The organism is Neptuniibacter sp., assembly GCF_024231755.1.
In the GTDB taxonomy this organism is placed as follows: domain Bacteria; phylum Pseudomonadota; class Gammaproteobacteria; order Pseudomonadales; family Balneatricaceae; genus Neptuniibacter.
Genome location: NZ_JAAEQH010000107.1, coordinates 1 through 42,330, shown reverse-complemented (window position 1 = coordinate 42,330; position 42,330 = coordinate 1). Strand labels below are relative to the sequence as shown.

Below are 42,330 nucleotides of genomic sequence, written 5' to 3'. Positions count from 1 at the left end.
TACACTTATTGCGCTTGCTGTGTAGCCTGCTTGGTCTGCTGTAATATTTAAGGTCACTGTATCGCTTACACCAGATGTCCCACTGTTTGGATTAACTGATAATGCAGTAATTATCGGCGCACTTGTATCAATTACAAGTGTGTTTGCATCTACAGTGGTAAACGCCGTATTACTGTTGGCTGCATCGCTTAATACTACGCTGGCAGTAATTGCACCGGAACTCACAGCTGGGTCACCACCGCCAATCACATAATCTACTGAATATGCTCCAGCGCCTAAATCCTGGAAGTTCGATGCGGTTACATCTACGCTGTTTACACTTATTGCACTTGCGGCATACCCGGCTGCATCAGCGGTAATATTTAAAGTTACTGTATCGCTTACTCCTGAGGTGCCGCTATTCGGATTTACAGATAATGCGCTTACTACCGGAGTATTAGCATCAATTACTAGTGTGTTTGCATCGATTGTTGTAAACGCGGTGTTCGTATTTCTACCATCACTTAATACCACACTTGCGGTTATTGCGCCGGAACTTACATCTGCATCGCCTTCACTTATTACGTAATCTACTGAATAACTTCCAGCGCCTAAATCCTGGAAGTTCGACGCGGTTACATCTACACTGTTTACACTTATTGCACTCGCTGTGTAGCCTACTTGGTCTGCTGTAATATTTAAAGTTACTGTATCGCTTACGCCGGAGGTTCCGCTATTTGGTGTTACGGATAATGCGCTGACAGCCGGTGCAACATTATCCACGGTAAAATTAGCTGATGACTGCGGAGTTCCAGCATTCTCTCCATCAAACGGAGTGATCCTAATCTGCGCTGTGGTTGTCTCTGCAGTAGACTCATCGGTTTGTGAATTCCAAATAAAGGTAACTGTGTTTGCTCCTCCATCTGTAGTAATAAATTCTATAGATGTCGATGTATTGTGATTACCTACTTGATAGCTAAGATCATTTTCTACGGTCACATCATCATAAGTAGCAGATGTATCCACTCCGGCTTCACTTAAGGTCGCTGTTTCCCAACCGCTTCCTATATTATATTCAACTTGGCCTTGTATTGTATTTTCATCTCCCACATCATCGAATGTCGCTTGTACAGTTACCCTGCCGGTACCATCTGTAGCTTGATTGCCAGTTATAGAAGCTACAGTGGGAGCCGTATTGTTATAATCGGCCTGGATTTGGATTAGGGTTCTTCCATAATTATAGATTGCAATTTCATCCAATGTGCCTTCAAACCATCTGCCTACAGGTGTGCTCGGAGAATGTATACCTATATGCATATCTGAACCACTATTGTATACTGAAGTAGCACCCACGCCTTGAGCTTCTTCCAATCCATTAATATATATCTTTTGTCTATTTGCCGCTTCAGGATCAAATACACAAGCTATATGATACCATTGGCCGCTTGTTAAGGCATCGCCAACATCAGTTACTATTGTTACATTCTGTGCATCTTGTCCACTAGTAGTAACTTCAAACTGCAATCTTCCATCAGTATATAGACCTACAATCCATTCTCTATAATCAGCCCCGCTTGCAAAATCCCACTTGGACATGATAATACGATAAGTGTTAGCAGGGACTGTTGGGTTAATCCAAAACTCAATACTAAAAGCAGTGTAATCAAAAGAAGCATCATCTGCAATTCCAACATAATCACTTCCTCCATCAAAACTCAAGGCTGATGTCTCAAACTTACTTCCTTGTCTTCCTGTCCAAGCCGGATCATTTCCATCAGGACCACCAGGCAAACCTAAGGTTCCATGATTCAAATAGGCTGTTTCATCATTTGCAACATCTCCTGTATTATCATCAAGTTTCCAATAGCCAATCGGAGTATTCTGTGTATCTACATTTATTTCCGCAACTGTCTCTTCGTTACCTGCTATATCTACAGCCCAAATCTTGAGATAATAGGTTGTATTCCCGACCAATGGAGTAATGATTGTCTGTGTGGTAGTTCTTGTTGCTAAGTTAGCATCATTAGTATCATCCCATTCATCTTCTGTTGCGACATCTCTAGTAATCGTCGCTGCATCGTCATACCATATCTCATAGTGATCAAAGTTTGTTTCTGTTACCGCTGTCCACTGCAGAGTAATTGAATTTGCAGTCTGCGCAGTAGAAGACAGTGTAGTTAATCCTGCCGGAGCTACTGTATCTTGTATTGCTGTCGGAGTGGTGTCCGCACCGCTTATATTGCCTGCTGCATCTGTTGCAGTTACGTTCGGAGTTATCGTTCCATCGGTTAATGCGGATGGAGTTGCAGCTGTGCCATCAAGCGTAAGACTATAGGTTCCACCCGTGGCAGTTGTGCTGTCACTTATTGTATTCGTTCCATCAGTCAAACTTATATTAATCATTGCATCTACTTCGGCTGTCCCTTCTACTACTATCGCTGCTTTCTCTGAATCGTTAATATAATTATCTGTTGAGATCGCAGTAATTACAGGTGTTGCCGGGGCAATATAATCAACATTAATTATCGAGTTGTCTACAACGCTGTCTGAGAAGTTCCCTGCGGCATCAGTTATTCTTACACTTAAAGTAGCTGTACTGCCAAAGGCTGTTTGCACTTGGGCATTACTGCTCAGTCCGGCATCAAAGTCTACAGTAGTATCTGCTGCACCGATAGTGCCATCAGTTATTGGACTAGTAAATGGGTTGCCATCTTTTAGTAATTCTGCAGTGCCACCGGTGGCCTGACCGGCTATTACCATAGCACTGACTGTAAAGTTAGTATTGGTTAAGTTCAAGGCATTGGCTACTGCATTGCCACCTACAGCGCTAAAGTTTACTGCTCCTGGACTATGTAACGTGCTCATCGAATCAGCATCTAGAACTGTATCCCAGAATGATATTGCCTTTATTGTCCCGTTGAGATTCTGGAATTCATACCTATCACATCCTACCCAAAAATATGTTCCCCAAGCATTGTCTGTAAAATCATCTACTGTCTCATTAGTTCCATCAGCTACGCCATCATAATATCCTACAACATAAGGCAATGAATGTTGAATAGCGTAACCTAAGGTCATTTCAGTCCCGACTGTCCAAGGACTTTCAACTAAATCTGTTACACCACTACTATTAGAATCATCTACATTAGAATATATTTGAACATCATTTGCCCACCCATAACCAAATAATCTTCGTTTTGTATCAGTGTCAGTTATTCTTTTATTAGTGTTTACATTACTATCAAACTCAGGAGCCACTTTCGCTACACAACTCTCCGTTGCAGCATTTCTGTTGCCGCTGGTCTCATACTTCAAAGTCTCTACGCTTCTAGTTAAAGACGTTGCCGTAGTAGGAATGAACGTCGTCGCCAAAGGTTGTTTCTCCAGCTGTATAAGTGCAGCTTCGAAGTCTACAGTATCGCCATCGCTAATACTAACTGCTCTAACTTCTAACTTTACTCTATCAACATTAGCCTCATCTAAAACATATGTAAATACGTATTTTCTCCAAGTACTATCTGGAGTAAAATTAATGCCGGATTCTGTAATCCAACCACCGCCAACATTTAACTGCCAAATCCTCATTCCCAGCGTAACACCACTATTACCATTAAGACTTCTTACCCAAACACTAGCCGTAGCAATATCATTTTGAGTGAAAGTACCAACCTCTGTATTTTGTGTGCAAAGTTGCAATCTATCGTTACCAGTACCACCATCGCCTGCAACACCAGTATATTGAACCCTCTGTGACTTGGCATTCACTATATTACACAGATCAGAAGTTATATCAGAGTTAGTCCAAACAGGAGTTCCAACTATCGTCCCAGATATCTGAGAACCCCAATTATCTAATTTACCAGCTGTAGTTGCCGCACCATAGCTATTCAACATCAAATTCGTACTTGCTTCCTCTATTATTAACCCAGCTTTACCATCCGCCCACTTATTCCAACCTGTTGTATCATAATAACCATAATTAAATCTGCCTACATCAGAAGTCTCAGTCTTCTGCATTATACCTACTGTGTTAAAGTAAGTAGCCGGGTTACTCGCACCACGGGAGGCGGAGTATGTAGCAGTGGTAGAGCCCTCTGCGTAATCGGCATCTAAATCACTATCAGCATAATTAGCATAGAACGTGGGCTTCGTCGGCGCTGTATTATCCGAAGTAATTGTATCGTTCTGTTGTATCGCATTATTACCTGCCGGATCCTGAGCATCTACATCTACCGTAATTGTTCCGTCACTCGGAGTACAGGTTACACTGCTTAATGTCCAGGTTGCCGTACCACCAGTATACGTTGCTGGATTAACTGCCGCGCCGCCGCCGAATTCAGTTAAATCAGCAGTAATATATCCGGTATCTCCATCACCTAAATTACCATCTGCGATATCTGCTGTGATCTGGACATCATCAGTATCCTTTACATATGTAGTGCTTGATATAGTCGTATCTGTAATTAATACATTGCTAATTACCGGAACAATTGTATCTATTTCAAATGTATCGGCTGTACAAGCACCTTCGGGATTAGAAGCTAAATCTTCTGCTCCGGATGAACTTACAGTAACCGTAGCTATTTCCTCGTTGTTATCTGTGATATCAAACGTCTCGGTCCAAACCGTATCACCTACTGTCCAACCTCCGTTACTACGCGTAACTGCAGTCCCGGCTGAGAAATTAATCACAGGATCAATACTGTCATTCATCGGCTCAGTATATGTTACTGTTACGATCTGAACCAAATTTCCTTCATATATCGGGTCAGTATCTACAGTTACTGTTCCAGTCGGCGCACTCTGATCACAGATAAAGAAATTAGCTCCGCCACTCGCGCTCCATGCGCCTTCTGTATTTACACTATCCCAAAATTTTATACGCCAGTAATATGTGGTTGTGTCGCTTAATGCAGAACCATCATAAATAATATCTCCGGAACGAGTACCCTCTTGCAGATGAAGTATTGAAGCGCGATATTTAGTAAAGAATAAATCAGAACCACCGATATTTGTCTCTCCATCTAAATCCCCTGAGGTATAACCGGTTATACAAATGTTGTCAACTGTATCCGCAGTTACAGCAAGTGCATTGTCACTACTACCGGTCCCTAAAAATTCCGTCCAAAGCTTCGTGCCTGAAGAATTATATTTTGTCAGGAATATATCTCTGCCGCCGCTATTTGTATTTCCATCCAGATCTCCATTCGTATAACCAGTAATGTAAAGATTACTATTTGCATCACAAGTTATACCACGTGCAGTATCATCAACTCCTGTACCTAAAAGTTTTGTCCATTGCTTTGCTCCTGATGCTGAATCATATTTTATTAGGAAAATATCTTCGCCACCAGCGTTAGTCTCACCGTCTAAATCTCCTGCTGTATGTCCGGCAATATATACATATCCATCCGGAGCATAAATTACAGAGCGACCGTATTCATCAACCCCTGTCCCTAAAAGTTCTGTCCATTGGATTGTTCCCGCGGAATTATATTTGGTTAGGAATATATCCCTACCACCGCTATTTGTTTCTCCGTCTAAATCTCCATATGTATATCCAGTAATATAAATATTATTGCTTGGGTCAGATGTTATTGCCCGGCCGGTATCATCAACTCCAGTACCGAGTAGTTCTGTCCATTGGATTGTTCCCGCTGCATTATATTTGGTTAGAAAGATATCATCGCCTCCGGCGTTTGTCTCTCCATCTAAGTCGCCTTCTGTAAGTCCTGTCACATAAATATCGTCATTGGTATCACGAGTAACCGCACATCCATGTTCAGCATCGCTAGCCCCTGAGCCTAAAAGGTTAGTCCATTGTATTGTCCCTGCTGCATTATATTTGGTTAGGAATATATCATAACCACCACTATTAGTCTCTCCGTCTAAATCTCCAGTTGTATCCCCAGTTACATATATATCACCTGCGGTATCCGTAACTACGCCATATCCGAATTCACTATCGCCTGTACCTAATAATTCTGTCCACTGCTTTACCCCTGATGAATTATATTTAGTCAGGAATATATCATAACCACCACTGTTGGTCTCTCCATCCAAGTCTCCCTGAGTATCCCCGGTTATATATACATTATCCGTTGTATCTGCAGCTATCGCAAAAGCTCTTTCACTATCTCCGGACCCCAGAAGCTTTGTCATTCTTACATAAACTCCACCACTATCCCACTCTGCACTACCAAAACCTGAATCATTATCTACCTGGATCTGATACTGGGTGGCAAAATCATTCGCATCCGCGTCATTAAATATTGCCGAGAAAACTGGAAGAGTTGTACTACCGTCAACCGATAAATATGGATTATTCTGGCCTGACTGCGCGGTTGTTATATTGGAATACAAAGTTGTCGGAGCCGTTGGTGTATTGCTCGTTGTAAAGGTACCGTAACCGGATGTATCTACTGTATGTCCACAGAAAACTGATTCATTACCTGCGGCATCTCTTACTTTCACTCTCCAGTAATATGGAGTATTTGCACTCAAACTAACTGACGGAATCCAGGTATTACCAGCCTGCCAGCCAGATTGCTGCAAGCCACCACTGCCATTATCAAAAGCTGTTACTGTATCTATTTCAAGTGAATACGGAGTTGCGTGTAAATCGCTTGTTCCGTCTACCGCAACTAATGCGGTTAAAGTCGGAGTTAGTGAAATAGTATCTGCTGAATCAGCCGGGATTAAACATCCCACATTTGTCGGCGGACTCTGATCGCAAATAAAGAAATTTGCTCCTGCACCCGCACTCCATGCGCCTTCTGTCAATGATTGGTCAAAGAATTTAATTCTCCAGTAATACTGCGTTCCGTCCTGTAATGTATTGCCGGCATAGGTAATGTCTGAACAGCGGGTACCTTGATTTACCCCGGAAATATCATTGCCTACGGCGTCAAATACTGAGATAAAAATATCCTGATCTCCATAGCCGGTTGAATCTTCAGCCATATCATCTGTATCTTCATCCCCGGATAGATCCGCGTCACCTTCCACATCTCCGACCACAATAATATTACTGTCCGAATCTACAATAATACTGTTTCCGCTTCCGCTGTTTGCCGAGCCTAATCTCCTGGACCAGCGATATGTTCCGGAAGAATTAAATACAGATATAAATATATCATTATCGCCATAGAATGTTGCATCTTCGCCTGCATCATTAGTATCTCCGTCACCGCTTAAATCCGCATCACCTTCCACCGAGCCGGTAATTATAATATTATCGTCGACATCAATAGCAATTCCGGCTGCGCCATCGTCATTCATACCACCTAATCTCTCTGACCACTGATATGTCCCAGAGGAGTTAAATACGGATATAAATATATCACTGCCATCATAACCGGTCGAATCTTCTCCCTCGTCATTCGTATCTCCATCTCCACTCAAGTCCCCATCAAGCTTAACATAACCGGTAACAATCACATTATTATTGGAATCAACCTCAACTGCGTCCCCCCGATTGCTATCTGTGCCTCCGAATCTCTTTGCCCACTGAAAGACTCCGGAGGAATCAAACACAGAAACAAATACCTGCCAAGCAAAAATAGTGGAAAATTCATCAGGATCACCGGTATCTCCATCACCGTTCAAATCCGCGGTCCACATCACTGCCCCGGTAACAATCACATTATTATTAGAATCTGTCGTAACATCATTAGCAAAATCCATAGCTATGCCGCCGATACGCTTGGCCCATTGATGGACACCGGCAGAATTAAATACGGATATAAACCCATCAAGACTCCCATAAGTTCCTCCTGTAGATTCTCCGTCATCTCCCGTATCTCCATCTCCATTCAGATCCCCTGCTTCATTCACAACTCCGCAGACAATAATATTATTATTTTCATCCACAGCCACCGCAGAAGCGCTCATCATATCTACCGCTGTCAAGCGTTTTGACCACTGATAGACTCCGGCAGAATTAAATACCGATATCCCCATATCAGAAGAGCTGGCGCCTGAACTTTCACCAGTATCGTTTGTGTCACCGTCCCCACTTAAATCTGCATTGCCGGTAATCCCGACAACAACACTAATGTTATTATTGCTGTCCACGGCTATACTTCTGCCGTAATCAGAACCTGTCCCACCCAAGCGTTTGGACCATTGATATGCACCAACAGAATTAAACACAGATATAAATATATCCCCACTTCCATAACCAGTTGCATCTTCACCCTCGTCATTCGTATCTCCGTCACCACTTAAATCCGCATTACCGGTAACTGATCCGATCACCACAATATTATTATTCGGAGCAAGATAAATATCGCTTCCGCTATCAGTATCGGTTCCGCCCAGTCTCTCGGCTCTGATAAACATACCGATATCACTAGCGTCCCAAATGGGTGAGGAGAAATCAATCGCATTATCCACCTGGATCCGGTATCCTTCAGCTGTATCCGAACCATCCGGGTCGTTATAAATCGCTGAAAAATGTGGATCAACCACTGTTAGATATGGATTGGTATCGCCTGATTGGGCGTCGGTATTATGGGAATATAAATTATCCGGAGCTGTTGGAGCACTGGTGGTAGTAAACGTCCCATACCCGGAACTATCAATTGTATGTCCGCAAAACGCAGATTCATTATTAATTACATCACGCACTTTTACTCTCCAATAATGATCCGTGCCTGAGGATAAGGTAATTGCCGGCCTCCATACACTACCAGCCTGCCAGCCGGACTGCTGTAAGTTACCGCTGTCAAAACTGGTAACAGTATCTATTTCAAAAGAATATTCCGAAACGCCGCTGCTGGTATCCTGCGCTGTAAGTGCCGTTAAAGTCGGTCTCACCGAAATACCCGTAGCACTGTTTGCCGGAGTACTGCAAGCCACATTAGTCGGAGCTGTATTATCTGAGGTAATATTATCGCTCTGCTGCGTTGCCGGATTAGCCGACGGGTCATCGGCATCCACAGTTACGGTAACCGTGCCGTTAGCCGGAGTACAGGTAACATTAGTAATCGTCCAATATGCGGTATCATTGGTATAGGTATCCGGATTGACAGCCGCGCCCTTGCCCAACGTGGTCAGGTTTGCTTCAATATAACTTGTGTCACCGTCACCTAAATAAAGGTCATAAACATCTGCCGTCAATGTAACAGTATCCGTATCCTTAACATAGGCTTCGTTATCCATGGTTGAATCAATTAAAAGCACATTGCTGATTACCGGAGGCGCCGCAGCCAAATCAGTAGTAAAGAAATTAGCGCCCGAGCCTGCGCTCCATGTGCCTTCTAAGCCGCCCTGATCCCAGAATTTGATCCGCCAGTAATAAGTAGTTGTATCAGACAGATAATCTCCTGTATAAATAATATCTTCACAGCGGTTGCCCTGAGAAACATCCTGCATATCCTGGCTGGCCAGATCAAATACAGAAATAAATATATCTGTATCACCATAACCCGCATTGCTCTCATTTGCATCACTTGTATCGCCGTCTCCATTGAAGTCAGCCGTGCCATAGACATCGCCGGCAATAACAATATTATCATTACTATCCATAGCAACAGACCGGCCATAATCACTGCTTGAACCGCCAAGGCGTTCTGCCCAGAAATGTTCGCCGGAAGGAGTAAATGCAGAAGCAAAGATATCCCAGCCTCCGTAAATACCTCCGCCGGTTTCCGCGCCGCCGTCGGTATTATCCCCGTCTCCGTTTAAATCACAGTTGCCGCTAATTTCACCGACAACAATAATATTATCATTAGGGTCTACAACAATACCGTATCCTTCATCAGAACTTCCTCCGCCCAATCTTTTAGACCATTTCCATGTCCCGACCACATTAAACACAGATACAAACACATCGTCACTGCCGTATCCAGACGCACTTTCCGCACCGCCATCCGTATTATCTCCGTCGCCGTTTAAATCAGAATTGCCTCTAGTTCTTCCGGTAACAATTACATTATTATTGCTATCAGTATCCACCCCAAATCCATAATCATATTCAACCCCTCCTAAACGCCTGGACCATTGATACGTACCTGTGGAATTAAACACAAGAATAAATATATCATCACTGTCATACCCTGCATCACTCTCCCCATTATCTAGGGTATCTCCGTCTCCATTTATATCTGACTCACCACTCACATTTCCCGCAATAATAATATTACCGTTATCGGACACAGCAACAGCCCTGCCGGAAGCACCGATTACTTTAGCCCATTGATGTACTCCGGAAGAATTAAACACCGTTATACAACCATCGCCGCCGGCAGTTTCAAAAACATCGTCATTGTCTCCGTCACCGTTTAAATCCGGATCACCGCCAATACTTCCGGCAATTACAACATTATCACTACTATCCGTAGTAACCGCATATCCCCAATCATATCCGGAAGATCCCAACCGCTTAGTCCATTGAGGCACTCCGGTAGAATTAAATACAGACACGTATATATCACTTTGGCCATAACAGCCAGTTCCATCTTCTCCTGAATCCAAAGTATCTCCGTCACAATTTAAATCAGCCACTCCAGTCACAAACCCGACCGCAATTACATTATCACTTGAATCCACCGCAACTCCATGAGCTCTGTCAAGATCTGTTCCGCCAATCCGCTTTGACCATTGATACGCTCCGGATAAATTAAACACGGAAACGGATGCGTCTTCTGAGCCATAACCTGCAGCGCTCTCTCCGGTATCATTGGTGTCTCCGTCTCCGCTTAAATCCGCATTATCATGAACGCTTCCGGTAAGACAGATAATATTGTTTGCGGCAACGCTACGCCCGTAATCTCCGTCACCATGTGTACCGCCTAATCTTTCTGCCCACTGGAATTGATTAACGTCGCTCACATCCCAAATCGGCGACGAGAAATTCTGATCATTATCTAGCTGGATACGGTAAGCATCTGCCGTATCACCACTATTAGGGTCATTATAAACACTTGAGAAATGAGGCCGCGGATCTTCAATATCCGTTGGGTTATTGTCTCCTGCCTGCGCGTTATCATCATTTGTATATAAAGTGGTCGGCGCTGTTGGCGCAAAATCTATGGTAGTGGTAAAGAAATTAGTACCGCTTCCAGCTGACCAGGCACCTTCAGCTTCTCCCTGGTCATAGAATTTTATCCGCCAGTAATAAGTCATCGCATCAGCTAAAGCATCACCGGCATAAACAATATCTGTACAGCGACTTCCCTGGTTAACGTTGGGCATATCAGTTAAAGGCGATTTAAATACAATCAAGAAAACATCATCTTCTCCATATATACCGCCGCTGCTTTCTGCGCCGCCGTCACTTGCATCCCCATCACCGTTTACATCACAAGCCCCATCAAAATATCCGGTAAATACAATATTATCATTAGAATCAACATTGACCCCTAGACCTTCATCACCAATTGTACCGCCTAAACGTTTTGCCCACTGATAAACTCCGGAAGAATTGTATATTGAAATAAATATATCAGAACTTCCATAACCTGTACCGCTTTCAGCACCACCGTCTGTTGCATCGCCGTCTCCGTTTAAATCAGCATCGCCATTAACATATCCGGTAATAACAATATTATCATTAGAATCCATAACTATGCCTACACCACAGTCGCTGTTTACACCGCCGTATCTTTTTGACCACTGATAAACTCCGGAAGAATTGAAAGCAGTCAGGAAAATATCTCTGTCCGCATAACCTGTAGCATCTTCAGCCCCGCCATCTGTGGAGTTTTCATTTCCATTCAAGTCTGCGTTACCATTAATATATCCGGTAACTATAACATTATTACTTGCGTCCGCAGTAACATCAGCTCCTACATCAGAATCTACGCCGCCTAAACGTTTTGCCCACTGATGTGTTCCGGAAGAATTAAACACTGAAACAAATACATCATTATCTCCATAGCTGGCAGAACTTTCAGGATAAGATCCTCCGATACTTCCATCGCCGTCTAAGTCCGCATTACCATTAACATATCCGGTAACTATAACGTTATTATTGTTATCTGCAAAAATTCCGCTTCCATTATCTCCAGCTGTACCACCTAAACGTTTTGTCCACTGATGTGTTCCGGATGAATTAAAACAAGACACAAAAGAGTCCTTGTCACCGTAACCGGTTGCGCTTTCGCCGGCATCACCCGTATCCTGATCACCATTCAAATCCGCATTTCCATTTACATACCCGGTAACAATTATATTATTATTGGTATCGGTTATAACTGTATTACATCTATCATCTCCTGTCCCACCTAAACGAGTAGCCCATTGGAATACTCCCGCAGAGTTAAATACAGAGATGAACCCATCATAGTTATCATAACCGGTATTATCTTCCGGATATGTCCCGTCAATAACCTGATCACCATCTAAGTCCCCATCACGCAAAACTCTTCCGGTAACAATAACATTATTATTTGTATCAGTTATAACACCGTGTCCTTTATCTGTACTTGTACCGCCCAATCTCTTGCCCCACTGATAAGTCCCGGCGGAATTAAACACAGAGACAAATATGTCGCTGCTGCCATAACCGGTATTATCTTCCGGATATGAACCACTAACACTTCCGTCACCATCAAAATCTCCCTGGTCCCAAATATTTCCGGTCACAATAATATTATCATTTGTATCTATCGCTATTTCATACCCACAATCATACCAATCTCTGCCTAATCTCTTTGCCCAGAAGAACTGCGCAATATCACTTCCATCCCAAATCGTGCTAGAGAAATCCTGGTCATTATCTACCTGGATACGATAACCTGTGGCAATATCTGAGCCATCCGAATCATTATAGATCGCAGAGAAATGCGGATTGGCAGAAGATAAATCTGGGTTAGTGTTTCCAGACTGAGCATTTGTATCATGTGAATATAAAGTATCCGGTGCTGTTGGCGTCTGCGTAGTTGTGAATGTGCCGTACCCAGGAGTATCTGCGGTATGACCGCAGAAAGATGCTTCATTACCTGCAGCATCTCTTGCTTTTACTCTCCAATAATATGTGGTGTTTTCAGACAAGGCAAGCGGATACCAAATATTTGATGCCTGCCAGGCGGACTGTTGTAAATTACCGCTATCAAAAGTCGTAGCAGTATCTATTTCTATTGAATATGGGGTAGCATGTAATCCACTGCCTCCATCTGCGGCAACTAAGGCGGTTAAAGCAGGACTTAACGCTATGTTAGATCCTGAATTTGCCGGAGTATCACATCCCACATTCGTCGGCGCAGTTTGATCACAGATAAAATAATTTGCTCCTGCACCCGCACTCCAAGCCCCTTCGGCTCCGCCCTCATCCCAGAATTTAATTCTCCAATAATAAGTAGTGCTGTCGCTCAACGCACTGCCTGCATATTGAATATCCTCACAACGAGCTCCCTGCGGAGCGTATATCAAACTAAATACCGAAATAAAAGCATCTGCTTCTGCATAAACACCGCCAGTACTTTCTTCTGGATCTGATGTATCTGCATCTCCATTTAAATCAGCAGCGCTTTCTACAAATCCGGTAACAATGATATTATTCTTACTATTTACAGCTACTCCATAAGCTTCTTCATCATCATCCCGGCCTAAACGTTCCGCCCAAATATGAGTACCGGATGAATTAAATACAGAGACAAATATATCCGAGGTTGAAGCTCCATAAATACCGCCAGCTGTTTCATTCGCATCTGTAGTATCGCCGTCACTATTTAAATCAGCTGTACCAGTAACATATCCGGTAATAATAATATTGTCATTACCGTCAACAACAATATCATGCCCAAAATCCGCATTTGCTCCCCCTAAACGTTCTGACCATTGATGGACACCCGCGGAATTAAATAACAAAACAACAATATCCCTGCTGTCATAAATTCCGCCGGTAATCTCTTCGGCATCTAATGTATCCATATCCCCATTTAAGTCAGCTGTCTCATGCATTGTTGTGAGAAGCGCGATATTATCACTTCCATCAACCGCAACTCCGTATCCTATATCAGTACCACTGCCACCTAATCTCTCCGACCATTGATGTACTCCCGAAGAATTAAACTTAGAAAGAAATACATCTCTACTTGAATAAACTCCGCCGGTACTTTCTTCTGGGTCATCTGTATCCGCGTCTCCGTTCAAATCTGCAGTATTATCAATTTGACCGGTAATGATAATATCATTATTCGTGTCTGTATCAATGCTATACACACCAAAATCCAGACCTCCCCCGCCAAATCTCTCTGACCATTGATGTGTTCCGGAGGAATTAAATACAGCAATATAGTTATCATAGCTGCCATAAACTCCGCCGCCTGTTTCTTCTGCATCACCCGTATCTCCATCTCCGTTTAAGTCTGCAGTGCCTTCAACATATCCTCCCACAATAATATTATTATTAGTATCTGCAGCAACAGAAATACCCTGGTCATTGCCTGCTCCACCAATTCTTTCTGACCACTGGTGTACTCCTGATGAATTAAATACAGAAACAAAGCCATCAAGACTGCCATAAACTCCGCCGCCTGTCTCTTCTGCATCACCCGTATCTCCATCTCCATTTAAATCAGCAGCGCTTTCTACAAATCCGGCAATAATAATATTGTTATTAGTATCGGTAGTAACCGTCTTTGCAAAATCTCCCCCTGAACCACCTAATCGCTTTGACCATTGATGAACTCCCGCTGAGTTAAACACAGAAACAAATGCGTCTTGTTCTCCATAAACACCGCCTGCAGCTTCACCTGAATCTGTAACATCGCCATCGCTATTTAAATCCGCAGCAGCTTGCACACGTCCAACAACAATCATATTATCGTTATTATCTGTAGCAATGGCATAGCCAACGTCTTCTTCCCAAACTTCATTAGCTGATCCCCCAATCCTCATGGCCATGAGGAAACTAGCTGCATCAGTATTATCCCATTCAGTGCTGCCAAAATTCTGATCATTATCTACCTGAATCTGATAACGCGCGACAAAGTCACCGGCATCTGAATCATTATAAATTGCTGATAAATGTGGATTGGCAGCTGAGAGATATGGATTAGCATCGCCAGCCTGCGCATCAGTATCATTGCTATAAAGATCTGTCGGTGCAGTTGGCGCAGCTGTTGTTGTAAATCTACCATACTTCGGAGAAGCCGTATGCCCGGCCCAGAACGATTCATTACCGAGAACATCTCTTACTTTTACTCTCCAGAAATACTCGATACCTTGGGTTAAGGTTGTCGGCTGCCATGTATTACCTGCTTGCCAACCCGATGATTCTAATGCCGGACTAAATGCAGGATCATTATCTATTTCAAAAGAATAAGCAGTTGCGTGTAATCCACTGGCAATATCCTGCGCAGTTAATGCAGTTAAAGTCGGGGTTAAAGAAACTCCTGTCTGTAAATTTATTGGGTTTAAACATAATCCATCAATCGGAGCTGTAGTATCTTTAATAATACCAATTTCAGAAGTAGTTCCCACATTACCCGCGAAATCAGTATCCTTCATATATAAGGTAAAAGCACCAAGATCTTCTTTAAAGCTCAAGGTATCAATATATAATGTTGCCCCGGTAGGCAAGCTTGAGCCCATATAGAATGTGATACGACAGTCACTAGCAGTTATATTAGCCACATAATGTATTGTATAAGTTTCCCAATCTGTAGTAAAAGTCGGAGTTATGGAAGTAGATGCAGAGAAATAATCATTCCAGGAAGCCGATCCTTTCATAAATCTAATATTGTCAACCGTAAAACCTGTTGTTGCTTTTGCTCTAAAGGTAAACTTGTAAGTTTTACCGTCTTCCACACTCCAGTTTGTCGTATATAACTGAATATCATTTGATGAATTACCCGCTGTTGTGCAATATACTTTTGCTCCTGCCGGCAAAGAATCATATTCTCCCAGAACCGTAGTACGAGTTAATGTAGCTACTGCTCCATCTTCGTCATGCAAAGACCAATTCGAAGTATCTGTATCAAAACTCGGATTCGGTAATAATTCACTGCCTAAGCCTTCACCTAAAGAACCAAAATTAGTAACAGCGCTTAAAGTCGTCACTCCCGTAGTAGCGACCACATAATTAGTATCATCAATTGATGCTTCGAAGGTCATGCTGTCCGCAGAACCGGTAAAGCTAATTGTATCCGAACCAGTAACATAATCACCCAATACTGGGGCACTAACAGAAACTGTCGGAGCTAAAGTATCAAGCGTAAATGAATCTTCAACACAAGTTCCTTCCGGATTCCCAGCCACATCTTCTGCTCCGGATGAAGTAACATCTACACTTACACCGTTTTCATTTTCATCCGTTACTGTAAAACTTTCTGTCCAAGTGTCCACATCAGACCAGGTCCCATCGCTATTACTGGTCACATTACTACTGCATGAGAAATTAATCGTTGGATCTATTCCGGTATTCATCGGCTCACTATAATCCACCGTAACCCCCTGAACCAAATCTCCTTCATATATCGGATCAGTATCTACAGTTACTGTACCAATCGGAGGAGTAGCATCACCCCACATATAATAACCACCAGACTGTGTATCATATGTGTTATTGCCAAACTCAGAAGTCTGATAATTCACCAGCACAATTGAATCACTAAGCCTTGTTCTGTCTAATCCTGTTTCCACATAAATGTTATAATCAACTAAGCTTTCCGCATCCACAATTACAGTATTACTTATATCCCAGGTGATCCAGCTGGATGTTCCGGATTTAGATATTCTGGAATTAGCAGAAGCATGAGACTTCCTGGCATATACACGGTCAACAATAGTAAACGTATCCGTAGCCGCAAATCCGGTTGTTGAATCAATCAGAATTGTAATCGTATCTGTAGTATCATCCACAGAATCAACAATTAAATAGTGTGCACCGCTATTAGTTCCAGAAGTCATGTACACATACATACCTTCATATTGATCATCAGCGGTAATTACATCTGTTTCGGTTAAATTAAAGGTAATCATAGAACCGTTATCAGCAATACCACCACTTATTGTCCCAGTATCTTCATCAACCGCATAAATAGTAACTGTATCCCCGGCATCAAGATTAGCATTATCATCAGCCGCCCGGATATAGCTAAACTTAATATCCGCACTTGCCTGATCATCATTAACCACATAACCTAAACGCCTACCCATATTCACTGTACCGGGCTCTGTAGTTCCATCTTCAGCGCATCCTTGGCCTAAAGGAGTAGTGCTTGTAGTGGTGTTGTCAATGTAGAACTTGGTAATCTTAACAGGGTCCATGTTAGTAGGGGCTGCACCTAAGGCAGGAGCCACAAACAATCTATTCGTAGTATTGGAAGTAATGACTGCCCGGTAATCTGTGCCACTAGTAGTAGTCGTAACCATTGCTCCGACCCACTCATTCTCAGTCCAACTATTTCCTGGAGCGATAATCGTAGTAGTGGTATTGTTGACATCTGCTAAGGTTGAAACTTCAACAAATAAGTTGGGGTCTTGGCCTGAAATTGAATTAGCACCGATACTGCCTGAACCTTCGTAAGCCGTACCATTACCTTGGTAGAAGTTAAAGTCATAACTCTCATTCGATGAGTCATCATCTAAGCCATCATCAACATTATAGAGTAATAGATTATTCCTTACCTTATTATTACCGGTAGTGGCAGCCCAAAGCCTGATTCCATCTTGGGTATTGCCTAGCATAACATTATTAGAAATAATATTTTCATCACAAAGATCTTCAAGACGCACACCATCAAGGGTATTTCCCAAGAAGACGTTTCCTCTGATGGTATTGTAATCATTGTTATTGTACATATAAAGACCGAGGCCAAGATTGTAGTTTCCAAATGAGCTATTGTTGAGAATGGTGTTATTATTACAACCATTTAAGAGCTGAATTCCATAATCATAGTTGGAATAGCTCATATTGCCAATAATAGAATTGTTGTCACTTCCTACCAAACGAATACCGTGAGCATTGGAGTAGAAAGTACTATTTTCAACGATATTATTAGCACTAGTTGAGGTAAGATAAATACCGCGGCTACTATTATTATAGGAGGTAACAGCGCTTATCTTGTTATATTCTGATCCATTATCAACACGAATACCTTGACTGGTGGCATTCTGGAACATAAAGCCTTCGATAGTATTATAATCTGCATTATTTAAGTAAAGTCCGTAGCTTCTTAGGTCTTCTGCATCCACAACCACTGTACCAACAGTAATCCATCTCATAGTATAAGCTGCTGTACCGACTTTGCTGAGCTCAAGGTTAGCACCAGCAGTACCTTCTTTTGTATAGATTCTATCAACAATCGTAAATCCATCTCCAGAATAGAAATCGCTATCACCGCTAAGAGGTAAAATATAAATTGTATCAGGCGTACCTACGGTATCTACAATCAAGTAATAACGTCCTTTGTTTAAGCCTGAGGTCATATAGAGATAATAGCCGATATAGTCATTGCCATTAGCGACAATATCATCAGCAACATTAAAGTATTCATAAAACCCATCTGTGTCTATACCCGAACTAATCGTGCTGGATGCCTCATCCACGGCATAGGTAATAATCGTAACGCTATTTGTCAATGGCTGCCCTACTTGAGTGTGGGCTTGCTGTAGGTAATTGCAGCTTGTAGTGGTGGCTCCAATAAATACAAATCCTAATCGAGCACCGATATTCCCACTGCCGGTTGAGCCTTTAAAGATATCAACGCCCGCGCCTATAGCTGGTGAATCGGCATTAAGGTACATAAAGTCGGCATCACCCGGTGTAGTGGAAACATAATCCGGATCTCCGCTAACGGAATTGGTGCCAATTGAACCATTTGCAGTATTACCGAAGAAAAGATTATAGTCTATTACGGTTGATCCACCAGAATCATCAATACCGGTGGTAGTACTATTGGAAATAATATTGTTCTTAAGTATATTATTATTATTGCCACCTGAGGTGATATAAACGCCTCTATTGTTGCTATCTAAGGTATTATTGTAAACATAATTATTATCTGAGCCATTGGCTATTTCAATGCCATTAGAAGTATTATTGTAGGAGATATTCGCCCTTAGCGTATTATTATCACTGCTATTTATCATAATTGCTTCATCACCGTTTGAATATATCGCGTTGCCAATGATCTTGTGGCCGCCGCCGCCATATGAGGCAATACCATCTAAGTCATTGGAATAAACGCTATTGTAGGCAAGGAGTGCATCAACACAAACATCCAAACGAATACCATCATAGATATCGTGGATTAAGGAATGCATAATAACCAAGCCTTCATTTGTGTCATTACTTACACTCTCAGCATGAATACCATACTGAGGATCATTATTAGTACCCATATAGCTAATCTCGGCATTAATAATTTTTGTTTCTGATCCATTTTTTAGGTTGATATAGCCATCTTGTGAGCCATCTTGGGTAAGGGCGGTGATTAGACAATTCTGATTTTCTTTTGAAGTACCTTCAACATCAAGAAAACCGGTACTGTAGACAATAACGCCAAATTGAGCATCGCTGGCGCACTCAAGTTGTATTGCTGAGGTATAGCTTGAACCAGCACGCATAGTTAAGGTGCCATATACAAGGATATTGCCGTTGGCGATAAGCGTGCGATCAGCTGCGGTGTCAAAATCCAAGGTTCCACCATCTTGAATTTCAATACTAGCACATGTTGTGGTAGCATCATCCTGATCAAAGGTTACAACATGAGGGCTATTAATTGTCACATTCTGTATCCCTATAGGTACAAATCCGTCGCTCCATACAGTAGGATCACTCCAGTCACCGGTCTTGGTAGAACTTATTGTTTTATAACATTCCACAACCGTATTATCTAACCCATCATCAGCACTAGTCCCTCCGGCATTCCCTCCCAAAGATTGTAAAGTCCCGCTAAAGGTCTTAGCTGTATTATAGAAGAAATAAATACGTCCGGCTCCACCGCCACCGCCGCCATTTGCAGCTGAACCATCACCATCACCACCATCGGCGTGAATAATACCGCCGGTTCCGGCTAATGTCCCGACAATACCTTTAATACTACCGCCTGAACCACCACCGGCATAACTGCTGCCTGCCGCATCACTCCCGTCACTGGACAAGAAACCTTCTACAGTTAACGTATCAGTTACTTCTAAAGAAATTGCACCGCCACCACTACCACCGTCCGTGTCTCCTCCACCGGAACCTACGGATATTGGATTAGTAGCTGAACCATATGTTGTACCACCAGTACCACTATCAGATGAATCTCCACCAGCTCCACCATAACCACCACCAGCACCATAACTTGTACCGATTCCACCTGCTCCCGGACCGTAATCATAACCATATCCTCTAGCATACGCTGTAATCCTTGCTCCACTGCCTGCAGAACCATGGACATTAATATTATCTGCGGTAATTTTTACTCCCGGGCCAGGAGTATAATCTATTCCGCTATTGGAATTATAAAGACGATCAATTTCAGTTTGTGTAAGTACATAATCATAAATTAAAATATTATCCATTGTAAAATCAGCATTCTGATCTCTGCAGATAAGTATCGGTTCGGCATCGTTCTCCAGCCCAAGACCCGTGCTATATGTGTCTGAGCTTAAAGCTGCACCATCTTTGCTCCATCGTATTGTTCCGTTATCCACAATATAAACATACATATGCCAAGTATCATCACATGTATTAGTAATAAAACCATACGTCTGATTTGACCCATCTGAAGTATCCAGTCTCATATAAATATTTCTGGATGAACCAGAGGTATTATTAAACTGGATATTCCAGCCGCGGGGAGTAGCATTTAATTTTCGAATAACACTTGCGTAATCTGTGGACTGCACAGGTGCTTTCATCCAGAAAACTATCGAGAATAAATCTTTTGCCGGAATCTCTGCCGGAAAATCTATTCTGTCATTAGCAGTATCCTCAAACTGTAATGCCCCGCCAACTTTTCCGGTGGCGACCATTGTATTTGTGTTATTTGTTGAAGTTCCATTATAAGTAGCAAGCTCCTCTGCCACCGTTGTTCCGGCTAAGTTATCATCCATTGCCCAATGTACAACCGGACCTTTTGCCTCACAAATAATCCGGGCTGTATCATCGGAATCACTGCTAGTACCAATATCAATATCTCCTACAGATGTTAAATTGTATCCACCCGGTATTTTTACCTTTGCGTCATTATTAATTGTAATTGAATCAAATGTTAATGTCGCCGGAGTTCCGGTGAAATTATCTACCATAATTGGGATATTTAAATTGCCAACATCATTATCATCTATAGTTAAATCACCGTAAGTTTGCGTATCTGTATCCTGCAAAACAATAGTTCCGGCACTGGCATCGTTACCTCCTGTACCCCCGTACACATTAATTGTTCCACTTAATGTATTAGTTGAATAAGCAATTTTTATTCTTCCTCCGCCACCGCCAGACTGATGGGAAGAAGCGCCGCCGTTTGCACCAGCGGCACTGATAACTCCTGAGCCTGCACCAGTCAATGTGGAACAAGTAATATTAATTGAACCGCCTGCTCCCGCACCTAAAGCAGCCGAACCGTTCGCAGAAATAGTCCCGTCAACTGTTAAAGTGTTCGTAACATCAAGAATAATTGCACCGCCACCACCAGCATACTTACCACCACTGCCTAAGCTTATCGGATCAGATATAGATCCATAAGTATCGGTTATATCATTATTGCCGCCTAATCCTCCGTGATGCCCCCCGGAGTCCCAATTATCATCATCTGCTCCCGGACCTCTTTCTTCGGCAAAACCAAGCCCATTAGCAGAAAGAATACCGCCACTGTCAACTGTAATACTCCCCGCGGAAATTGTAGCTGAGGTTCCTTCATTATTATTAAGCAGAGGATTACCATCTACCTCTAATGTTCCGCCGCTATTAATCGTGATCGAAGTAAACGAGTAAGGATAAGGCGTAGAGTCTGTGCCTAAACTTATATAGGAAGGATTATTGCTTTCACCAACCTCCAGATCAAAACCTGTTGGAAAAGAAACCGTTCCGGAATAGCCTCTGCGTCCAACCCCAATCCCACCTCCTCTGGTTGATATTACACCCTCAAAATTAATAGTATTAACATTGAATAGAGAAATTCTGCCGCCACCACCACCGCCCTGATTCGCAGCTCCGCTTCCTCCTTGCCCAATTGCGCGGATGGTTCCAGAACCAGCTAAAGTAGTACAACTAAGATTTATTGAACCGCCGGAACCTCCACCACCATTGCTACCGCCCGCGCTATCAGCTGATAAATATCCGTTTACTGTTATATTAGTAGCATTAAGTTCGATTGCGCCGCCACCAGCCCTATAACGACCACCGCTGCCTAAGCTTGTCGGATCATCTACAGAACCGTACGTAGCCGCACCACTATCATATGCTCCGATACCACCATAGCTTCCGCCTCCGTCCCAAGTACTGCTTCCTCCCGGGCCTTGCGTCGCCGCAAATCCCTGCCCAGTAGCATCTATACTTGTACCGGAAGCAATGGTGATATTTGCCGCGTTAATCGTATATCCGGTTCCGTCGTTTACTCCATCCGGGATAGAGTCAGTTGCGGTATCACCAGTCAAAGCAATATCTCCACCGTTAACTGTAAGATCTCCAGTAAGTGTCAAACTCATACCCGAAGCTACGGCATTTGTCTGGAATGTTAAAGTACCGGTATAACTGGTATCTAATAATAAGGAAGCTAAGTTATTATTTACCGTATCCGCCGTACAATCAGCAACTGAACTTCCGTTAAATATTATGTTTTCTCCTGATGTAGGTACTACCTCGGTACACCAATTACCCGCGGTTGACCAATCCCCGGCAGAAGATGCGACCCATACATTACCGCTCGGAATTGACCAATTAACACAATTATCTATCGTACCGTTATAATTCAGAACAGCTGTGCCAGTTCCCAAGATGTCATGTGCATCAACATAACAAACGCTCTGCGAACCATTTAAGGTAAGAGTGGCTTGTCCGGCGCTTGTAGTTTGCAAGGTAATACCATTAGAGAAAGTTCCTGCTGCAATAAAATCACCATTGACAGTAGTAGTTGCGCCTGAAGCTAACCTTACTGTTTTGGGAGCATTTATGACAAAATTATTGAAGGTGTTGGAGCCGTAAATAGTTCGCTGTGCGGTTCCTGATATTATAAAATTATTGTACGTTAAATCTCCTCCAGAAAAACTGGAGCCGTTACCAGTGCTTGTAATTAAAGTTGATGTTTCCGCATCAAACGTTAAATTGGTTGTTGTTGATATATTCCACGTCTCAGAACCATAAGCACCTACATACCAGGTTCCCTCTCCCATATATATTGCACGGGTATTACTATTATTAGAATAAAAATCTCTTGCATGAACATCATTTCCATTCGCATCAAATGTGCCATAATCAACAAACATATGATAAATACATTCTGGAAGTTCTCCCAATAAGGTATAACTACCACCTATTGATTGAATATGAAGCTCAGGATGATACGCTGAACCAGATGGGGTATATGTATGAGCTCCTCTGCCCTGAAGATTCAATCTTGCCGTATTATAGTAAAATCCGATACTTGAATTAAATGTTACGGAACCATACACAGTACATTCCCCAGACCATTGAAATCTATACATAGATGCCCCGGTAAAATCTAAATCCTTACAAGCACGCGGCATATCTTCAGTAACTGTAGTATCTCCCGATCCTGCTATGCTATTAGCGTCAAAATAAGCATTATCCTGAGGTAACACAACTCGGGTGGAGGCCATCTGTGAACCACCGCCATTGGTTGCGGTGTACCAATGCGTATAATCCGACCAATTATAGCTTCCTGAGCTCGAAGTATCCCAATACCAATCATCTGCTGTGGTAAATGTTATACCAGTATTACCACCGCAGTCACCTGAGCCGCCTGTAGTGCCGGATAAATCCACTGCTGGGGTCATTGTAATATCTCTAAAGTCTACATTAGCGCATCCGGAAAGATCCGCACCTGTCACTGTTATGGTACAAGTATCGCCGATATAATTACCCTTTACAAACAACCTATCCGTTGCTGAATTACCAACCAAATTAAGGTTACCGGTTACAGTCATATTGTCTATAAGTTCTAAAGAGCAGGTCTTTGAAGCTGTCCCTGTTCTGGTGAAAGTTGCAAATGTTCCTGCATTAAAATCTAAGCGGATATTACCAGCAACATTCAACTGTACTTCATTGTATGTTAAATTACCGCCACCCCAATAATGCGTAGTATTGACAGCATTGTCATAAATAATAGTTGAAGTATTGACATTAAAGGTCATATTAGTAGAATCGTTACAAGCCCATCCGGTGAGTCCTTGTCCTCCGGTAACGGTAATCGTGCTTGATCCAAGGGTAAGTGTACGAGTATTACTATTATTTGAGACAAAGGTTCTACAATTTACTGCTTGATTATTAGTATCAAGGGTTCCTTGTGTAAGCACTACATCACTATCTGAGCGCAAAGTAATAGAATCCTGTAATGTCCATGATCCCGTTCCATTAAAAGTAACATCTCCGAGAATCTTACCCGCAGTCGTTACGTTACCTCCAGTTGAACCATCAAAAAGTATTGCACAAGTATCATCAGCAGGAGCATAGGTCATACCCGAAACCAATGTCAAGTCGCCGGACACGGTCAAAGTGATGCCCGCATTATGGGTAAGGGTTCCGGTATAACCGCTAAAATCTACAGATTTACAATTAGCAGCAGCGTCTATTGTACAATCACTGTTCGAGAAAGCATCAGCAAATACTACATTATCACTATTGCTCGGCACGGTTCCTAGTGACCAGTTAGCAGCTGTATCCCAATCCCCCGCTGAGCTAGCAATCCAGATATGAATACTAGGCACAGTCCAATTAACACAATTATCTATTGTTCCGTTGTAGTTCAGGACCGGGGTTCCGGTACCGAGAATATCGTGGGCATCAACGTAGCAAACATAATCATCCCCGTTTAAAGTCAATGTAGCCTGGTTACCAGCGGTTGTTGTGTCTAAAGTAATGCTGTTAGAAGCCGTACCTGCTGTAGCAAAAGATCCATTAACTATAGTCGTGGTAGACTCAGTTAACGTAACTGTTTTGGGTGCAGTGATCGTAAAGTTGTTAAAGGTGTTGGCACCAATAATATCATTGGAGTTTGCGCTTGCATTGAATATGATGTCATTAAATGTAAGTCCGCCACCGTTAAAATCATAGCCGTTGCTAGCCGGTGATGAAATAACTATTGTTGATGTTTCTGCATTAAAGGTAAGATTTGTAGTAGTTGCAGTATCCCATGGGTAATTTCCGGCACCCAATGTCCATGTTCCTGAGCCCATGAGAATTGAACGTGTATTTGAATTTGAGGAATTAAATTGACCTGTAGTAAAGCTATAGGTGTCGGCATCAAATGTTCCATAATTTAATGAGAATGTCCTATTGTTATGTGTGGTGAAACCGCCTGTAAAGGTTAAGGTCCCTCCAATCATATTAATGCTAATATTTGCGAAGGTTTTGCCGGCACCATTAAAGTTAAATGCACCTCTTCCTTCAAACATCATATGATTGGCTACAGCGCCAGCCGAGGTAAGCGATAAATTACTATCTAAGATTAATGAGCCATAGATAGTTGTACTTCCATTTGTAGCGGTTTGAGCAACATCCCATGTCATTGCATCTACGCCAGTAAAATCTAATGTCTTACAAATCCTCGGCATATCCTGATCAACGGTAACTGCTCCGTTTATACTATCAGCATCGAAGTAGGCATTATCTTGTGGCAACACAACTCTTGTTGAGGCCATCTGCGCGCCACCACCGGCGGTTGCAGTATACCATTGCGTATAATCGCTGAAGTTATAAGTCCCGCCGCCACTTTCATAGAAATACCAATCATCTGCTGTAGTGAAAGTTATACCGCTATTACCGCCACAATCACCTGAGCCGCCCGTGACAGCCGATAAATCCCAATCACCTGCACCTGCACCGGTGATGTTTCTGAAATCACAGTTGCTCACAACTACAGTTGCAGCATTAAAAGTTTTAGTTTGATCAATTGAATATCCAACAAATAATCTATTTACTGCACTATTACCTTCCAAAGTTAGCGTTCCAGTTACGTTCCAACTGGCATAGGTAGCAAAATTACAAGTCTTAATAGCAGTACCTGTAACAGTTAGGTTGGTAACTGTGTAATTTGGTCCATTATATATTGCTACATATCCACCACCAGTAAATCTAAGGTCATAGTAGGTTTCGTTTACTGAACGAAATATTACACTAGAACCGGTAAACTCTAGAATCGAAGTCCCTTCGTTTAACGTCATATTCGTCATATTAGAAGTATTCCACACATCGCCATTTGATCCCGTGAGAGTAATTTCGCTTGCCCCAAGAGTTAATACTCTTGTATTGGCATCGCAGGAATAAAATTTACCCCATGTATGCGTTAAGCCATAATCATCGGTCGTGCCATCGGTCTTAAGCGTGCCTAAAACAATACTAACAGTCGTTGTAGCAGCACGGGTAGTAAAATTATCCATTAGAGTTGCTATGGCTCCGTCACCTTTGACCATAAAGTTTCCTAAAGACTTTCCTCCTGTATAGACATTACTAATTCCTTCTATTGAAATTGCACAAGAATCATCAGAAGGAGCATAAGTCATACCTGAAACTAAGGTTAAGTCACCGAATATTCTCCACTGAATGCCAACGTTATGAGTAAGTGTTCCGGTATAACCGCTAAAATCTACAGATTTACAAGCAGCAGCGTCTATTGTACAATCACTGTTCGAGAAAGCATCAGCAAATACTACATTATCACTACTATTCGGCACGGTTCCTAGTGACCAGTTAGTAGCTGTGTCCCAATCTCCGGGAGCACTAGCAATCCAGATATTAGCGTTAGGCGCACTCCAATTAACGCAATTATCTATCGTTCCGTTATAATTCAGGACCGGGGTTCCGGTACCGAGAATATCGTGGGCATCAACGTAGCAAACATAATCATCCCCGTTCAAAGTCAATGTAGCCTGGTTACCAGCGGTTGTTGTGTCTAAAGTAATGCCGTTAGAAGCCGTACCTACCGTAGTAAAAGATCCATTAACTGTAGTCGTGGTAGACTCAGTTAACGTAACTGTTTTGGGTGCATTAATGGTGAAGTTAGAAAATGTATTGGAACCCGTAAAACTAGTTACACCTGTACCAGAATTAACTGTAATATCATTATAAGTTAATCCACCACCAGCAAAAGTTTTATCAGCAGAACCTTGGTCCATTATAATAGCTGCAGTTTCTTTATTAAATGTTAAATTTGTAGTATCGCCCAAATTCCAAGGTTCAAATCCCCACCCAGAAGCTTTTATCGTCCAGGTACCTTCGCCCATACTTAAGGTTCTAATATTAGAATTATCAGATATAAAAGCTTGTGCTATAACATTATTACCGTTAGCATCAAAATGTCCATAGTATAGACTGGTATACTCCCACGACACACCATTTGAAAAAGTATAATCATCCTGACAAGTTAATGTACCACCAATCATATAAATAGCAACTTCTGTGTTGTAGATTTGTTTTCCTGCACAAGTTATAGTACAAGAATCTCTTCCATAAAATCTTGGCGCAGAACCGGTTTGACTTTGTAAGGTCATTCCAGAATCAAGAGTTAAAGAACCGTAAACCTGCCAAGTGCCATTCGGGTCTAGCGCTGGAGTATTTGTTACTCCGGTAAAGGTTAAATCGTGTCCAACGCGAGGCATATCTATGCTAAAGATTTGACTACTAGTATCAAAAGAATTAGCATCAAAAACTGCATTATCTTGTGGTAGAGGAACTCTGCCAGCTCCACCACCGCCATCAGTAGCCAGAAACCATTTTCCGATATCAGACCAATTACCAGTATCCACATGCCAATACATAGTATCTGCTGGAGTAAAGGTTATGCCGGAATTACCATGACAATCACCTGAGCCACCTACGCACGCAGATAGATCCCAATCTCCTGCGCCGGCACCTGTCACATCCTGGAAATCAGCATTGGAAACTGATACATTGGCGGCAGTTAAAGTTCGTGCTGAGCCAAAAATTTGAGACCGAACTAATATTCTATTTGTTGCCGAATTACCATTTATCGTAAGAGTGCCTGTAATAGTTTGGTCATTATTGAAATAAAAGTTGTCGGTTTTTGAAACAGAGCCAGTTACTGTTAAATTGGCAAAAACACAAGAAGAATTCTCTACACTATGACCGCCTTCATTAGCTAACACAACATCATTATAGGTTTTGCCTCCACCATAAAATGCATGATAGCCTGTGCCCGTTCCAGTAAGGGTTATGGTAGAGCTGCCTGCATTTAAGGTCATATTAGAGCCGCCGATTTGCCAAGGAATTGAGTTGCTCGGCCTGGAAATCGTAATATCACTTGTACCTAAAGTCAAGGTTCTTGTATTAGAATTATTTGAATAAAACTCTCCCCAGCTATGAACTAATCCGGAATTATCACTTGCTCCGTCAGTCTTCAACGTACCCTGAGTAAGAGTAACAACCGTGTTATTTGCAAGCAGTGTAAAATCATCTTCTAAGGTTACTGTTATTCCTGAACCATTAACCGTAAAGTTTCCTATTGAATGTCCACCTGTATATACACTACTTGTTCCATTAATCACAATCGAGGAAGTATTATCTGCCGGAGTATACGTCATCCCCGCAACTAAAATTAAATCTCCTGATATTGTCCAGGTAATTCCTGTATTATGAGTGAGCGTTCCGGTGTATCCGGTAAAATCTACAGATTTGCAGTTAGCAGTAGCATTTATCGTACAGTCATCACTTGAATAATCATCGTTAAATAAAACACCATCGGAATTCGTCGGCACAGCTCCTGTCGACCAGTTACCTGCTGTATTCCATAAATTATTTCCGGCATTATTAGTCCAAACAATATATTCACAAATCGACTTGGTTCCAGGTTGTCCATCATCGGCATTACCTCCGGTACCACCGGTACCTCCCAATACTTCTACATTTCCTACGGGTAAAGTCATAGACCCAAAGCTCAAGAATATTCTTCCACCGCCACCACCGCCACCATATACATCTGCGCCATCACCACCATTAGCTTTTATATAACCCGCACCAGCTAATGTTTGACCAATCGCTCGGATGCTTCCGCCTGAAGCTCCACCACCGTCATAACTTGCTCCATTAGCTCCGTTATTACCATTACTGGATAAATATCCATTTACATTCAAAGTATCATCCAAAACTAAAAATACAGCTCCACCCGCAGTACCACCTTCAACTGAACCTCCTCCAGAACCAAGATTAACCGGGTTAGTCGCTGACCCATATGTAGAACCACCGGTACCGGTACCGCCGGTATCTCCGGCATCTCCGCCCGCGCCCCCGTATCCAGCTCCGGCACCATGCCCAGAACTGTCCATGCCGCCGGCTCCTGCACCTAAATCATTTTCAAAACCCTGAATATCAGCATTGATTGATGCACCACTTCCCGCAGAACCATGAACGTTAATGTTTGCTGCTCTCACAGTAGAACCGCCATCATTAGCTATTTGCCATGTCCAATCGCCAAAGTCATCAAACTGTACAAGGCTTAGCGTCCCTGCGAGATGAGAAGTTACAAACATTCCTACATCTTGAGTTGCATTAGCGCTGGCAATAGCCTGTGAATCTATTTGAGTCCAGCTACCACCTACACTCGTTGCATAGTAAGCTGTAAAAGTAGTTCCGGATTTTACTAATCTTAACCAGCAAGGATATGTTGTAGTTCCTACTTCTGTGTTGGTATCAAGATTTCCATCGTCATTGCTGTCATACTGGAATGAAAAATCATTTCCCGGTGTAACTGCAACCATACAATAGCCAGTTGATGTACCAGCTTGTGCCATATCATTCCTAACCATAATGCCTGCTTTTGCCCAAGCGTTTGTATTTTCCTGGCTTACTATTTTAACTTTAAGATCAAAATCATTTGCAAATGATTGATATATAGCCCCATATTCATCATATGATGTCCACACATCATCGCCGCCAGCATCGATTTCTATTTGTTGTCCTGTCTCTGTAAAAGAGGTACCTGAATCCCCATCAGCATCATGAGTACTCCATCCTGCATCCAGCGAATTATCATCAAAATCATCAAAAACACCAGTCCCCGGATTCGGTGCATATTCATAATTTCCCTCAACAACAATCCGTGCGGTATCTGTGCCTGAAGATGAAGTACCAATATCAATATCATTTAAGGATATTAGTTCAACATTACCGGGTATAGTAACATTAGCATCATTTGAGATTGTAATTGAATCTAAGGTTAAAATTGCAGGGGTACCAGTAAAGTTAGTTGAAGAAATTGGAATATCGAGATTACCATAATCATTATCAGCTATGTATAAGTCGCCATAAGTTTGAGTATCAGTATCACGAAGTACAATTGTTCCGGCACTCGCACCTGATTCACCTTGTGAGACAAGGGTTGAAGTAAGTAGAGCAGAATGGCTGTCAGTTGAATACTCAATCTTCACTCTTCCACCACCACCACCGCCGCCGTCATATGAACCACCACCACTGGCATTAATTGTACCGCTTCCACTTATGGTATCGGTAATAATCCAAATACTTCCGCCACTTCCACCACCACCACCAGCACCTCCAGAACCATCAGGAGCATATCTTCCTCTTGCAAGAATATCACCATTAAGTAGCAATGTTCCACTAATGGTAAGCTTAGCTGCACCACCGCCAAGACCACCACCGCCATAATTGCTGGCTCCGCCACTTCCAATATTATCTGGACTCAAAACAGAACCATACGCAGCACCTATACCATCATTCGTTGGCTCACCCTGGCCGCCATATCCAGCACCGCCACCGGCATTATTACCACTCTTATCCCCCCATCCCGGACCCGACCATTCTCTATAGCCTTTGTAATCGACTGAAACATCTCCATCAGCATTTACGGTTAAGTTGGTTAAGGAAATATCTAGTTTATAGAGTTCAGTAGAGTGGTTAGGAGAATGCGAGAGTTTTCCGTTTGTTCCTATGGTTAAGTCAGTGAGGTTTTGTAATGTTGCGCTATTGTTATTATTAAGGATGTATCCTGCCAGAGTGTAAGTTGCTGGCAAAGATAAGGTACCATTATTGGTAATAGTTCCTGTTGTGTCTCCCACTCCATTATTAACCGTAGTTGCTGTAACAGTAAGAGTCTGAAGAGAAGTAATTTCAAGATTGCCTTCATTTTGTAAAATGACATTATCGAAAGTGTGAGTTGCGGTATCTGAAATATCGCTCAATCTTGTTGCGCGTAAGTTCCTTCTATCTGATTCATTGTTATCATTATCAACAATCACATCGCCGTTTGACTGCGATGCGGCTTTCTTATAAATAGTTCCAGGCGCACTTCTCCCATTTCCAGCATCAGTCCCAAAAGCTTCAATTGCACCGCTATAAGTATCTGTAGTATAAATAACAGCTATTCTTCCACCGCCACCACCATTTGAACCATTTCCATCAGTTTTTCCGGGACGCCCGCCATCTGCACTAATCGCACCGGTCGCAGCTCCGGTAAAAGTATTACACGTTATATAAACACTTCCGCCGGAACCACCTGAGCCGCTGGTACCGCCTGTATTATCCACCCCATTATTACCGTCGGCATCAATCGTTCCATCAACAGTCACAGTTCCTGTTGCAACTAATACAACTGCGCCACCACCTGCACCGCCGGCACCATAATGATCTTCTCCACCACTTCCTAAAGAAGTAGGTGCTATAGTTGAGCCGTATGTTTCACCGCCGCCGACATCGCCATGATCTCCTCCTTGCCCACCGTATCCTGCTCCCGATGGATTACCACTTCCACCGCCCTTACCATCTCCGGGACCAGCCCCCTCGCCAAAACCTTCTCCCTTTACACTTATAGTTCCGTTTACTCCAATATCAATATTAGCCGCGTTAATTGTGTATCCCTGTCCTTCGGCACCAAAACCAGTATCCCCTTCTAAAATAATATCTCCACCGTTAACCGTAAGATCTCCGGTAAGGGTCAAACTCATGCCCGAAGCTACAGCATTAGTCTGGAAGGTTACCGTACCCGGATATCCGGTTTCTACTGTTATTGATCCTAGATTATTATTAACCGTATCTGCCGTACAATCGTCAGTATACCCTGAATTAAAATACACATCTTCTCCGGCAAGCGGCACAGTTCCGTCATTCCAGTTGTCTGGAGTAGACCAATTATTATCAGCACCATCAGCATTAGTCCAGGTATTCCCAGGCAAATATGATGTAGTATAAAAATTTGTACCTGATCCAGCTGACCATGTTCCGGCAGCTCCGGCCTGGTCATAAAATTTTATTCTCCAGTAATATGTCGTTGTATCAACTAAAGTTCCGCCGTTATAAATAATATCTTCGGAACGATTCCCCTGGTTTATATTAGCAATATCATTACCTATTGCATTAAACTTAACAAAGAATGCATCATAATCTCCATAGCCTGTTGCATCCTCTGCCCCGCCGTCAAGGGAATCACCATCGCCATTCATATCCGCATTCCCCACAACATATCCTGTGACGATGATGTTGTTGTTTGTATCGCTAGTAATGCTATGGCCCTCATCCGCACCTGTCCCGCCTAATCTCTTGGCCCATTGCCAGGTGCCGGAGGAGTTGAATGTTGAAATAAAGGGGTCATACATTCCATAACCTGTCGCGCTTTCTGCCCCGCCGTCACTGGAATCACCATCGCCGTTCACATCCACATTACCATTAACACGTCCTGTTACGATTATATTGTTGTTTGTATCGCTAGTAATGCTATGGCCCGCATCATAACTTGTCCCGCCTAATCGCTTGGCCCATTGCCAGGTGCCGGAGGAGTTGAATACCGAGATGAATATATCTCCATTTCCATAGCCTGTTGCATCCTCTGCCCCGCCGTCAACAGAATCTCCATCGCCATTCATATCCGCGTTGTCTCTAACATTTCCTGTTACGATGATGTTGTTGTTTGTATCACTAGTAATGCTATGGCCCTCATCCACACTTGTACCGCCTAATCTCTTGGCCCATTGCCATACTCCGGAAGAATTAAACACCGAGATGAATATATCATACATTCCATAACCTGTTGCATCCTCTGCCCCGCCGTCAACAGAATCTCCATCGCCATTCATATCCGCGTTGCCATCAACATCAACACGTCCTGTGACGATGATGTTGTTGTTTGAGTCGCTGGTGATACCATAGCCGCAATCCCAACTTGTACCGCCTAATCGCTTGGCCCATTGCCATACTCCGGAAGAATTAAACACCGAGATGAATACATCATGCGATCCATAGCCTGTCGCGCTTTCTGCCCCGCCATCAACAGAATCGCCATCGCCATTCATATCCGCGTTGCCATCAACATATCCTGTTATGATGATGTTATTATTTGTATCGCTAGTAATGCTATGGCCCTCATCCACACTTGTCCCGCCTAATCGCTTGGCCCATTGCCATACTCCGGAAGAATTAAACACCGAGATGAATACATCATAATTCCCATAGCCTGTTGCATCCTCTGCCCCACCGTCAACAGAATCGCCATCGCCATTCATATCCGCGTTGCCATCAACATATCCTGTTACAATAATGTTATCGCTATCATCAGTCGCAATCCCGTATCCATAATCAGATCCTGTCCCGCCTAATCGCTTGGCCCATTGCCAGGTGCCGGAGGAGTTGAATACCGAGATGAATACATCATAATTCCCATAGCCTGTTGCATCCTCTGCCCCACCGTCACTGGAATCACCATCACCATTTAAATCCGCATTGCCGAAAACACATCCTGTTACGATGATGTTGTTATTTGTATCGCTAGTAATGCTATAGCCCTTATCCGCACTTGACCCGCCTAATCTCTTCGCATGAAGGAACACACCAATATCACTTCCATCCCAAACCGTACTGCTAAAATCCTGATCATTATCTACCTGAACCCGATAATTTACAGCAATATCTCCCGCATCTGAGTCATTATATAATGCCGAAAAATGCGGAGTTAATACAGAAATATCTGTAGGATTATTTGTGCCCGATTGCGCATCCGTATCATTTGTATAAAGAGTTGTCGGCGCGGTTGGCGTAGTATTTGTTTCAAAATAATTAGCACCAGCTCCGGCTGACCACGCGCCTTCGACTTGACCCTGATCAATAAATTTCATTCTCCAATAATAAGTAGTACCTTCAGCTAAGCTACTACCGTTATAAACAATATCTGCACAGCGATTTCCCTGATTCACATTCGCCATGTCTGCAGACTGCGCGCTGAATTTTACATATATCGCGTCCTGGCTACCATATCCCGTTGAATCCTCTGCGCCTCCATCAGTTGTATCACCATCGCCATTAACATCAGCATCGCCATTAACATCAGCCGCAACTAAAACATTATTGTAGATATCTGTAGCAATAGCACGACCATAATCATTTCCTCCTGCACCCATTCTGCTGGCCCAAAGAGCTGTGCCCGATGAGTTAAATGCCGAAATGAATATATCATCATTTCCATAGCCCGTTGCACTTTCTGCCCCGCCATCAGTCGAATCCTCATCGCCATTTAAATCAACACCTCCGGTAATGCGTCCCGTAAGTATAACATTATTACTATTGTCGGAAGTAATAGCATAGCCGAAATCTAAACCAGCCCCTCCCAACCTCTTTGCCCATTGATATGTTCCAGATGAATTAAATACAATTATAATTGCGTCATTACCAGTATAATTTGTCGCGTCTTCCGGATACGTACCTCCAATACTTCCATCACCATCTAAATCAGCGCTACCGTTAACCGTCCCGGTAACAATTACATTATTATTGCCGTCTGTATTGATGCCAAATCCGTTATCGCCATTAGCTGCTCCGAATCTCTTAGACCACTGATAAGTCCCGGAAGAATTAAACGCTGTAACAAATCCGTCTTCTCCGGAATAAATACCGCCTGTAGTTTCTCCGCCATCAAGCAAATCTCCATCACCGCTAAAATCACAATCACCTGTAGTAAATCCGGACACATAAACATTGTTATTATTATCCGCAGCTATACCGCGGCCGTATTCATTACTTGTTCCTCCTAGTCTTTCCGACCATTGCCAAACCCCAGATGAATTAAACGCCGCAATAAACGCATCTCCTGCTCCGTATCCACTGGCCTCATCTGTATCAACTTTATCTTCATCCCCGTTTAGATCAGCTCCGTTTGTAACTCTCCCGGTGATAATCACATTATTATTATTATCCGTAGCTACTCCATATGAATAATCTGATTCCGCACCACCTAATCTTTCCGCCCACTGCCAAACCCCAGATGAATTAAATACCGTAACAACCGCATCACGCGAACCATAATTACTAGCATCCTCTGCTCCGCCGTCAACGGAATCTCCATCGCCATTCACATCGGCATTACCGGTAACTCTTCCGGTAATAATAATATTATCGTTATTATCGGTAGCAATCGCCCGCGCATAATCATCATTTCCTGATCCTAGTCTCTTTGACCATTGATGCACGCCAAACTGATCGAACACAGAAATAAACCAATCAGTTCCACCATAACCGGAATTACTTTCCGCTGTATCAACTGTATCACCATCACCATTTAAATCTGCAGTACCAGCAACATATCCACCGACAATTATCCGGCCAATGCTATCACTGGTAATACATGTTCCATAATCACCACTAGCTGCGCCTAATCTTTCTCCCCACATAAACTGCGCTAAATCACTCGCGTCCCAAGCTGGACTAGAGAAATCCTGGTCATTATCTACCTGGATACGATAACCTGTGGCAATATCTGAGCCATCCGGATCATTATAGATCGCAGAGAAATGCGGTGTTGCCGGAGCAATAAAGCTCGGATTTGCAGCACTAGACTGCGCGTCAGTATTATTGGTATAAAGAACTGTCGGCGCGGTTGGAGCATTGCTAGTTGAGAATGTACCGTATCCGGACGTATCTGCGGTATGTCCGCAGAACACAGATTCATTACCGTTGGCATCTCTGGCCTTTACTCTCCAATAATACGTAATGTTTTCAGATAAAGTTATGGGATACCAAGCATTCGAAGCAACCCATCCTGACTGCTGCAAATTACCTGAGTCAAAAGTAGACGCTGTATCTATTTCAAATGAGTATGGATCAGTATGCATCCCAATTCCTGAATCTACCGCAACAAGAGCAGTTAATGCTGTGCCTATCGCGATGCTTGAAGATGAATCACCCGGCATAGAACATCCCACATTCGTTGGTGCACCATAATCAGTGGTATAGAAATTAGTTCCTGAACCAGCTGACCAAGTTCCGGCTGCACCTGAATCATCATAAAATTTTATTCTCCAATAATATGTAGTTGCATCAACTAAAGTACCGCCGTTATAAATAATATCTTCGGAACGATTGCTTTCAGTAATATTAGCAATGTTATTACCAAATGAGTTGAATTGAACAACTAATATATCGTCATTGGCATAGCCTGTGCCATTCTCAGCCGTATCACTTGTATCGCCATCACCGTTTAGATCGACATTACCTCTAATTACTCCTCCAAAGAGGATATTATTGTTCTCATCGCAAATCATACTCCATCCGTCATCAGTACCTGTTCCGCCAAATCTCTTAGCCCAAAGATGAGTACCACTTGAGTCAAATATAGAGATAAATATATCATTACCTCCATAACCTGTTGCGCTTTCAGCCATATCATTTGTATCGGCATCGCCATTTAAATCAGCATCGCCATTTACATATCCACTTAGGATAATATTATCGTTATTATTATCTACAGCAATGGCATGTCCCGCATCGTTATTTGTTCCGCCTAATCTCATCGACCACTGGTGGGTACCGGATGAATTAAATACAGAGATGAAAATATCATCGCCTCCATAATTTGTGTTTAGTTCATCTGTATCCCCTGTATCTCCATCACCGTTTAAGTCAGCGTCACCATTAACTCTTCCAGTTATGATAACATTATCACTACTATCTGCAGCAACATCATATCCGTAATCACTGTTTGCTCCACCCAATCGCTTAGACCACTGGTGGGTGGTACCGGCTTCATTAAATACAGTGATAAATACATCTTCGCCTCCATGAATTCCGCCAGCAGTCTCACCTGTTTCATCAGTATCCTGATCGTTACTTAAGTCGGCATCGCCAATAACGCGTCCTGTAGCAATGATATTATAATTATTGTCCGTGATGATGGTCCGCGTCTGATCATTACTTGAACCGCCTAATCTCATCGCCCACTGATGGGTACCGGAGTTATTAAATGCAGTGATAAATATATCGCGTCCGCCATAACCTGTTGCATCCTCAGCAGTATCACCTGTATCTCCATCACCGTTTAAGTCAGCGGTACCCGTGACATATCCTGAAGCAATGATATTATCGTTGGAGTCTGTGGTAATGGCACCTCCGGAATCACTACTAGATGCTCCTAATCTCTTAGACCAGATGCTAGTACCGGATGAATTAAATGCAGTAATAACTGCATCATAACCACCGTATATTCCTCCGTCAGCTTCACCATCATCATCCCAGTCTCCGTCTCCGGTTAAGTCAGCATCATTATTTACTCCGCCTGTAATGGTAACATTGCCTGCGCTATCCATAACACCTTTTTCAGCCCAATCCCAACTACCCGCACCTAATCTCTTAGACCACTTGTAGCTGTGAGAAGAATCAAATACAGTAACAATCATGTCATTGCTACCTGAGAAGCCGGTTCCGTCTTCCCCTGGATCATCTGTATCTCCATCTCCTGATAGATCGGCATCACCTTGGGCTCTTCCTGTAAGAGCAAAGTTACCATTTGGATCTAGAGCAATACTAAATATCGAATCGTAGTTTGTTCCGCCCAACCTTAGAGCCCAAAGTGGCTGGCACATGTCACTTCCATCCCATATCGGACTAGAGAAATCCTGATCGTTATCTACCTGAATACGGTAATTTACCGCAATATCTCCCGCATCTGAGTCATTATATAATGCCGAAAAATGCGGATTAGCAGAACCTAAGTTAGTTGGATTGTTTGTTCCTGACTGTGCATCAGTATCGTTACTGTAAAGAGTTGTCGGCGCGGTTGGGGTAGTATTCGTTTCAAAATAATTCGCACCGCTTCCTGCGCTCCATACACCCTCTGCTCCAGGCTGATCCCAGAATTTAATCCGCCAGTAATAAGTTGTTCCTTCACTTAATGTATCACCATTATAAATAATATCTTCGGAACGCGCCCCTTGGCTAATATCAGCAATACTGGTCCCGACTTCATTAAATTTACAAACGAAAATGTCACTATTTCCAAATATTCCACCACCCGTTTCATTGGTATCACCGGTATCAGCATCTCCGTTCAAATCACCGGCTCCCTCTACAGATCCTATCACCAAAATATTACCTGCCGGATCGCTGGTGATGCCTCTACCATAATCATAATCTTGCCCACCCAATCTCTTATTCCACAAATTTGTACCGCTAGAATTAAATACAGTGATAAAAACATCATAGTTATCAAATATTCCGCCACCTACTTCATTTGTATCTGATGTATCACCGTCCCCGTTTAAATCACCAGCCCCTTCGATCCTTCCTGTAACCAAAATATTGCCTGAAGAATCACTGGCTATGCCTTCCCCAACATCACCACCGGTACCACCTAACCTCTTATACCAGAGATTTGTGCCACTGGAATTAAACACACTGACAAAGACATCATAACCGCCAAATATTCCGCCACTCGCTTCATCGGTATCTCCGGTATCCCCATCTCCATTTAAATCACTGGCATTAGATATTTGTCCCGTAACCATAACATTTCCTGAAGAATCACTGGCTATACTAGTGCTCCAATTATAATCGGAACCGCCTAAACGATCATACCAGAGATTTGTACCACTGGAATTAAACACACTAATAAAAATATCCCGGCTTCCGTATACTCCACCGCCAGGTTCATCTGTATCTGTAATTGTGCCATTGCCGTTTAAATCACCCGCACCGTTTATTGTCCCCGTAACCAAAACATTGCCTGATGTATCGCTGGCTATGGCATTACCCTCCTCATGGGATGTCCCGCCCAACCTCTTATACCAGAGATTTGTACCGCTGGAATTAAATACTGTAACGAAAATATCAGTGTTTAAAAATATTCCGCCGCCAGGTTCGTCTGTATCTGTTTTATTACCATTGCCATTTAAATCAACTGCTCCGTTGGCCACTTCTCCTGTAACCATAACATTCCCTGATAAATCGCTAGCTATACCAGTACCAAAGTCGCCGCTGGTTCCACCTAAACGCTTATACCAGAGATTTGTACCGCTGGAATTAAATACACTAATAAAAATATCATAACTTCCTAATATCCCCCCGCCGGGTTCGCCAGCATCTGTAGTATTTCCATTGCCGTTTAAATCAACTGCTCCTTCTGTACGTCCTGTAATCATTACATTGCCGGAAGAATCGCTAGCTATATCATTACTATAGTCATAATCTGTTCCACCTAAACGCTTATACCAAAGATTTGTCCCTGAGGAATTGAATTTAGAGATAAAAATATCAGTTTCTCCAAATATTCCGCCGCCAGGTTCATCTGTATCTGTGGTTGTTCCATTGCCATTTAAATCACAGGCTCCGATTACATTTCCTGTAACCAGAATATTTCCTGAAGAATCACTGGTAATACTATATCCTGTATCATAATCCGCACCGCCTAAGCGTAAAGAGTTTAACAACACTCCTATATCGCTTGCATCCCAAATTGGACTGCTAAAATCCTGATCATCATCTGCCTGTATCCAATAATTTACCGCAGTATCGGATGCATCCGGATCATTGTATACAGCTGAAAAATGCGGAGTTGTTGGTAAGATTCCGCTTGGATTGTTATCTCCTGACTGCGCATCAGTATCATTGGTATAAAGAGTTGTCGGTGCAGTTGGTGTTTGTGTAATATAAAAAGTCCCGAAGCCTAAGGTATCAACAGTATGTCCGCAAAATGCAGATTCATTGCTAGTAGCATCTCTTACCTTCACTCTCCAATAATAATTATTCCCTTTGGTAAGAGTTGCAGGCTGCCAGGTATTTCCTGCCTGCCAGTTTGATTGTTGCAGGCTTCCTGAATCAAAAGTATTTACTGTGTCTAATTCAAAAGAATACGCAGTAGCTGCCAACCCTGTTCCAAACCCGTCATCAGCAATTAAAGCTATCAGGTTCGGATCTACAGAAACTATCGTTGTGCTATTTGCTGGTTCGTCACATGCTACATTAGTCGGTGCTACGGTATCCTTATCTACTGTATCCTGAACATCAGCGCCCTGATTACTAGCGTCATCTGTAAGATACACTGTTAGAACCAGCTCTCCATCATCAAGACTAGACAGGTTAATATTACTAATTTGTTGACCTGTTGAAACAACTGTTCCGCTATCACTTACTGTTCCTGCCTTTATGCCTTCTCCTGAATCACATTTTACAATACGGTTATTCCAGCTATCAGAGACATAGATATCAGTATCATCAGCCGTAACATATGAAGGATTGTCAAATTCTCCGCTGCCTGTGCCATTAGTACCTACCTTGGAAACATAGCTTAAATTACTCTTTAGTCTTTTTACAATACGAGAGTTAGCGCCATCAACAATATATATATAACTATCATCTACGGCTATACTAAAAGGATACCGAAATTGGTCATTGCCAGAACCCCACCCACCTATCTGTGAGTCATAACTTAAATTGCTCTTTAATCTTTTTACAATACGGTGATTATCGGTATCAGCCACATAGATATATGTATCATCTACGGCTATGCCTGCAGGAAAATCAAACTGGTCATCACCGGTTCCATAACTACCTATCTGTGAAACATAGCTTAAGTTGCTCTTTAGTCTTTTTACTATGCGAGCATTACCACCATCAACAACATAGATATGTGTATCATCTACGGCTACATCACTAGGTTGGCTAAACTGATCATCACCGGAACCATTAGTCCCCACCTGTGCAACATAGCTTAAATCACTTTTTAATCTTTTGACAATACGGTCATTCCAACCATCAGCCACATATATATGTGTATCATCAACTGCTATGCCCTGAGGCATAGAAAACTGATCATCACCGGATCCTGCAGAACCTATTTTTGAAACATAACTTAAGTTGCTCTTTAACCTTTTTACAATACGAGCATTGTTACTATCAACAACATATATATGTGTATCATCACTAGCCATCCCTTGAGGACTGTTAAACTGGTCATCACCCGTACCAGTAGTCCCTATAGTCGTCCAGTTATCTCCCAATATTTCTTTAGCCGCAAAGCTATAATTATAGGTCGCATCTATCTCAGCATCAGTGAAAGTAAAAGAACCTGCGGTTTCATTTGAGGCATTAATATAATCCTGATCTATCTCAACTGAATAGCCTGTCGGCGGAGAATAATCCGTCTCAAAGAAATTCGCACCGCTTCCTGCACTCCATACACCCTCTGCTCCGAGCTGATCCCAGAATTTTATTCTCCAATAATAAGTCGTCGCATCTACTAAAGTTCCGCCGTTATAAATAATATCTTCAGAACGATTCCCTTGAGTGATATTGGCAATGTCGGTACCTATGGAATTAAATTTAACGATGAATACATCACTGCTTCCATAGCCTGTCGCGCTTTCTGCCCCGCCGTCAGTGAAATCTCCATCACCATTCATATCCGCGTTGCCATCAACATTTCCTATTACGATGATGTTGTTATTTGCGTCAGCGGTGATGCCATAGCCTTCATCCCAATCTATCCCGCCTAATCTCTTGGCCCATTGCCAGGTACCGGATGAGTTAAATACCGAGATGAATACATCATAACTTCCATAACCTGTCGCGCTTTCTGCCCCGCCGTCTGTGAAATCTCCATCACCATTCATATCCGCGTTGCCATCAACATATCCTGTTACGATGATGTTGTTATTTGCGTCAGCGGTGATGCCATAGCCTGCATCATAAAATGTCCCACCTAATCTCTTGGCCCATTGCCAGGTACCGGATGAGTTAAATACCGAGATGAATACATCATCATCTCCATAACCTGTCGCGCTTTCTGCCCCGCCGTCAGTGAAATCTCCATCACCATTCATATCCGCGTTGCCATCAACATATCCTGTTACGATAATGTTATTATTTGCGTCAGTGGTGATGCTATGGCCTGCATCATAAAATACCCCACCTAATCTCTTGGCCCATTGCCAGGTACCAGATGAGTTAAATACCGAGATGAATACATCTTCACCTTCACAATCTCCCGCGCTTTCTGCCCCGCCGTC

General features: G+C 42.7%; 1 protein-coding gene. It reads right to left on the bottom strand.

What is annotated here, in order from left to right; all coding sequences use genetic code 11:
- On the bottom strand, window positions 1-42,330 hold a 42,330-nt coding region (locus tag GY843_RS05595; RefSeq protein WP_297307368.1), incomplete at both ends, for an SBBP repeat-containing protein.